Source organism: Bacteroides faecalis (assembly GCF_003865075.1).
Lineage (GTDB): Bacteria > Bacteroidota > Bacteroidia > Bacteroidales > Bacteroidaceae > Bacteroides > Bacteroides faecalis.
This window is the reverse complement of record NZ_BHWB01000001.1, coordinates 634,386-692,056: the sequence shown is the minus strand read 5'-3', so window position 1 is coordinate 692,056 and position 57,671 is coordinate 634,386. Positions and strand designations below refer to the sequence as shown.

Genomic DNA, 57,671 nt, shown 5'->3' with positions numbered 1-57,671 from the left:
GGCAGACTTAAATATGCGCTTATTTAATTCCGCCAACGGGTATGTATATCTGCGATGTTTATCAGTCTTCACTGAAGTTCTACTGTCAGAGGTTCAGTAATAACGCTACACCGATCTTCACTGATCAGGAGCTGCTTACCGTATATCTGTTCTGCGGAGCGTATCAGCGCTATTTTAGCATCAAAGAGATACATACATTCACCAAAGAATATTTGCTTTCCTGGTTCCCTAACCTTCCCTCTTATCAAACATTCAACTATCGGCTGAACCTGATGAGTGAGGCGATTAATGAACTGGTGAAGCATCTCATTACTTTCTTTAAACCAACAGATTGCGATTCTATGATATCACTTATTGACTCCATGCCCATCATTACTTGTGCAGGAAAGAACAAAACCGGAAAAGTGGCTACTGAAATTGCCACTAAAGGATACTGCTCTACAAAGAACATGTATTATTTCGGGCTCAAACTTCACACCTTAGCTTTCCGCAGGGAAGGAACCATTCCATTCCCCGAAATGATCATCTTATCATCGGCAGAGGAGAATGATCTGACTGTTCTTAAAAGAGAAGCCGCTGATAGTCTTATAAACAGATATATATTTGCGGATAAGATATACTCAGACTTCTCGTTCTGGGGAAACAAACAGCAGGAACAAGGGGTAACCATGATGACTCCCGTTAAAGCAATAAAGGGAGAGGAGCCTATTATTACTCAAAGAGAGAAAGCGGGCAGAGACCTGTTTTCAACTGCAGTATCAAAGGTCAGACAACCGATAGAATCTTTTTTCAACTGGCTGAATGAAAAAACAAATATTCAAAGAGCGATGAAAGTCAGATCTACATCTGGACTTTTAGTACATACGATGGGCAAAATTGCCATCGCATTCATTTATCTAATTTTCTAAAACAAGGAATCAGAGTTCAACTACTGATTCGCATAATATATTAATTTTCGTAAGACAGAATTTGAATCCAATTAAATTTCGCTTTAAATAGAATCCTATACGGGAACAAAATGGGAACATTCTTGAAAAGAAGAAAAGGATAAATAGTTTATTATCAACTATTTATCCTTTATTCTTGTACCCAGACCCGGGGTCGAACCGGGATGGAAGTGAATCCACTGGTGTTTGAGACCAGCGCGTCTACCGATTCCGCCATCTGGGCGCATACTTGATTTCTCAATTGCGGTGCAAAGATACGACTTAATTTTAAATCCGCAATAGTTTCACTAAAAAAAGGAGCAAAAATTTATAAAACATATCTGAAACGCTTCTGTATTCAGAGAATAAAGTGTACATTAGCAGAAACTTTAAAAAGAGTCACAATCATGACAGGTAAAGATAATTATTGTGTTATTATGGGGGGCGGTATCGGCAGTCGCTTCTGGCCTTTCAGCCGTAAAACGTTGCCTAAACAATTTCTTGATTTCTTCGGAACTGGTCGTTCACTTCTTCAACAAACCTTCGATCGTTTCAAAAAAGTAATTCCAACTGAAAATATTCTAATTGTCACCAACACTATATATGCTGATTTGGTGAAAGAGCAGTTACCTGAACTGGATGAAAGACAAATTCTGTTAGAACCAGCCAGACGAAATACTGCACCTTGTATTGCCTGGGCTGCTTACCACATTCGTGCCTTGAATCCAAATGCTAATATTGTAGTAGCTCCTTCGGATCACTTGATTCTGAAAGAAGAAGAATTTCTCTCTGCTATCGAAAAAGGATTAGATTTCGTTTCACGTTCCGAGAAACTTCTAACATTAGGTATCAAACCTAATCGTCCAGAGACAGGATATGGATATATACAAATTGATGAACCGGCTGGCAATAACTTTTATAAAGTCAAAACTTTCACAGAGAAACCTGAATTAGAACTCGCGAAAGTATTTGTAGAAAGCGGTGAGTTCTATTGGAACTCGGGACTCTTTATGTGGAACGTAAATTCAATTATCAAAGCCGAAGAACTACTTTTACCTGAACTTGCATCGAAACTGGCACCTGGCAAAGATATTTACGGAACTGATAAAGAAGCAGCATTTATTGAAGAAAACTTTCCAGCATGTCCCAATGTATCAATAGATTTTGGTATCATGGAGAAAGCTGACAACGTATATGTATCTCTAGGAGATTTCGGATGGTCCGATTTAGGCACATGGGGGTCTCTTTACGACTTGTCAGAAAAAGACATGGATGGGAATGCTGCACTAAGCTGTAACTCTCTAATTTATAATAGCAAAAATAATATAGTGGTTCTCCCTAACAATAAATTAGCCGTTATCGACGGCTTAGAAGGTTATCTTGTAGCTGAATCAAATAATGTATTATTGATCTGTCCCAAAAATGAAGAACATGCCATCCGCAAATATGTAAACGATGCCCAAATGCAATTGGGAGACGATTATATTTAATAAATAACTAAAAATGAGGAATGAAGAATTGGTTGTGCAATATATTGCAAAATAGTTCTTCATTCCTCATTTTAGCTATTCATTTCCAACTGTCTTTCCTTTTAAATGATTTCTATTTCTCGTTCCTGGCAAAGTTGCAAACCTAGATCTTTCAATCTGAACTTCTGAATTTTCCCGCTACCAGTCATAGGGAATTCATCAATAAAGAATATATATTTGGGTATCTTATAACGGGAAATCTTATTTCTACAGAAGTCACGCACGTCCGATTCACTTATTTGAACTCCTTCATGTAAGATAATAAACGCACCAACTGCTTCACCATATTTTCTAGAAGGAATACCTGCAACCTGAACATCTTTCACACCTTCAAGCTGATAAAGAAACTCTTCTATTTCACGAGGATAAATATTCTCACCACCACGGATAATCATATCTTTAATACGCCCAGTAATACGATAGTTCCCATTTTCGTCTTTAATGCCCAAGTCACCGGAATGTAAAAAATTGTTTTTATCAATCACTTCTGCCGTAGCTTCCGGATTTTTATAGTAACCTTTCATAGTATTATATCCACGGTTACACATTTCACCTTGTACGCCTACCGGGCATTCTTCACCCGTCTCAGGATCAATCACTTTGACTTCTGTAAACTCAAAGTCTCGCCCTACAGTATTGCAACGCACCTCAAACGGATCATTGATGCGTGTGGCTGTCATACCCGGTGCAGCTTCTGTCAAGCCATATACACTGGTGACTTTCATATACATTTTTTCCTCTACCTGCTTCATCAATTCCACAGGACACAGTGAACCTGCCATAATGCCTGTACGCAAACAAGACATATCAAACAGATCGAACATAGGATGATTCAATTCGGCAATAAACATAGTCGGCACACCATAAAGAGCAGTACAACGTTCCTTATGAATGGAAGCCAATACAACCAATGGATCGAAGCGCTCCACCATCACTTGTGTACAACCATGCGTCAAACAGTTCATAGTAGCCAATACCACACCAAAACAATGGAACAATGGTACACAACAACAAAGTTTATCATCAGCAGTAAACTTCATATGTTCCCCTGTCAGGAAACCATTGTTACTAATATTGTAATGAGTAAGCATCACACCTTTCGGAAAACCAGTCGTTCCCGAAGTATACTGCATATTCACCACATCGTGACAATCAACTTTACTCTTCATTTCATTCAGTCGATTGTCTTCTACATTATCTCCCAACAATAGAATTTCTGCAGTATTATACATTCCACGATGTTTCTCCTGACCGACATAAATCACATTTTTCATATAAGGGAAACGCTCACTTTTCAGATGACCACGTTCACAATTTTTCAGTTCAGGAAGCATTGTATAGGTCATTTGCACAAAGTCGCTATCTTTTTCACCATTGACAATACAAAGAGTGTGCATATCGGAATTCTTACAAAGATATTCCAGCTCAGCCTGCTTGTAGTTCGTATTCACAGTCACATACACTGCACCAATCTTCGCGCAGGCATATAATAATGTCAGCCAATCGGGCACGTTAGCTGCCCAAATACCTACATGCGTACCTCGTTCCACACCAACAGCGATAAGTCCTTTCGCCATATCGTCTACACGACGATTCAACTGACTCCATGTAAAACGGAGATTGCGGTCGGAATATACGATATATTCTTTATCGGGAGTTTCTTCGGCCCAGTGTTCGAGCCACTGTCCCAAAGTACGTTCAAATAATTGCATGGGATTAAATTTAAGACTTGATACTTATTAATTATACCGGTGTATAAACAACAGCTAATATTTTTGCCGCCTGCCCTTCATATGCATGGACATGATGAGGAACAATAGAATCATAATAGATACTATCACCTTCCTCTAGCAGATAAGTATGCTTACCATAACTAATCTCCATCACTCCTTCCATAACCATAATGAACTCTTCACCTTCATGTGATGAAAGTACAAAATCACTATCTTCCGTAGGCATCACATCAATGATAAACGGTTCCATATGACGGTCTGCTTTCGACTTGGATAAAGAATGGTATTCCATATGCTTACGGGAATGAATCGCATTATTCGAAAAGCTGATAGCGTCTTTCGCTTCTTTTTTACGGCAAACGACAGGTCCAACTTCATCCTGGTCATCTAAGAAAGTTCCCAAGCGAACTCCCAACACACGTGCTATTTTAATAAGTGGTGCTAGAGAGGGTATATCGATATTTTTTTCAATTCGTTCGATCTGTTCCACAGCTAAACCGGAGCGCTGAGAAAGCTCCTCAATGGTAATAGTTTTGTCTTCGCGGAGAGCTTTAATTTTTTCTCCTACAATTTTACTTGTATCCATATTGAAAGTATTTTTGTCTTCAAAGGTTATAAATTATAATTATTAAACTGCAAAAATAGTAAAATCTTTATTCCATCACAATTATAAGCGTTAAAATCTATCAGTCATTCACTGCTATAGACACAAAAAAACCGTTTCTCTTTCTCGAGAAACGGTTTTCAAACTTTTTCGCTGCAAGTAAAATTACTTACGCAAACCGAGTTCTTTAACGATAGCACGATATCTTTCGATATCTTTAGCCTTCAGATAGTCGAGCAAGCGACGACGCTTACCTACTAACATTGTTAAAGCTCTCTCTGTACTATAATCTTTTCTGTTGAGCTTCATATGCTCAGTCAGATGAGAAATACGGTAGGAAAACAAAGCTATCTGTGCCTCAGCTGAGCCAGTATCAGTGTTAGACTTTCCGTACTTTCCGAAGATTTCTTGCTTTTTAGCTGCGTCTAAATACATAATTTTTAGAATTTTGATATAGTAAATTATTCTTTTGAGCGTGCAAAGATAGATATTATCTTTATATCCCACAACGTTTTACAGGAAAAAATATGTTTATAGCGTATATTTCTAATCCAATTTTAGTACCTTTGCGCCCAAATAATAGGGATTATATGCAAAATATTCGAAACATTGCAATCATTGCCCATGTCGATCATGGGAAAACAACGCTGGTGGATAAGATGTTATTGGCTGGAAACTTGTTCCGCAGTAACCAAAATAGTGGTGAACTCATTCTGGATAACAACGATTTGGAACGTGAACGTGGTATAACTATTCTTTCCAAGAATGTATCTATCAATTACAACGGTACTAAAATTAATATCATTGATACTCCGGGACACAGCGACTTTGGGGGTGAAGTAGAACGTGTATTGAATATGGCCGATGGCTGTATTCTATTGGTGGATGCTTTTGAAGGTCCGATGCCTCAGACACGTTTTGTATTACAAAAAGCACTGGAAATCGGTTTGAAGCCAATTGTAGTAGTAAACAAGGTCGATAAACCAAACTGTCGTCCGGAAGAAGTTTACGAAATGGTATTCGACTTAATGTTCAGTCTGAATGCTTCTGAAGATCAACTTGACTTTCCTGTCATTTACGGTTCTGCCAAAAACAACTGGATGAGTACTGACTGGAAACAACAAACCGACAGTATCACTCCATTATTAGATTGCATTATCGAAAATATTCCGGCTCCGAAACAACTGGACGGTACTCCGCAAATGCTAATCACTTCACTGGACTATTCTTCATACACAGGTCGTATTGCCGTAGGACGTGTTCATCGCGGTACACTGAAAGAAGGTATGAATGTAACACTCGTGAAGCGTAATGGTGATAAGTTTAAAACAAAAATTAAAGAGCTACATGTATTTGAAGGCTTAGGCCGCGTCAAAACTGATGAAGTTTCTTCAGGGGACATCTGTGCATTGGTAGGTATTGATGGATTTGAAATTGGAGATACAATCTGCGATTATGAAAACCCGGAAGCATTGCCACCTATTGCAATTGATGAGCCTACAATGAGTATGTTATTTACCATTAACGATTCGCCATTCTTTGGCAAAGACGGTAAGTTTGTGACTTCACGTCATATCCATGACCGCCTTACAAAAGAACTCGACAAGAATCTGGCTCTACGCGTAAAGAAAAGCGAGGAGGACGGTAAATGGATCGTTTCCGGTCGTGGTGTACTTCACCTTTCTGTGTTAATCGAAACAATGCGTCGTGAAGGATATGAGTTACAGGTAGGACAACCCCAGGTTATTTTCAAAGAAATCGACGGAGTAAAATACGAACCGATTGAAGAACTAACAATCAACGTACCGGAAGAATATTCAAGCAAGATCATTGATATGGTGACTCGTCGTAAAGGTGAAATGGTAAAAATGGAAAATACCGGTGAACGTATCAATCTGGAATTTGACATGCCTTCACGTGGTATCATCGGTTTGCGTACCAATGTATTGACAGCTTCTGCGGGTGAAGCAATCATGGCTCACCGCTTCAAAGAATATCAGCCATATAAAGGTGAGATCGAACGTCGTACCAACGGTTCTATGATTGCTATGGAAGGTGGAACAGCTTTTGCTTATGCTATCGACAAATTACAGGATCGTGGAAAATTCTTCATTTTCCCACAAGAAGATGTTTATGCAGGTCAAGTAGTAGGTGAACATTCCCATGATAATGACTTGGTGATCAATGTAACAAAATCAAAGAAACTCACTAATATGCGTGCTTCCGGTTCTGACGAAAAGGCTCGTTTGATTCCGCCAATACAATTCTCATTGGAAGAAGCTTTGGAATACATCAAAGAAGATGAGTATGTGGAAGTAACTCCGAAAGCAATGCGTATGCGTAAAGTTATTCTGGATGAAATTGAACGTAAACGCGCTAACAAGGTCTAATAATAAGCAAATCAATATAAGTGATGGGAGATGGAAAATAACTATCTCCCATTATTTTTTTCTTCAAAAGAAAAAAGATGTATTTATGACCAACAGAACAAACTGTATTTATGAAAATAAAAAATAGAATTTATCTATTTGGGGCATTTTATTCGCTTCTCACAACAAGATATAGCAACAAACTAAATCCTCTGTTAGATACAGAAGCTAAAATAGTTAGCATGAAGAATATAAATTCTGCTATTCACACTAATGATTCACTCATTAAAGGTGTGAAAGTTACCATATACCATCCACTAACAAAACACTAAGTTAATTAGTCAGTTCTTACAAATTCAATATCTTTTTCACCAGCCAATAACCTACTCTTGCTTCCGAGATACCTTTCTGCAATCGATGAGGACAGACGAAACAATCTTCTTTAATTTCCGCCTCCATGTAATAAAAACAACAGGAGCTATCTTTTTCAAATGCTTTTGCATATTCAAGAATGTGCGTAGAAACAAGAAAATGACAATTAGCAAAGTCTTTTAATATTTCATTTACCGCAACAGAAGCTTCAAAAGCATCCTTCGCATTCGTACCACGAAACATTTCATCCAACACGACTAAGCATCTCTTACCTTTTCCCGCTTTCTCTAACACTTCTTTAATACGAAGTATTTCCATCATAAAATGACTTCGTCCGTCTCTCAAAGAATCGGGCAAATTGATTGAAGTATATATACCCTCATAAAGCGGACAAACCATTGATTTTACCGGTACGGGTAATCCACAATGCGCTAACCAGACAGCCAGAGCCAATGCTTTTAATGTAGTCGATTTCCCTGCCATATTGGATCCCGTAAAAAGACAGATATTACCTTGAGACATCTCCCAATTATTTTCTTGCGCATTTTTCACAAAAGGATGTACTACTCCTTCTACCGAAAAATCCATGCTCCACACCACCTCTGGAATGCAACAAAGATTTTTTTCTTTAGCAATCCGATGAGCAGTACGACAAACATCCAACGTATAAATAACAGACAGCAAATCTTTCAAAGATAACAAGCGGGTACATCGAAATAAATAATCATATTTATCTATCACATAATTGGAGAATCGGGTATCCTTATCAAACGCTTGTTGCAAAACATTTTCCAATTCAGTTCCATGCAGAGTATCCTGTACCAAATCAATCATATCTTTCCAAAGTTGCGGCACATTTTCCTGTAACTCTGTAACCCACTTTTCCAAATGATGTAACATACGGACAATGAGTTTTACCCCTCTACAAACGACATAACGTTGAGAATCGTACCTCACAAGACGATCAATAATTGTAGCACAAGACATTATAACATTCGCCTCTCTGATCTGGTCACGATAACTCAGGTAATACTCGATAAAGTCCAACTCTTCCTCATTCAAAGGAAGTTCCGGTAATGCACCCCAAGCTATAAGTTGCTGTCTTTTACAGATCATTTCCCAGTCACTCAACGGATACATAATCCATTCCATCATTAAAGATTTCCCTTGCTTCGTTTCCGTTTTCAGAAACAAAGAAGAAAGAACCTGTTCATCCTGCACGCCATCCGTTATACTAAGATCTATGCAAGTTTGTTTATCGGTATCCAGATATGTCATCAACAATTATATTATAGTACAAGAACAATCAACTCTTAATCCTCAATATAAAATTAGTCCTACAACACCCGCCAAACAAATTAACAAAATCGGATGAAGGTTCCATTTCCATGTTATCAGGAAAGATGAAACAAATATACTAATACTTTTATAATCGATAAAATTCTCTTTATTCATCATCAGCAATGAAGCGGAGGCTATTAATGCGACTGACATCGGAAGCAATCCGGACATAGCTGCTTTTATATATTTATTGTCTTTGCACTTCACAAAAAAATAGGAAATAAGCAATACTAAAAAGAAAGAAGGCAGGCAAACTGCAACGGTAGCGAGTACCGCTCCCCAGACACTTTGCGTTACTGCAAATCCTACATACGTCGCACTGTTAATACCAATTGGTCCCGGAGTCATTTGAGAAATTGCCACTACATCAGTAAACTGTTGTGAAGTCAGCCAATGATGACGGTCTACAATCTCATGTTGTATCAATGAAAGCATTGCATAGCCACCTCCAAAGCCAAATATTCCTATCTTTAAATATACCCAAAGTAGTTGCAAATAAATCATACCCGTTTACCTTTTATTTTTTCCTTCAACCATAAAGTATATACCATTCCACCAACAATCCCCGCCAACACAATATAAACGGGAGACAAACCAAATTGCCAAATCAACAACGTTGCTATGGCCGGAACAACTAATTGCAGATATTTAAGCTTCAAAGCTCTAACCGCAGAGATACAAGGAAATAAAATCAATGCTACCACTGCCGGACGTATGCCATTAAAGATACGAACCATAATCTGATTATCCTGAAACCTTGAAAAGAACATGGCAATAATCATCATAATAACAAACGAAGGTAAAATGGTAGCTAATGCACATACAAGGCTCCCTCCTACTTTATAAAGTTTATATCCCACAAAAATGGATATATTCACAGCAAAAACACCCGGTAAAGATTGCGTCAAAGCAAACATTTCCATAAATTCTTCCTTACTCATCCATTGCTTTTTCACTATTTCACGTTCAATCAACGGAATCATGGCATATCCACCTCCAATAGTAAACATACCTATTTTAGCGAAAGTGAAGAAAAGTTTCAAGTAATTGATAATCATCTTTTAGTCTAAGTTCTATCAATATTTATTTTGTTATCTGTGTATCAGTCTTCCATTATCTTCACATTGGTCACCCGTTCAAGTAAAAAGCGACTCTTATTCCAATGGAATGGTTTATAATCAGAATTCTGCACTATTGTATTATTGCGGAAAATCAAACCATCTACCGACTTAGCATATAGTATAGGTGCATCAAAAGTTTCGAATATATTTCCTTCAATAACAATTCCTCCATCGTTCCCTCCATGAAAATACTTCTGTTGATCTTTTAGATTAGGAATTTCGGGATAAATAGAAATAACAGCATTCGTAAATTGAAACATATTAGTCAGGGCATTTACAAAACGGTTTCCACGAATAAGTACATTACGGCAAGCACCGGTTTCAAACCAACCATTACAATCACCACATAAAAGAATGGCTGCCCCTGAAGTATGATCAAAAAGATTATTCTCTATAATTGTTTTTCGAGGAGTACTGAACAGACTCCCACGAGCACGATTATTACGTATTACATTATTAGCAAAAACCACCTCCGGAGTCCAGGTTAAATTCTCAATACCCAAACCTGCCTTTTCGTTAATCATTGGATCGATCGGTTTTTGAAAAGTAATGCAGAACTCGCGAGCACCCTGAACAGCTTCTTTATCATATGGACGAATAGAAACAATATGATTCACTCCATCGATGATTTCCATAGTCTCCGAGCGGATGAACTGCACACTGTCTCCTTGGTATCCCCAATCAAATCCCCACGCCTGATTATGCATATAACGTCCTACCAACGTTGTATCATCCAGTCTCTTTATGACTTTCAGGTAAGTGCCATGCACATTAATTGCATCATCCATCATTCCCTCATAAAGGCCATTTTGAGAAACAATCACTCCTTTACAACCGGAAAAATGGGTTGCATCCGCTTGAGTAGTAAAATAGCGCAAATCGCTTTCTCCCCTCAGACAAACATTGAATCCATCTAAAGTTATATTCTCACAAAGTTGCGCCAATAATCCCATGCCTTCAGCATAATGTATCTTCACGTTCTGCAATGTAGTGTTTACATCATGAGACAAAAAGATTCCCGGCGTAGGACGTTCTCCTGTCCTCATTGCAACTACTGTTCCCGGAATCAGACGCTTATCCTTCCACAGAGGAGCATTCAGGCAATCAGAAGAGACTTTTCTTACCCCTTTAGTCGGACAATGTAAATCACTCGTTTTATATACCAGGCGTTTCGTTTCCTTCTCAAAAGCAATACCGCTACCTGGTTGCATTTGCCATCCGTCACCATAGTTTTCAAATACAGAATCTTTTCTAATCCGATATTTCACCCATGGAGCCGGTCTGAAAGTAATCCCATACTCAGGAGTATTATCAACGATTTCCACTTGTGCAATATGCGGATTTTCAAAGTCAATACTGAAATTCTTCAACGTACAATTGGTAGAACGTAACAAAGACAACGGAATCATCCTTCCATGAAAAATAAATTCAGCCCCTTGTCCGTCCAATACTAAATTGGATAAATCTTCCAATGCCATTCCCACCTTTTTGGGATTACTTTGATCATGATTGGATATATAGTATTCACGCACATCCGCACCTGTCTCATAAAAATCATATCTTCCTGCAGAGAATCTCAATACGATTTCGTCACCAGCTCCACACTCAGCTTTTATTTTAGCGATCACCTTTCGCAAAACAGGACTGGCATTTTTTCGGCTATCAACTTTCAATCCCAGTTTAGACATATCATATATACGCTCCTTTGCATTCGTAGAAAGCCCTATGGATAAAAGAATAAGGCAACAAAGAAATGATTGTAGTTTTCTCATATTATGGTAATTTGGTTTATATCATGTCTACACAAAGATACAACATAACCGACATATTTACAAGTTATTACTTTCATTCCTTATCTACGGAGTTTACTCACAGAAATGAGAGTTATCAATACAGAAAAAGGCGGTTCCTTTCGGAACCGCCTTCTCATATCTGAATCTAATAAATTAGAGTTTCGGACCAGCAGCAACCAAAGCTTTACCAGCTTCGTTACCTGTAAACTTAGCGAAGTTCTTAATGAAACGTCCAGCCAAGTCTTTTGCTTTTTCTTCCCATTGACAAGCACATTCGTAAGTGTCACGTGGATCAAGGATTTTCGGATCAACACCCGGAAGTTCTGTAGGAACAACGAAGTCGAAGAAAGGAATCACCTTAGTAGGAGCCTTGTCGATAGAACCATCAAGGATAGCGTCGATGATACCACGAGTATCTTTGATAGAAATACGTTTGCCAGAACCATTCCAACCAGTGTTTACCAAGTAAGCCTTAGCACCAGTCATTTCCATCTTCTTAACCAATTCTTCTGCATATTTAGTTGGGTGCAATGACAAGAAAGCGGCACCAAAACAAGCAGAGAATGTAGGAGTCGGTTCAGTGATACCACGTTCTGTACCAGCCAATTTAGCAGTAAATCCAGATAAGAAGTAGTATTGAGCTTGTTCAGGATTCAGGATAGATACTGGAGGCAATACACCGAATGCATCAGCTGACAAGAAAATAACTTGTTTAGCGTGAGGACCTTTAGACACCGGTTTAACGATGTTTTCGATGTGGTAGATAGGATAAGAAACACGAGTGTTTTCAGTTACACTCTTATCTGTGAAGTCGATCTTGCCATCAGCAGCAACAGTTACGTTTTCAAGCAAAGCGTCACGTTTGATAGCATTGTAGATATCCGGTTCACTTTCTTTGTCCAAGTTGATAACTTTAGCATAACAACCACCTTCATAGTTGAATACACCTTCGTTATCCCATCCGTGTTCGTCATCACCGATCAATTTACGTTTCGGGTCAGTAGACAATGTAGTCTTACCTGTTCCAGACAAACCGAAGAAGATAGCTGAGCTAGTTCCTTCCATATCTGTGTTAGCAGAGCAGTGCATAGAAGCAATACCACGAAGCGGATTCATGTAGTTCATAATAGAGAACATACCTTTCTTCATTTCACCACCGTACCAAGTATTCAAGATAACTTGTTCTTTAGTTTTCAAGTTGAAAACTGTAGCAGTCTCAGAGTTCAAGCCAAGTTCTTTGTAGTTATCAACTTTAGCTTTAGAAGCGTTGAAACATACAAAATCAGGTTCTCCGTAGTTAGCAAGTTCTTCAGCAGTCGGGCGGATGAACATGTTAGTTACGAAGTGAGCCTGCCAAGCCACTTCCATGATGAAACGTACTTTCATACGAGTAGCTTCGTTAGCACCACAGAAAGTATCAACAACAAACAAACGTTTGCCAGACAATTGATTTACAGCTTTTGCTTTAAGATCAGCCCAAGCTTCTTCAGTACAAGGTTTATTGTCGTTTTTATATTCGTCAGAAGTCCACCATACAGAATCAGTAGAAGCTTCATTCTTAACGAAGAATTTATCTTTAGGAGAACGACCGGTATAGATACCTGTCATCACATTAACAGCACCTAATTCAGTTACTTGACCTTTTTCAAAGCCTTCAAGACCCGGTTTTGTTTCTTCAGCGAACAAAACATCATAAGACGGGTTGTGCAGGATTTCAGTTACACCTGTAATTCCGTACTTGCTCAAATCTAAATTTGCCATTTTCTTTTGAATTAAATTAAATTGGTATTTCGTTTATTATCTCTTTTTTTACCTTAACATGGAGGAGTCTTGGGTACTCCTTTGTAATCCGAGGACAAAAGTAATACTTTCTTTGAAAAGCAAGAAGCTATTAGAGAAATTTTTCCCTAATAGAATCTCTTTTATAAATTCCTAACAATATCTGCAAACTGAATATTGCAATTTGAAAGATTATCATTTACTTTGCAAGGCAGTATGTTATCAATATGATGAAAATAAGATTAAATAACGATTAAAATATAATATGAAAGTAATTGATTTTAGCCAGACAAATTCCATTCTAAACCAGTATGTTGCTGAAATAAGAAATGTAGGAGTTCAGAATGACCGTTTGCGCTTTCGCCGCAATATCGAGCGAATTGGAGAAATTATGGCTTACGAAATAAGCAAGAAGTTACAATATTCAGTAAAAAACATACAGACTCCTTTAGGGATTTCTCCGGTCAGTACCCCGGATAATAAACTAGTTATCAGTACTATTCTTCGTGCCGGATTACCTTTTCATCAAGGCTTCCTAAGCTACTTCGATCAAGCGGAAAATGCTTTCGTTTCTGCATATAGAAAATATAAAGACAAGCTAAAATTTGATATACATATTGAATATATAGCTTCTCCACGTATTGACGAAAAAACATTGATAATCACCGACCCAATGTTAGCAACAGGTAGTAGCATGGAGTTAAGTTATCAGGCTATGCTGACCAAAGGTCATCCTTCAGAAATTCACATTGCTTCTATTATTGCCAGCCAACAAGCTATTGAGCATATAAAGAATGTATTTCCGGAAGATAAGACAACAATCTGGTGCGCAGCCATTGATCCGGAAATCAACGAGCATTCTTATATTGTGCCCGGATTGGGAGATGCAGGTGACTTAGCTTATGGAGAGAAAGAGTAATTTTCTACTAAAGCTAGTTACACCTGAAATCTTATTCTAATATACTATATTATAAGATGATCATCTCAACTGTTTCTTACTTAGGATATATCTAAGAAGCAGTTGGGATCATATATGTATCAAGAAGTCCTTAAGAGCTTGTTTAAATTTTCTTCAATAATAATTTATAGCTGATATTTTAACCATTTCCTCTGCCGCTTCGAATGTAAGTTTATAGTTTCGGCAGAGTCTTCTGTCATTCTCCATCCATGAGAAAGTTCTTTCGATGATCCACCTTTTGTGGATAGGTTTGAACCCTTGTTCTTTGCATGTGCTAATCACAACCTGAATCACATAACTGAATTTTTCCTTGACGTTTTTAATAAGTTCTCCTCTATATCCTCCGTCTGCCAATATGACTTTTATTCCCAAAAGGTCTTTTAAGACTCTCATTAGTAAATATGCAGCCTTGCTGTCATGAATATTGGCTATTGTAACCATCACTGCTATGAGGAAGCCATTCTTATCCACAATCACATGACATTTGATACCTTTCACCTTTTTATCGCCATCAATTCCATTTAAGGAACGGTTATTTCCCCATTTAACACTCTGATTATCTATTATAGCAACACTAGGCTCTATACTCTGATTCCGTCCTACCCGTACATGACCACATAACCTTTCAAGAAGATAATCAAAAACTTCAAGAGAAGCCCATTTCCTATAATAGTAGTAGACGGATTCCCATTTAGGAAACTCGCGAGGAAACATACGCCATTGACAACCCGTTTTTACTAAATAGAGTATGGCATTCAATACAATACGCAAATCATATTTTCGCTTCTTTTCTTGCAGGTTCAACACTTTTGTTATATATTGCTACTCGGTTTCCGTTAAATCTGTCTGATACATCTTTATTAAAGTTTGGTCACTTCAAATAAAGCAATCTTTAGGCGCGGGCACGGAAACCTTCTTAAGATTTTATTTTAATCATTTTTAAACAGGGAGTAAATATTTTCTTATATCATTTTGACGGTAAAACCTGTAAAAGTAAAGCATTAATTAGATTAATGAAGATAGTTTGAATAAATCATTTCTATAACCTTTGATAGACAAAACCTCGTCTCTGGTCGATTTTGTTTTTTTCAGTTCCTATATTTGCTTAACTTTGAGTCAATAAAATCAATTAAAAAGATAACAGATATGAAAAATAGTATGAAACTTGTCGGAGCCATGATATGCTTTATGACCTTTGCCGGTCTTGCTACCGCACAAGAAACACCCGAATCTCAAGCCAAACAACAACAGGAAAAACGTCTTCCCCATGAAGTGCCTAATCCGGAAAAGATAGCAACACGAATGACTGAACAAATGCAGAGGTCATTGCAACTAACTGAAAAACAATACAACAAGATTTACAAACTTAATCTAAAGGAACAAAAGAAACGCTTCAATTTAATGCAAAATGCAGAAAACCAAGGTTCATTTATGAGAGGAGGATTTGGAATGGGAGAAGGACGTCCTCCCATGGCAATGGGCGGCGGTGAGCCTCCGATGACAAGAGAAGGTGGATTCCCCGGTAGAATGGGAGAAAGACCAAAAATGCAGTTAGATAATGATTCTGCAGAAGCTCTAAAAAAAGCAGCAGAAGCTAAAGATAAAAAAATAAAGAAGATTCTGACCACCGAACAATATGAGAAGTGGAAAGCAGAACAAGAAGCTAATCGCGCCAAAGCGGCTCAAATGAGAAAATCAAATGATAATCGTCCAAGAAGGGAACAAAATCAAAATGACATATAATCCACACTCAATAAATAAATAAGTAAAAACAGTGTTTGTTTTCATAATTTTTTAGTGAATGCAAAACGGCTCTCTTCGTGAGGAAGGGAGCCGTTTTTTTGATTTCATTAATAAATAGGCTGTTGACCATTAACATAAAACTTGCCTTTTATTAATAGCAAGCTTACTCTTTATCAAGAGACAACTTACTCTCTACTAAGTGATAACTTTCTTTTTCTTTATACAAAACTATAACCGCAAGCTCCGGTTATATAACTGAAACTTTCGATTATATAATCAAAGGTTCCGGTTTCATAATCAGGACTTGCGGTTATAGCTCCTTTCCTACAAAAACACATTTTAGTTCTCGAAAGAATAAGTTACCTTCCGATTAAAAGGAATTCATGCAGTACAAAGATAAGAAAAAAGTTCTTATTATGACATAAGAATCTTCCTTCTGCATTTCATTCACTTTTTGGCTAATTGTTTTCTTTTCAACCACACAAATAGCATTACGCCAATCAACAGCAGAGCCATTGCAGCATATGCAATACTCTCTGTCAAGTGTAAACTCTGCGGATCAAACCACATTTCAATTGTATGTTTACCGGCTGGAACATTCATTGCACGCAGAATATAATCAGCGCGTGCTATATCTACCGGCTGCCCGTCAATAGTTGCTTGCCAACCCGGATAATAAATTTCTGAGAAGACAACTACCCCATCTTTGGCAGAAGAAGTTTCATAAACTAAACGATTCGGTTCATAACTTGTCAGACGAATCACAGACAAAGAGTCTTTGTACGCCTCTGTTACTCCTCTCAGATTCTCCTTGAATTTGACATCTACCACAGCAGTTTCTATCGGGGAAATATCATTCAGTGCATCTATTTCTTCATTTGCATTATCAACGTACTGAACTTTATCTATAAACCAAGCATTGCCATAGGCATAAGGATTCTCTACAGGTACTGTCTCGCCTTTCTGTCCAGCCGGGAATATGAAATATTTCGTATTCAGCATATTCAATACCCGGAATTTAGAAGCATCCACACTATCCATAGCTCCGCCAGCCGCAGCTATCGCCTGATAGGTTTGTTGCATCTCCGGAGAAATATGATGTTCGATCATTTCTTGATAACGGCGCAATTTTGCAGCGTGATATCCACCTACATTCTTATGCCAATAAGAGGTATTATTTTCATTAAAGGTATCCGTTGCAAAATTCAATACACGATAATTCAAAGTAGTATCCTGAAGAATTATTTCATCCGCCTGACTTTTACGGAATACATCTGTCTTTTGAGATTTGGGAATAAACTCTTCATCATATAAATAACGCTTATTCACCCCCCACATATCTACCAGACAAAGGATTGCAATACCTGCTATCGTCAAGGAAGCTCTTAACTTCTCTTGCAAATAAAGGAATAACAACGCACATCCTACTACTATGATAAAGAAACTACGCCATGCATCCGAAGTCACTAATGCTTTTCGCATTTCAGCCAGATTAGCTACAATCGGAGATAAATGTTCAGCCGGAATCCCTTGTTGCAAAGCAGCCATCTCCTGAGCCGGAATGTAATTGGAGAAGAAAATTCCAGGTGCAACTGCCAAAATTAAAGCAACCCCCGCCGTCAAGACCAAGCTGACAATTAATCCTGTCCGGTTCTTCTTCAATTTCAAAATATTCGGTTTTGTCAGTACCTCTTTCAATGCAAAAATAGCTAGCAATGGAATAGTAAACTCAGCAATCACTAGAATAGAAGAAACCGCACGGAACTTGTTGTACATCGGCATATAGTCTATAAAGAAGTCCGTCAGTCCCATGAAATTCTTTCCCCACGAAAGCAGAATTGAGAAAATAGTCGCACCCAGCAATGCCCACTTCAGAGGTCCTTTCACAATAAAGCAACCCAGAATAAACAGAAACAGTACAAATGCTCCAACGTAAACCGGACCGGATGTCATCGGCTGATCACCGAAATACTGTGTCAGTTGAGAATAAATGCTGCTGTATGTCGGATCTGCCTTTTCCATTGCCGTTTCATTCCGCGACAAAGGAACAGATGCACCTCCTTTGACATTCGGGACCAGCAATGTCAGTGTTTCACCTATCCCATAACTCCATTGAGTTATATAATCGCGGTTCAGACCACTACTTGTCTGGTTTGCTGCGGCTGCCCCTTCATGCTTCAGTTCACTTTTACCACGCATTGTTTCTTTACTATACTCATACGTATGATATAGATTTGAAAGATTTGCACAGACTCCTATCACTGCTGCCAATACCAATACAGCGCTAGCTTTAAAAAAGTGAGGTAATTCTTTTTTCTTATATGCATCTTCGAAATAAGCTCCAACAAAAAACAGGATTACAAACATAAAGTAGTAACTCATCTGTATGTGGTTTGCCTGTATCTGAAGTGCAATAAACAAGGCAGTAATGATTCCTCCCAACAAATACTTCTTACGATACGCCAACACAATACCGGCAATCGTAGGCGGAATATATGCAAGAGTTATAAATTTCCAAATATGTCCTGCCGATATCAGTATGAAGAAATAGGACGAGAAAGCCCAGATAACACCTCCTAAAGCCGACAACCAAACCGATATTCCAAATGCCCTGAGCAGTATATAGAAGCCAAGCATCATAATAAATGTCAGCACTACATAAGGCGGAAGATACAAATGATAGACCGCTTCCACCCACTTCAATGGTTTGGTTGAATCATAACTCGGAGACATCTGGTAAGTAGGCATACCTCCAAAAAGAGAATTTGTCCAACGAGTACGTTCTCCGGTACGTTGCAAATACTCTGTAGCTTCTTGCCCACCACCTACTCCGGCAACCGAATCATTTTGAAAGAGAATACGTCCCTCAATATCCGCTGGAAAAAAATAGGCAAAAGAAAGAATAACGAAAGCCAGAATGGCAATCAAATCAGGAAGGATTTTCTTCATAATAATGGATAATGAATGAAACTGACTAAAAAGTTTTAGAGTTCAATTCCTGCTACAGATAATTGTAGCAGGAGTATTGAAAGGGCTCCTTTTTTAGTTAGCTCCTAAATTAATATCTATAATGATCAGCCTTATAGGGCCCATCTACCGACACACCAATATAAGCAGCTTGCTCAGGAGTGAGTTTTGTCAGTTTCACCCCAATCTTTTCAAGATGCAAACGTGCCACTTCTTCATCCAAATACTTCGGCAAACGATAAACATTTACATCATATTTCTTATTGAACAGTTCGATCTGAGCTAAAGTCTGATTAGTGAAAGAGTTACTCATCACAAACGACGGGTGACCGGTAGCACATCCCAGATTTACCAAACGACCGTCTGCCAACAGAATAATGCTATGTCCATCCGGAAAATAATAGCGATCTACCTGTGGCTTGATATTGACACACTTAATACCGGGATAATGTTTCAAAGCATCCACCTGGATCTCGTTATCGAAGTGTCCAATGTTACAAACAATGGCTTGATCTTTCATTCTTTCCATATGATGGATACAAACAATATCAATATTTCCTGTTGTTGTCACGAAAATGTTACCTTCTGTACATGCATCTTCCATTGTTACAACTTCAAAGCCCTCCATAGCAGCCTGCAAAGCGCAGATTGGATCAACCTCAGTCACTAACACACGTGCTCCGTAAGTACGCATAGAATGAGCACATCCTTTTCCTACATCACCATATCCGCACACCACAACTACCTTACCAGCAATCATCACATCTGTAGCACGCTTGATACCATCTGCCAATGATTCGCGGCAGCCATACAAATTATCGAACTTAGATTTCGTTACAGAATCGTTCACGTTAAAAGCCGGGAACAAAAGTTTTCCTTCTTCCTGCATTTGATAAAGACGATGTACTCCGGTAGTCGTTTCTTCTGAAACGCCACGAACTTCTGCAGCAACACGATGCCAACGAGTATTATCTTCAGCCAACACTTTCTTCAATATGGCATTTAACTCAATTTCATCTTCTGCATGTACTTCTTTATCCAAAACAGCCGAGTTGTTTTCAGCTTCATAACCTACATGAATCATCATCGTAGCATCGCCACCATCATCCACAATTACATTCGGTCCTTTACCATCGGCAAAGTTCAATGCTTGCAATGTGCACCACCAATATTCAGCCAGTGTTTCACCCTTCCAAGCGAACACAGCAACTCCCGAAGCAGCAATTGCAGCCGCAGCATGATCCTGTGTAGAATATATATTACAAGAGCACCAACGAACTTCAGCTCCTAATGCAACCAGCGTTTCAATTAGAACAGCCGTTTGAATGGTCATGTGCAATGACCCCATGATACGGGCACCTTTCAGTGGTTTGGATTCTCCATACTTTTCGCGAAGAGCCATAAGGCCGGGCATTTCTTTTTCTGCCAAATCGATTTCCTTGCGTCCAAAGTCAGCAAGCGTAATATCTGCCACTTTATAAGGCAGAGTAGAGAATAATTCTTTAGACATATTGTAAATCATTTAATATATAATGGTTGCAAAGATAGAACATTCTGATTAGTAGGACAAAAGCTATCCGGTTTTTTTATCAAATAATAACTTGGAGGAGAAGATGTACTATTAAAATATTGTTTTATATTTGCAACAAGTTACACATATTCTACAACATTTATACAATTATTATCCATTTGCTATGGAGCACTATGAAAATAAAACGAAAGAAGAGTTGTTGAAAATAATAAATCAGTTAGAAAGCGAGGTAGAAAGCCTTTCTTCTCGATTGCCTTCTTCCAGACAAAAACGTTTTCGCGACAAATATTGTACGCGTATATTAGACGCCTTGCCCGATATGCTGACGGTTTTCGACCATAATGGAGATATTATAGAACTAGCTTCTTCCCCGGCTACCAATCATGTAGAAGGAACGACGGCAACCAGTATTATCCATTCAAATATAAAAGATATTATTCCGGAAGAAGCCTATGAAAGCGTACGCCAGAACATGGAGAAAGTGATACGCACAAAACAAAGTTCTACTTCCAGACATAATTTGACGGTAAATGGTGCCATACACCATTTTGAAAATCGTATTTTCCCGCTAGGCAATGAATATTTACTATGTATGTGTCGTGATATTTCACAGCAATGGGAAACAGAAAAAGCGTTGGATGAAGCTCGTATCAAAGCGGAAGAAGCCGACCGGTTGAAGTCTGCTTTTCTTGCCAACATGAGCCACGAGATTCGTACCCCTCTCAATTCAATTGTAGGATTCTCACAATTAATAGCGACCTCTAACAACCTGGAGGAAAAGAAACAATATTCAGCAATCATTGAAAAAAACTCAGAGTTATTACTTAATTTATTCAGTAATATTCTGGATTTATCCGCATTAGAGTCAGGCTCTCTTAAGTTCAAAATTCACCCCATCAGGCTATTGGAGATTTGTATACAACTAGAACAACAATACAACTCTAAAACTCATGATGGAGTAAAGTTAATCCTAGATGATGGAATAGCAAGTACCTATGTACTGGGAGATTCTGAACGTGTCACCCAAGTGATTAGTAATTTGCTCAGTAATGCAACGAAATTCACGATCAAAGGAGAAATACATTTCGGCTGTCAAGAAAAGGAAAACTTCGTAGAATTTTACGTCAAAGATAGTGGCATTGGTATTCCGGCTCAAAAAGCTGCAACTATTTTTGAACGGTTCGGTAAAATCAACAATTTCGTTCAAGGAACAGGATTGGGACTAGCTCTTTGTAGAATGTTAGTAGAACGAATGGGAGGACGTATTTGGTTACGCTCCCAAGAAAAGAAAGGAACAACCTTTTATTTCACTTTGCCGAAAGCATATTAATAATTATACAGGTAAATAAAAGACGATGGATAGTTAGATTCAACTATCCATCGTCTTTTATATTATTGATATAGCAATAAAAACTTATTTCTTTGCTACCGGCGTGCTTAGTATTTCTTTATACTTTGCCTGATCATTCAATATTTTCAATGCAGCTTTCAAATCATTATCATCTTTCAATTGCTGGATGATACCTCCACGTTGGAAATAATAGCGTTTAATAATCTCAGAAGCAATCATCGGTTTAATATCTTTGGAGAAATAATCCAAGTCACGATCCAGATTATGATTCAACTTCTTTTCCAATGCGGTAAACTCTTCAGAAGCATCCGTCATATAACCTTCAAACTCAGCTGCTTCTTTCAGAGTCTTCAGGATCTTTTCACTTTGCTGGTCATATTTAAAATCAGCCTTCTTAACCATAGCCTTAAAATCATCATAATCAGCATCGGTCACTTCAAACTTTTCCGGAGAAGGAATTGTAGGGTGCTTCAAGCAATATTGAGTAGCATAGTTGAATATCAGGTTATCACGCATCAGATAATACAGAATATTTGGCAACTTCTCTTGCTCTACAACTATATCCGGCATTACACCACCCCCGTCACGTACTTCACGTCCTGCTACCGTATGGAATACTTTAGTCAAACTATCCGGTATTGTACCCACACTTCCATCTTCATTACGATGTTTGTAATCAATAGCCTGTACACAGCGTCCGCTCGGAATATAATACTTAGAAGTAGTTACTTTCATCGTTCCACCATAAGGCAGATTGCGGGGAACTTGAACCAATCCCTTTCCAAAAGTACGGTTACCCACAATAACAGCACGATCCAAATCCTGCAAAGAACCAGATAAGATTTCCGATGCAGAAGCCGTTCCACTATTTACCAATACTGCAATTGGAATATCCGGATCCAATGGTTCACGTAAGGTCTTATAGGTATTACTAGCTTGTTTTATCTTTCCTTTTGTAGTTACAATGACTTTTCCACGAGGCAAGAAATAGTTGGCTATTTCTACTGCTTCATCCAAAAGGCCACCACCATTATTACGAAGGTCAATAACCAAGGAAGTGGCTCCCTGCTTTTTCAAGTCCAGTAATGCTCTCTTAAATTCTTTCGAAGGATTACCCGAGAATGTACTCAGATTGATATACCCCACGTTATTTTCCATCAAAGTACTATATGGAATAGGAGGAGTCAGGATCGACTCACGTACAATATCAAATTCCATAGGAGTACGCCCCCCCTTCTCGTTGGGACGTTCTATCTTTAATTTAAAGCTAGTACCTGCTTCTCCACGGAGCATTTGGCTTACTTCTGCATTATTTTTTCCGGCAAGATCCTTACCATCAATCTCCAGCAAGATATCTCCGGCCTTTAATCCTACTTTAGCAGCAGGAGTATTTTCGAATGGTTCCGCAATCATAGAGCGTTTCATCTTCACATCGTAAGTTATCAACGAACCGATTCCTCCGAAACTTCCTTTGACCATCTGTTCCAATTCGCTCTGATCCTCTTCAGGGAAATATTCCGTATAAGGATCTAAAGACAACAACATATTATCAATTCCTTCGCGAATCGTTTTATTGGGATCAATGGTATCTACATAGAACATATCCAGCTCTTTCACAATGGCATTGAATATATCCAGATTCTTAGCAAGCTGGAAATTCCGGTCGTCTCCATTCTTGAAACTAAAGAAAGCAACCACAGCGATTACGGCTACCAGACCGACGATTATCCGCTTATTCAGCAATTTTTTCATATTCCTTTCATTAAAATAAGACGTAAAAATAACTCAATACTTGGTTATTCCGCTAGAACCTTGTTAATATTTAACTTAATTTCATCCCAACGTTCCTTTGACATCGAAGTTCCAATCACTTGGATAACATTTCCAGAGAGAATAGAACCTATTTTAGCACATTTCTCCAAAGAGTATCCGCAAGTAAGACCATACAAAAATCCGGAAGCAAAATAATCACCGGCACCAGTAGTATCCACTACTTTCTCAACAGGAATAGCAGAAACTTTTATTTCTTCTGTTCCTTTACGAATATATGAACCGTTTGCTCCGACTTTTACGATGGCAATGCTGCACTTCTTTCCTATTATTCTTAGAGCGTTTTCCGGTTCTTCACCTGTAAATGCTTTCGCTTCCTCTTCGTTAGCAAAAACAATATCTACATACTTATTTATTAATAGAGAAAAGAATTCAAGATCATTGGCTACAATATTATAGCTCGCCATATCCAGACAAACCTGCAATCCGGCTTCTTTAGCCAATTCAATAGCATGAAGAATCATTTCATGATCCTGCACCAAGTAGCCTTCAATAAAAAGATATGAGTAACCTTTAAACATATCCAATGTCAGATCTTCCGCTTTCAAACTGGAAGCAGCTCCCAAATAAGTACCAAAAGTGCGTTCACCATCCTGAGAAATAAAAGTAGAAGCAACACCCGAAGGTAGTTGTTCAGAGGTCAGTAGTTTGTCTTCAATTGTATTTTTCTTCAGATTCTCACGAAAAAAGTTTCCATAATAATCATTACCCACTTTTCCTATAAAACCGGTTACTGCTCCGAGACAGGCCAGTCCAAGTATAGCATTTCCTGCTGATCCACCGGTTGCCAAGTGTGTTTTCATCTGAGAGAATCTGGAGTTAATTTGCTGTAACTTAGCATCATCTATAAGTTGCATACTACCCTTAGGTAAGTCCATTTCATCTAGGAGTGTATCATCTTCCAGGGTTGCAAGTACGTCTACTAGGGCGTTGCCCAATCCTATTATTTTGTCCATTCTCAATATTTTTTTTGCAAAGATATTGCATATTTCAAAATATCCTATTACTTTTGCATCGCAATTGAGAAAAACATTCTTCCTTAGCTCAGTCGGTTAGAGCATCTGACTGTTAATCAGAGGGTCCTTGGTTCAAGTCCAAGAGGAAGAGCAAAGTTCAAAATCTCAGTTGCAAATATTCTTCCTTAGCTCAGTCGGTTAGAGCATCTGACTGTTAATCAGAGGGTCCTTGGTTCAAGTCCAAGAGGAAGAGCAATAAAGAAGCCACCAATTTACTTGGGTGGCTTTTTTATTTTCATAAATCGGGCTCCTAAAACTGTTTTATTGAACTGATTTCCTGTAATTCACGACAAGAGATATTCCTTCAACAATGCATCGGTCGTAATCCTTCGAACTTTTCGGTAATTCTTCATAAGAACAGATATCCGGGTGCACAAACCGTTCATTTTTAAATTCATCCTTCTTTGCTTTACTACTAGCAATAATCATTTCCTCGTCAGCAGTTGGTTTCCTAAAACCAAGGAGTAACTTCTCTACATTCCAACGATTATGTTCCACCCGAGCCAAAAGTTCGATTTGCTCGGAAGTCAATGATATATCACTCTTACCATCCCAACCAATGGACCGTAGCTTACAATCAATAGAACAGGCACTATACAAATTGGACCACCGTTTAGCTACAGACAGCCCGTTCCAACTTTTCTTCAAACGTTCTATACTCGGACAAGTTTCAGGTAAGACACCATAAGTACTAAAAAAATCATAGATATAATGAATAACCATTCCCTTTTCCATTCCACTACGATCAAGGTCATAGCAATTATCCATCATACCAAAAGGATAAATGTGCGAATATTTATGATATTGGCACTCTTCCTCATCTTTCCGGCTACTCAACATACTAAGCAATGCACTTGATGTTTCTTGCCGGATAAATACCGGGATATTATTTTCGTAAACGTTATCAGGCAAATAAAGCCCAATAGCAACACTTTGAGGAGGGTAGTTCAAACAAACTGCAATAGTAAGGATCTCATTACTCTCGGGTAAAGCCCACTGACTCAATTGCTGCTGTATAACCTCGCTTTCGGCACGCCCTTTGATAAACTCAAACCGGATATCCAGAAAATTTGCATTCGTACCTTCAAATTTTGTTGGAGAAAGTATCTGAATATCCAATTCTCCTTCTTGGTTTACCTCTTTATATATAGCAGGCGCTATTTCAAAGAAATGTTGATATCTCCCACGAAAATAATTCATTTCCGTATCGGCCTGCTCATCAATAAAAGTAATCACACTTTTATATTTATTGTCCCTGCAAAAATTGGGGAAATGCAATAAGTGAGCCGCCTCCACACCAAGAGCAACCCCCATTCGGCTCATACCAATAATGACAAATCGTACAGTCTTCGAACTATCTTCTGTGATGGGAACTCTATCTAAAGAAGGATAAATAATGGGCTTATTCCCCTTATTATAGCAACGACTGACGAGAAGCTTTTTAGCCCATTCTTCATAAAAGTTGAATGGATGAAATTCTATATACTTCCGCCATTCCACAGATAAATCCGCTAGCTGGAAAGCCGCAAAAGTCGTTTGATTCTCAAACATTACAGTAAAAGGGATCATCCGACAACCCTCTTTTTTCTCGTGAATAGAAACTATTTTTTTTAGAGAATCGATATTAAGCGAATCATGATCATGCTCATCTCGTTCACCGATAAGGAACACTTCACGAGCCTGAGTTGTGTGAAGTTTATAAAGTTCCTCCTTTGAATCCCGACGGGCATGTAGTACCACAATCCGACTTTCATCTTTAGTATCCAACAGAGTATGTATCTTATTTCTAATATCCACAGCCGGACAGGTACTTTGCACTAATATATAACACTGCTCATAATGAGGATCTGAACATATCTGTTGAATTAGCGTTGGCACCATCTCATCAAAACCGATAATTACGACATGATCTCTCAATTGATAATCAATGTCTCCCTCACGAAAACGTTCCACTCTTCTTTCCAGCATATTGGACACCACCGAAATAAGCAGTCCGGTAAAAAGCAGCATACCAATCACCACTACCACTAGTGCAAACCAGCGAAAAGAGGGAGGTACATTATTAATATTACCGGGATCAATGAAAAGGCAGATTAACTGAAATAATCTTCCCAATGGAGCACTAACTTCATCAGACGCAAGTTGCTCATCTGAAGGATTAGCCAAATTATAAGCCAGACTCATCACAAAGATAAGCACAAACACCAACAGAATAATGCCAAATAGCCAAGACAATTGTTTCCATCCTTTTCCCGAAAAAGAACGGTCAAAATGCAAAGACAAAAGTCTAAATATAGAAATCATTGCATATTACAGTTTTAGTAGTGACTCAAATTCGGTTCTTATTCTTCCGAATAATCTCCTTCTTTTGTTCTTCAGTATAAAGTTCACTCAGCACTTCATGCTCTTTACGCAGAACATCAGTATATAAAGCAATCAGTTTTAAGATAATCTTCGTTATACCCAACAAAAAAGCACATGCTATGACTAAATATATAATACTCATATAAACTTCGTTCGTAGAAGGGAACATACCTGTGCATACCTTAACTGCCCCCAAAGCTATAAAAGCCAACAGTAGCAGAAAAAAGAATATAAGAGTTACAGTTGCCCACTTCCAGCCTTTCTTTACCGGATTATAACTCGTTTCATTCTTTTTATTCTGTATTTCATATCCATTTAAATAAATGAATTTAAAAACCTCTGTAGCCTCCCTAAGAGAATCCTCTTTTTCCACATCAGGCAACTTGTCATAAGGCACCATTTTAGGTGTTTTCTTCTCCTTATTATCATTCTCCGGAGCATATCTCCAACCTTCCAAATATTGCTGATATGCCCATAATTCATGTGTATGAGCAGCCATTGCTTCGGACAATCCTTTCAATGACTCCGGCAATTCAATCCCTTGTGTATCTTGCGGACGAGGAATGTATTCGTTCATTTCCATATTTGTGTTTTTAATAACATTTTGTTTTTCATATAAACAATTAGATATCTAATTCCCAATTTATTTTCATAATTCAAAAGAATTGGGGTATGGGACAAAGATACATTATTATTTATTATAGTATAGCCCTATTCCTCTTAAATTATTACTCTGCTACAGCCAAAGTCAATATACTAATTCGTATCCCTTGTACTTCCATTAATGCAGAGACGCAGGCTACAGTAGTAGCCCCTGTTGTCAGCACATCGTCTACAACTAATACATGCTTTCCTTGAAGATGTTCAGAAGAACGGAGTTCAAAAATACCATCCACATTCTCCCAGCGTTCAAAAGTGGACTTACGTGTCTGAGTTTCTGTATTCTTCTTGCGAATAACAGATTCGGTATTTACAGGTATCCCTGTCACAGCAGCAATCCCCCGAACAATCCATTCACTTTGATTATAACCACGAAGTTGTTGCTTCTTCTTATGTAATGGAACCGGAATAATCACATCTATTCCCTTGAAGAATCCGGACGGTAAGAGTTCCGACGCCATATATCGTCCCATAATTGCTCCTAGCTCTTTCCGTCCGCCATATTTAAGCTGATGAAGGATCTGACGAAAATCACTACCTTTCCGATAAAAGAAAAAAGAAGTAGCCCGTTCCAGAGGTATTTTCCCCCAGAAAAGCTGTTCCATCGGATTATCCTCTTGAAGATGATAATTGGTACGCGGCAGATTTATATTACACATTGTACAAATACATTCTTCCCCTTTCGCCAATGGTCTGCCACAGACCAGACAGCAACGAGGAAAAATCAGGGACAAAAATGAACTGAGCCAATCTTTAATTAATAGTGTGTGTTTCATCATAGTGGTGATTTGTTTATTACAGTTCAATAAATTAATAACATCACATATCCAGCGGAGGAACTTCTGCCAATAATTTTTGGAATAAAGGGTGCAAATACTTATTCGTCACGATAATATGATGTCCTTCTATAAAATAATCATCACCATAAAAGTCGGTTACTTTTCCACCAGCTTCTTGAGCAATCAATGCGGCAGCCGAATAATCCCACTTACCGAGAAATGCCTCAGCCCAAGCGTCGAAACGTCCCATAGCTACGTAACAAATAGCTGCGGCAGCGGAACCATTCATACGAATACCACCTACTTTGCCATACAGTTTATCAATGAGGTGAAGGGCAGTCTGTTTATACTGATTATAATTATAAGGTAGTTCGGTAAAGACAAAAGCGTCTTTTGCATCCTTTATGTCTGATACATGAATTTCTTTATCATTCATATAAGCTTTTCCCCCTTTCCAAGCATAAAAACACTCATCCCGGCAAACCTCGTAAACCACTCCTAGAAGTAATTCCGTACGACTGCGTAAAGCGATGCATACACAATATGGCGCCTCATCATGAATATAATTTGTCGTTCCGTCCAATGGATCGATTACCCAACAATAAGGTTCATCCTGATAAGTAGCAGAACCCTCCTCTGTTATAAATCCGGCTTCGGGCAACAAAGTAGAAAGTGCCGATACTACTCTCTTCTCCGATTCTTTATCTACATAGGACACATAGTCATGCGCATGTTTCTCCTCCACACGGTCACGACGAAAACTTTTCCGTTCTTCTTTCAAAAAACATCCGGCTTCTGTAGCTATTCGGCAAACACCAGTAGTAAGTTGTTTTAAATCTAACATTTTGCTCTTTAAATCTTAAAAGTGCTTCGAAGATATAACTTTTCATATGAAAAACCATATCAAAATAGCAATATTTCAGTTCATTAACTTGACAAACTTGGATATTATATAAGTTTCAGTAGATTTACATTCGGAGAAAGCTCATAATAAATACTCTTGCTATAGTTAATTTATAACAGCTCAAAGAATTAAACAAAAGCATGTTATTATAGTCGAAATTCTCCAATATTGACTATCTTTGTCTAAAGATTAAAATAATACTAAGATTCATCTTTTTATATGTTGAAATTCAAAGAAACATATGAAAATTAGCTATATCATGGTAAAATTAAGAACCGAAGGGTCAGAAATAAAAAAACAATGAAACAATTAATTGCATGTTGCGGACTAGATTGCGAAAGTTGCGAAGCCCGCATAGCCACTGTCAGAAATGATAATGAGTTAAGAGAAAAGACTGCTCAAAAGTGAAGTGAAATGAACAACACATCGGAAATCACAGCAGCGACCATAAATTGTATGGGCTGTCGTACTGATGGAGTGAAATTTGCATTTTGCAGCAATTATTGCGAAATCCGAAAATGTGTATCCGAAAAAGGATTTAATACCTGCGGTGACTGTAAAGAATTGAATAATTGCCAAATAATTGGTGCTATTTTTCAGTATTCTCCCAGCGCAAAAGAGAATCTTCTAGCTTCGGAAACTATCTAAAGCCAATAACTTTGGATGAAGATTACAAAAGAATTTTGTAGATTAATTTATCCGATTTATACTCACATCACCATGAAACATATCAAAACATCACTACTAGCAGCCTTTTGTACCGTTTCTTTATCCATTACCGGGCAGCAATCGTTTTTAAAAAGTTTAGTACCGGACGAACCATCTAAAGCTCCGGATTACTTATGCACCTGGAATCTGCAAGGCTACGTAGTAAGTTATCAGGGTTCTGACCCAACCAGAGAGGCCATGAACGAGGAATATATATTTGGTAAGGGTACTTACCAAAATTGGGTAGATTGTTATCCCTCTATCCGCAAAGATCTATACTTCGTAATGGACGATTCATGGGATATCCCTAAAGATGTCAATCACACCCCAAATAAGTATTTAGGAACTGTTGAACTGGATCCCGGTCGATTTCCATCATTCCATGGAGATGCTGTCAGCCGTTTGAAACAACTGACGGATCGCATCAAAGAAAAAGGATGGAAAGGAGCAGGCGGATGGATTTGTGCACAAAAAGCTGAGATCTTCCCTAATATTCCTGAAGAAGAATACTGGACAGAACGTATCAAGGCTGCAAATGAAGCAGGTTTTGACTATTGGAAAGTAGATTGGGGAGCTCATGAAAAAGATGGAGCATGGAGAAAGATGCTGACTACCATCGGTAAGCAGTATGCACCTCGTTTATGCATTGAACATGCCTTTCAGAATAGTTTTATTGAGTTTAGTGATGCTTTCCGTACGTATGATGTAGAGAATGTGATAGCACAACCGGTCACCATACAACGAATTTGTGATTTACTACCTTACAAAGCGCAAGGAAATGCCAAAGGTATTATCAACTGCGAAGATGAGCCATATATCGCGGCCGGATTAGGATGTGCTATCGGAGTGATGCGTCATCCATTCGTCGGGAATCTGCCGAATGGAACTCAGGATTTTGTTTTTCCTCCTGCAATACGGGATATGAAACATCGGTTGGACGAGGTCGTTCGTGGAGTAAGATGGCATCGAATAGCGGAACCATTCGGAGTCGGAAAAGAATCGATGGCAATAGATAACGAAAAGTTAAATGATTATTGGGTTTTGCAAGATCGTGAAACTTGGAATACGAGTCGCCCTATCGGTACCAAATTAACTGCCGAAGCACCTGCCAGAGTTAGTAGAGGGATGCCTTTACCTGAAGTTTCCGATTCAGGTGAAGATAGACCATTTATTCTTGCTTCCCGCTATCCAAATGGTGCTGTTGCCATTGCCAGCATAGGACGCGCATTAGGTCATGAATATGTTTCGAAAAAAGTTTCCGTAAAAATAGCGGTTGAAAACTACGATTCTCCCATTGGTATCTTCGGTTACTTCAAAGATATTACAATCGTTTTTCCTTCATCTGTGAAATTGAAAAAGCATAAAATTTATGCACAAGATTTGGCAGGGGACATACCGGTGAATATTACCAAAAAAGTTTCAGTAAAAGGGAACTTTTTGACAATACCGGGAGAAGTGATACGTACCGTAGGGTTGATGAACGTATCGAAAGAAGGTTGTTCGGATCCGGGATTAGTGCTGAAGATTTTCTGATATAAAAAAGTAGCGGAAAATCCCCAGTCCCAACTTGGTAAAATTCAAATTATTCATTAATATCAAAAAATCCGGTTTGATTTAATTCAAGTCGGATTTTTAATTTTCCTATGATTTGTTTATTCCATATAGATTCCTCAAGACAGGGAAACACTTTTGATTATTTATTTAAAGATAATCATTTATCTGCATACGTCCCTCTATAAAAAAACTTATACGGAGTTCTCGAAAACATATAAGGAGAAGTATGGAGCTAAAAAAGAGCAAAACAGAGGAATTAAGAGATAGAAATAAGAGATATCTCAATTAATTTGTATTAACTTTGTGATTGAATAAATATCATAGCACATGAAAAGGTCAATAAAGCATTTACCTAAACAAACACAGGAAGAGTTAAACACCTTGCTGGAGTTAATTAAGCACGATATGCCATGGTGTTGCATGGTTATATTATATGGTAGCTATGCCCGTGGCGGTTATGTTCTGTGGGACCAGAGAGTAGAGTTTGGTGTGAATACTTTCTATCAGAGCGATTATGATATAATGGCAGTCATCCCAAAGCCAAGAATGAAACATGTAGAAGACAGACTAAGAAATCAGATAACTCCTAAATATCACAAAGCTTTTGCCCATCGTCGTCATGCTTCACCACAATTCATTGTTGAATATGTAAATACGCTCAATAAAGAACTTGAGCGCAGTCAGTATTTCTTTACCGATATTATGAAAGAGGGCATCAAGATGTATGACAGCAAAGAGTTTAAATTGGCCAAACCTCGTGAACTGTCGTTTAAAGAGATTAAAGAATTTGCTATTAAAGAATTTGATATACATTATCCGCTGGGGATAAATTATTTAGAACATGGGTATACCGATTATAATAAAGAACGGTATAGAGGAGGTTCATTTCTATTGCATCAAACCTGTGAACGATTTTATAACTCTATCAGCCTTGTATATAGAAACTACCGTCTAAAGAGCCATAAGCTGGATGAATTGGTAGGTCATGCAAAAGAATTTTCGAGAGAATTAGCAGTAGTATTTCCATCAAATACAAATTTTGAAAAACGATGTTTTAACCTGCTTTGTCGCGCATATATTGAGGCTCGTTACAATAAAGACTTTATTGTAACCAAAGAAGAGTATGCTTATATGCTCGAACGAATTGAAATATTAAAAGAGATCGCCTTCAGAATCTGCACAGAGAAAATAGACTCTTATGATGTGCTAATTGCAAATAAAGAAACACAATCACAACAAAATCAATAAAATAATCCAACCTCGAAATAACGCTGCTAGAACCTCGAGCAATAGCTCAACTAATAATAGCCCGAGATAACGCCTCGCCGCTTAATGACATGACATATACGCCTTGAAAAGGCAGTTGAAAATATAAACTGTTTTTTCAAGACGTATTTGTGGATTATATCCATTGCCCAAAGTTATATCTTGGGCTGCTATCAATTAAACTTTCAGCTCGAATTCATCTGTCAAATCCACATCAAAACAATAAAACTTATTCAGTTCTCACCTTAGAATAACAAACTAATTTCTGCTACCTGACAAAACAATCTCTATAGATATCACTCCCGCGGCATAATGGCAAATCAACCAAGCTAAGTATGTTCTCTTATTTATTTTATATTATCAGACTATCTATCCCCTAAAGGAGCGGAGTCGAAAAATCTCTATCGTTTTTTAATGCCATCACTTTTCAAATACACCACTATCTTACCTGCTCCATATCTCCGGATAATTCCTTCATCCAGATATTTCCTGAGAAATTCGACTGCCTTATCCCGGCTGATAGCTGCCAATCTCATAAAATCAGCACGGGTAATGCAACCATGTTCATCTATATGCCGCATAAGAAGTGTACGACATTCATCTTCCCCACGAGTATTGTCTGTACGATATGGTGATTCAATACGTTCCAACTGCAACGGCTCCAATTCTTCATAGAATTTCTTATTAACACGAAGGTTCACCTTATTAAGCCAGATAGAAGGTGAACGGATTTCTTTCTTCTCCATCACCGAACGATCACATTTTAATGACAAAGAAAAATATCCCAACTCTCCAACTTCTACGGTCTACTCTTTGAGAGCCAACGCTGCAATTCGTCTGTCACAGCTTGCAAACAACCTTCAATGGTAGCTTGACTGAAACCATTAGACTTGGATACCAATTCTATAAATTTCTTGGCATCAAAAGTTCCTGATGGAATAACACGCGCGTGAAGCGGTTGTTGTTCCTCTCGTTTCAGCGGATTGCCGCTGGCGTAAAGATCATAATAAATGCTCATACTATAATTAATATATAATGGTTCAACAATTAATAGTTTTGTGTATACACATTAATTCGTAGAACTATAGTCTTTCTTTCGTTTGAGTATAGTTCTACGAAACGAAGACTATACTTATTGCTTCGAAGGACTATAATTCTACGAATTAATTTATGCACCCAAAGATATTACTTTATTCAGAGAAATAACTAAGTTCTGGGAATTAAACTTTATAATTGATATTTCTATAGGAGGATGGATAAAAAGCAAGCGGATAATGAATTTACCTGCTGCTATTCCCACTAACCACCACCAAAAGAAACACCGGCTTAGCGGTTTAGAATCAGCATATTGTGAAGGATGCACGATCAAAGAGACAGATTGAGAAATTAATAATACTTTTTCATTAAAAAAATCCGCTAAAAAAATAATAAGGCTAGGTAAAAGAGAAATTCCTTTATAATTATTCTTAATTACAGGCATCTGTATAGGAAGCAAGTATGATTTCCTTTAAATAATCTAGCTTAATGAGATCAGAAGAGCTATGGAGAGATTATTTTCCACAGCTTTCAATAACCTAAAAGGTAATGGGCAAATAACAAATCTTCCAGGTAACTCCTCCATATCCTGCTTTTGGACCGATATGAAGGGTATAACGCCTTATTACAGACGGAGATTACCTTGCAATATATCATAGTCGGAATATGATTGCTTTATTTATGGGGTAATGGCATTCAAATGGAAACAAAATCTTTTATACCAATACAAAAGGAGAGAGAGATTCTAATTTAGATGGAATATCTTTTGATTTATTCGTTTTTTGAGTTAATTTTGTAATATAGAAGCTATTCAACGCACAGAAATTCGAAATTTAAAGAAAGTAATACGCTAATGAAGTTTGATACAGTTGTGGCCAACCCTCCATTTTCTCTCGACAAATAGGGATCCGATGAAGCCGCAAATAATCAATATAAACGTTTCTGGAGAGGCTACCTCCCAAAAGCAAAGGAGACTGGGCATTTATCAGTCACATGCTCGAAGTCGCATATGAAAGACATGGTAAAGTTGGTGTCGTAACACTTCATGATGTGCTATTCCGAGGGGTAAGCGAAAGGAAACTACGTCAAAAGACCATTGAAGAAAACTACTTGGAAGCAGTTATAGGTCTTCCGACTAATCTGTTTTCTAGCACAGGTATCCCAGCAACGATTATGATATTCAACAAAAAAACAGACAATGTACTCTTCATTGATGCCAGCCATGAGTATGAGAATGGTAAGAATCAGAACAGGTTACGTAATCATGATATTGATCATATCGTTTCCACCTATCATAAATTTACGGCAGAAAAACTATCATCAGGTGTAACAGAAGATAAATATGCTTATGTGGCAATGCGGGAAGAAATCGTTGAAAACGATTACAATTTTAATATATCTCGTTATGTAGGTACTCATGAAAAAGAAGAAGAGGAAATTGATATCATGGCCGTGCAAAAGGAGATTGATTCTCTTGAAACAAAACTTACAGAAGGAAGTACAAACAAAGATGAAAGCTATCTAAAAGAATTAGGTTATTGACAAAAGAAATGGTCACAATAGGTTCTGGAGCCGAAAAAGAGATAGTTGATATCCTGCTAACGCGCTATGCCTGTTATCTGATCGCTCAAAATGAAGATTCTCGAAAGGAGGAAGTCGCTTTTGCACAGACATATTTCGCCATCCAAACGCGAAGGGCAGATAACCTCGCCGTAAGAAAAATGCTTCTGGAAAGAGACATTGTGCCATATGTTTGTTAGCCCAGCAGATTTATCAGCTAGCAAATATAAAACAAATACTGAAAGGAAATTATGGTTTAGAGGGAAACATAGCGTATCAAAGCAGTAAATACAGCAGGTTTTAATTATTGGGAAGTGAACTGGAGAAGCCATATTAACTATTTGATTAACGTACATTCTCAAAATTACTTGTCCACCAATTTTAGCTGCCATATCTTTGCATCGTGATCACAAAATAAAAAACTAGAAGTATTAACTATTAAAACTATTAAAGATTATGGCACTGAGATATGTAGTCAAAAAACAACCTTTGGCTTTGATAAGGAAAAAGCCGAAAAGTATGTAGCACGTCCGTTCAATGTAGTGAATATTGATTTTAAGATGCTATGTAATCAAGTAACAGCTGTAGGATTCGTCCCACGCGGTGTAGTAAAGTCTGTCCTCGATGGATTAATCGATTCCCTGAAAACATACATGGAAATAGGTGCCTCCGTCAGTCTTGGAGAATTTGGAACTTTCCGCCCATCGTTTGGATGCAAAAGTCAAGTTGAGGAAGGAGAAGTGGGTGCAGATACGCTGAGAAATCGCAAGATAATTTTTACACCCGGCAGCTTATTAAAAGATATGATAAACAAGGTCAGCATTCAAAAACTGGATACAGCAAATAAAAATAATACAGTCCCTCCCAGCAGTGGCGGAGAAGGCGGTGGAGAATCACCGGATCCAACTTTGTAAGACTAGCTTCATTCATTAGTATCAGAAAATCCGGCTTGATTTCGTTCAAGTCGGATTTTTATTTTCCTATGATTTGCATTTTCCATATAAATTCCCGAATATTGCGAGGCTAATACTAATGAAATTCCCATGAAAAGAGTCGATTCTGTTATTTCCCTGATATATTCTCTATCAAAAGCTGAAAAAAAACATTTCTCCCTTTTAGTCGTAAAAGACAAAGATGAGAAAGATTATCTGGTGATTTACAATATTATTGCAAAGAGTAAACAACCAAATGGAAATACAATAAAGAAAGAGTTTTATAAACGCAGACCGAATGGGTCTTTTGAAGTTTCTATTCAATATTTATATGAGAAATTGACAGATGCTTTACTCATTCTCCGAAAGAAAAAAGACATCTGCTATGACTTGTTCAACAATCTTTGTAAAGCCCGCATGCTTTACGAACGTTCTCTATTTGAGGAATGCTTCGAAATACTATCCGACACCATTGAACAGGCACAATATTATGAAAATAATGAGATATTGATCATTGCCCTCAAGCTAGAACTAGAATATCTGCTCCGGCTGAACTTTCCCGATATGACTGAAAAAGAACTTTTTCACAAACACTTTATGCAGAATGAAACATTAAAGAAAATCAGGAAGATCACCGAACAATCCTCTCTACACAATCTTCTAAAATACCGTCTGGCTCACATCGGATCCATTCGGACAGCTCAACAAAAACAAGACATGAACGATCTCATGGTCAATGAGCTTTATATCGCAGCCTCGTCCGAAACTGAGGGAAACTTTGAATTAACCCGGAATCATAAACTTTTTCAGGCCAATTATTTAATGATGACAGGAAATTACAAAGCTGCCTTAAACTCATACAAAGAGCTTGATTTGTTATTTGAGAAGAATCAACAGTTCTGGTCGAATCCGCCCATTTATTATCTATCTGTACTCGAAGGAGTACTTAGCAGTTTACGTTCTGTCGGCAACTATGAAGAAATGCCTTATTTCCTCAAAAAACTGAGAAAGCTGATTACAACCACTTCATTCGAATTTAAAGTCAATGCAACTTGTCTGCTTTTTCAATACGAACTTTTCCCGTCACTTGACAAAGGAAATTTCCTACAATGCACCAAGCTTATGAATCTTTATCACGAACCACTTTATGACAAAGAAGCATGGTTAAGTCCCATTCGGAAAAGTGAATTATTACTTTATACTACACTCATTCATATCGGAAATCAGGATTACAAAGCCGCAAAAAAATACATTAGCAATGCGATTGTAGACCATAACATCAAGTATCTGCCTTTAATGAGAACCATCCGGTTGGTCCGCCTGATCGCCTATTACGAAATGCAGGAATATGACTTAATCCGCCATGAAACCCGATCTATCACACGAGGTCTGTCATCTCCCAAAGAACAGTCATTCAAAACGGAACACCTGATATTATGGTTTTTGAACAAGAAGAATCTCCCAATTCTACGAAACGAACGGAAACTATTCTGGGAAAAACTAACTCCTGAAATCGAACATTTATTCGATGATAAATTCGAAAACCAGCTACTCCGCATTTTCGACTTTACAGCATGGATAGAATCAAAAATACTCAAAAAAAGCCTGACTGAAACTCTCCAACAGCATATCAATGCAAAAAAACTATGAGAAAGAAATTTATCTGATAAGAATGATATTGAAATTATATAAATAATCAAAAGAAGTATATCATTTACACACCCTTAGGAAAAAAACAATTCGTCAAATGATGTTGTTTAATCAAAGAATAGAATTCATATTCATTTCTCGATGCATACAAAGTTCATTGAGAAATATAATCAATTTGAGATTATATAAATAGAAGATTAATGTAGAAAACGGTATATTATTATTTTCTTCTTTTGTACAATCCTAATTTTAAATACCATGGAAATAACGTCCATTCATAGACCTAAGATCGTAGTAATCGGTAGTTGCAACACTGATATGGTTGTCAAAGCCAACAGACTGCCTGTACCCGGTGAAACCATTTTGGGAGGAACTTTCTACATGAATCCGGGCGGCAAAGGGGCCAATCAGGCAATTGCCGCTTCCAGGTTAGGAGCCGAAGTCACATTTATCTCTAAAATAGGTTATGATTTATTTGGTCTACAGGCATTGGAAATATATAAATCGGAGAAGATTAATACCGAATTTATCTTCACTGATCAGAAAAGTCCTTCAGGGGTGGCACTTATATCGGTCGATTCTTTTGGCGAAAACAGTATCATTGTTGCTCCGGGAGCAAGTCGCTCGCTTTCTTTAGAGGACATAGACAAGGCCAAAGGAAAAATTAAAGAAGCGGACATTGTACTTATGCAACTGGAAGTTCCTTTAGAGACAGTAGAATATGCTGCATCTATAGCTAATGAATATGGTAAAAAAGTAATCCTCAACCCTGCCCCGGCCTCTACGCTAAATGATTCCTTTTTAAGAAATATACATACCATACTCCCCAATCGTATCGAAGCCGAAATGTTGTCGGGAATCAAAGTTAGGGATACGGAAAGTGCACATCGGGCTGCCGAAGCAATCGGAGAGAAAGGAATAGAAAATGTGGTTATCACATTGGGAAAAGACGGAGCTTACGTAAAGGAGAAAGATGAATTTACGATGATTCCGGCTAAAGAAGTGGAAACAATTGATACAACCGGAGCCGGAGATGTATTTTGTGGAGCATTCAGTGTCCATTTGTCCGAGGGACACTGTTTGGCAGAAGCAGTGAGATTTGCCAATGCTGCAGCGGCACTCGCTGTAACCCGCATTGGCGCCCAAAGTGCCATTCCTTATAAAAAAGAAGTAATAGTATAAGAATAAACCTAAGTCGAATATATAAATTTATTTTCAAATGAAAATAGTAGTTGTTGGAAGTTCAAATATCGATATGGTGGCACAAGTCAACCATATTCCGGCACCCGGAGAAACAGTCGGTAATGCCAATTTTATTCAATCTTTTGGTGGAAAAGGTGCGAATCAAGCCGTTGCAGCAGCAAGACTGGGCGGTTCTGTGACTTTTGTCACCGCATTGGGAAATGATATGTATGCAGATATCCTAAAAAAGCATTTCACAAAAGAAGGAATCAACACGAATTATATCATCGACGATTCCCACCACCCCACAGGAACCGCACTTATCTACGTTGCTAATAGTGGTGAGAACTGCATAGCAGTGGCTCCCGGGGCTAATTATTCCTTGCTACCCGAATCTATCACTCAATTTTCTGAAATAATAGAAGAAGCGGATATTGTTGTCATGCAGGCTGAGATTCCTTACGAAACAATTAAAAAGACTGCTTTATTTGCCAAACAAAAAGGCAAAAAAGTATTGTTTAACCCTGCGCCTGCCTGTCTGATCGATGAGGAGTTAATAACAGCCATTGATATATTAGTAGTCAATGAGCTGGAAGCATCTTTCATTTCTGGAATCGAATATACAGGAAACAATCTGGATGATATTGCTCAAACCTTACTAAGATCGGGAGCACGCAATATAGTGATCACGTTGGGAAGTCAAGGTGTTTACATGATGAATGAACGGGAAACGATACAACTTCCCAGTTTTAAAATGAAAGCAATCGATACTGTTGCAGCAGGTGACACATTTTGCGGAGCATTAGCCGTAGCTTGTTCCCAAAAAGAAATCAACAGAAAAGCACTAGGTTTTGCAAATGCAGCAGCTGCAATCGCTGTGACACGATTAGGAGCTCAGTCCTCCATTCCAACTCTCGTTGAAGTTAATGCTTTCATCCAAACCATTAAATAAAATCTTTAAATCCTTTTGATACTATGTTTATAGTTAATAGCTACACATTAGCAGTCATATTCTGCTTCATCACAATGATCTGTTGGGGTTCCTGGGGAAACACCCAGAAACTAGCCAGTAAAAATTGGCGTTACGAACTTTATTATTGGGATTACACGATCGGCATACTATTATTTGCCTTACTTTTAGTATTTACGTTAGGCAGCCTCGGAAGTTCCGGTGTAAGTTTTCTTGAAAACATACGACAAGTAGGTACAGAGAATATAGTCAGAGCATTAATCGGGGGTATTATTTTTAATGCTTCCAACATTCTCCTATCAGCCTCCGTATCCATTGCAGGAATGGCTGTCGCTTTTCCTCTTGGCGTAGGATTAGCGTTAGTATTAGGAGTACTCATCAACTATTTCAGTGCTCCCAAAGGAGATCCGATCTGGTTATTTACAGGAGTATTACTGATTGTTATCGCCATTATTTGTAATGGAGTAGCAGCCGGACAAAAGCAAAAGGAAAATGCCGGTAGTAGTAAAAAAGGGATTATCCTTGCCGCAGTTGCCGGAATACTAATGTCTTTTTTCTATCGTTTTGTTGCTGCTTCCATGGATTTAAACAATTTCGAATCACCGACTACGGGAATGGCAACTCCCTACACAGCATTTTTCATTTTCACCATCGGTATTTTTCTTAGCAATTTTGTGTTTAACACCCTAGTGATGAAACATCCTTTTGTCGGAAAGCCAGTCACTTATAAAGAATATTTTGCCGGAAAAGCCAGTACGCATTTGGTTGGGATTTTAGGTGGATGTGTCTGGGGATTGGGAACATCACTAAGTTATATCGCAGCCGGGAAAGCCGGAGCAGCCATCTCCTATGCATTAGGACAGGGTGCGCCTATGATTGCCGCCTTATGGGGAGTTTTCATTTGGAAAGAATTTAGCGGTTCCAGCAAAAAGATAAATTTATTGCTGACTATCATGTTCATACTGTTCATTCTGGGACTGGTTCTTATCATTTTGTCTGGAGGAAACTAAGAGCCGGCTTAAAGTTACCTCTATATATCCATATCTTCAAACGTCTAAAAATACAAAAGAAATTATTAACCATAAAACTCTAAAAAAGAAAGACAATGAAACAACTACTAATTTATCTGTTCGCAGTATGCCTGTTTAGTAACTGCTCAAATGGCAAGCAAACCACAAATTTGATTTTTGATACTGATATGGCACCCGATTATGATGATGTAGGTGCTTTGGCAGTTCTGCATGCCTTAGCTGATTCAGGAGAAGTAAAAATACTCGCAACAGTATCTTCTAACAAGTGTGAGACGACAGTTCCTTGTATCGATGTAATCAATACTTATTTTGGTCGCCCTGATATTCCGGTTGGTTGTGTAAAAGGGGATGCTCCCAACCTGACTACTTGGCATCGAGAACCACGCTGGACGGATGAATTACCCAAACGTTATCCTCATAAGGCTCAATCAGCCTCTGAAAGTGAAGATGCGTTGAAAGTATATCGCCGCATATTGAGTCTACAACCAGATACAAGTGTAACCATCGTAACTGTGGGATTCTTTTCTAATTTAAAAAACTTACTGCAATCACAACCAGATAAGTATAGTAAGTTATCCGGAGCTGATTTAATTAAGAAGAAAGTTAAACTACTGGTATCAATGGCAGGTAGAATGCCTCAAGGAAAAGAATTTAATGTAGAGAAGGATTCTACAGCTTCTGTAGTTGTTTTTGAAGAATGGCCTACACCTATTATATTGAGCGGATGGGACATTGGCAATAAAATCTTAACAGGTAAACGTTTAGCTTCATCCGATATTCAAGGTAGTCCTATTGTTGATGCTTTCTCAATGTGTCTCCCACAAGACAATCCTGAAGGCAGAATGAGTTGGGACCAGACAGCGGTCCTTGTTGCCGTACGTGGAGCCGCCCCTTATTTCAAACTAGAAAAAGGAATAATGAAAGCATTCCGCAATGGTAGTAACACATGGACAGCCGATCCGAAAGGCCTGCATTCCCGGCTGATCTTCCAAATGCCTATTCCACAACTGACAAATATCATAGAGGATCTAATGCTTCATAACCCCAAAAATGAACAGAATTAATACAAACTCTTGAAATGAGAAAGAAATGTCTTTTCAACACAATCATTCTATCTGTTGTTATTAGTTTGTGTACTGCTGCCACCGCTGATAAAACAAAAGCTCTGCCTCAACAAATCATCCTCTCCAAAGCCCAATATTAGACAAAATAAAAGGAGGATGGGCGGGACAAACCATCGGAGTAACTTTCGGTGGTCCTACCGAGTTTCGTTTTCAAGGCACTTTCATCCAAGATTATCAAGTCATTCCCTGGTATGAAGGTTATGTCAGTAAAACGATGGATGAATGGTCGTGGCTTTATGATGATATATACATGGATCTCACCTTTGTGGATGTATTTGAAAAGAAAGGTTTAGACGCTCCGGTAAAAGACTTTACAGAAGCGTTTGCTCAGGCAGAATATCCGCTATGGCATGCTAATCAGGCAGCAAGATATAATATTCTTCAGGGAATAGAGGCTCCCGGACACTGGCTGAACAATCCTCATGCGGACGATATCGACTATCAAATAGAGGCCGATTTTGCCGGATTGATGAATCCGGGCATGCCCAACTCCGCTTCGCAAGTCAGTGACAAAATCGGACATCTTATGTGTTACGGTGATGGTTGGTATGGTAGTGTTTACGTAGGAGCGATGTACAGCCTCGCTTTCGCATCCGACGATATTCAAGACATTGTAACGGAAGCCTTGAAAACAATCCCTAAAGAAAGTGGATTAAATGTATTTCAGACGTTATAAAATGGCATAAGAAGTATCCCAAAGACTGGAAACAAACTTGGTTTGAAATACAAAAATATCATGCGGAAGACATCGGTTGTCCGGAAGGAGTATTTCAACCTCTCGATATAGATGCTAAAATCAATGCGGCTTACATTGTTTTAGGGCTCTTATATGGAAATGGTGATTTCACACAAACAATGGAAATATCTACAAGAGCCGGACAGGATTCAGATTGTAATCCTTCTTCTGCCGGGGGGGTATTGGGTACAATGATGGGCTATAGCAAAATACCAGAATATTGGATGAAAGGTTTAAAAGGGGCAGAAGACAAGGTATTTAAATATACATCACTTTCCTTAAACCAGACCTATCAGATCAGCTATAAACATGCTTTGGAAATGATACAAAAAACGATGGAAAAGTAGAGCAAGACAAAGTTATAATTAATGTTCAACCCCCCAAAGCAATCCGCTTCGAACAAAGTTTCCCACATATGGTTCCCATCGCGAGAGTAGATTTGAATAACCCGGATATTAAAACACTTACATTCTATTTCGATGGTACCGGATTTGCATTAAGAGGAGAAACAATCCGTAGAAACCACAACCTACCGGATGCGGAAGTGAAAGCCAAACTTTATATTGATGGGGAATTTATCGAAGAGGCTGTCTTTCCGACTAATGCCAATGTCCGTCGTTTGGATCTTTTCTGGCGTTATCAATTGCCTAAAGGAAAACATCAAGTGAAAATGGAAGTTCTGGAAGACAACTCTAATGCTCGGTTGAGATCATGGGATTATATCATCTATTCAGACTAGATAATAATAGAATATTCCAATAAAAAGAGACTACTTCATTTTTACTGAAGAGTCTCTTTTTTACATATTTCCATTTCTTACGAAACCATTCAATAATGATGACTAGCATATCCGTCAATACCAACTAATTTACACCTCATAGCTAAATAGCAATTGATATAACATGACCCACAACAGAATCGCATAAGAGCCTATTTACCCATACGTAATTCTACAATCACCGGACGATGATCAGATGCCACCGGCTCATTCACTATTTCTGTAGATTTTACAGTAAATCCGTTCATATTACGTTTTAAGCTCACAATATAGTCTATAGTCACTTTAGGTTTAGAAGCAGGAAAAGTTAATTGCTTAGGATTGGATATAATCTGGAATTCTTTTTGCAGTTCTTTGATGAATTCGGAGTCCGGTTGATCATTCATATCACCCGCCAGAAACAAAGGCTTCTTACAATAAGAAACAAACTCTTTTAGTATCTGCAATGACTTTATACGATCTTCTTCCGTTAAAGACATATGAGTACAACAGTAAATATAATCATTAAATTCTGCCATCACCAACATACGCGCTTCTTCCCTTCCCGGCAAAGCCATCGTTTTCAAACGAACCGGAACTTGTTTAGACAGTATTCCGATGCCATATTTGCCTCCATCATGTTTAATAGCCGGAGCATAATATGCATTCATCCCGGTAAGTGTAGCAAGTTCACCCAATACATATTTCTTCCCACTCCGATTTGTCATACTGTCCAATTCCTGCACAGCTACAATATCAGGGGCAGCTTTATTAATTACATCTGCTATTCGTTGGTAATTGCATACATTATCCATGCCATTCCCATTTCTAATGTTATAACTCATCAGCTTCAATGTATGCTGGGCTTGCACCGGAAGGATAAAGAGACTCATAAGAATCAATAAAAAGATACTTTTCATGTTTTTCAATAGATTATAATTATTAGAATTCTCAAAGATAAGGAAAAAACAAAAAGCTACAAAGATATGTGATCATACCTTTATAGCTTTTATTATCAACTTTCTATATTCATCAGATATTTCCCCTGACTCGATCATCAAAGGCAGAAAGTGCAGCTTTTGCGCCTTCGCCCATAGAGATAATAATTTGTTTATAGGGCACTGTAGAAACATCACCGGCTGCATAAATTCCCGGAACATTGGTACGGCAAAAAGCATCAATCACGATCTCGCCCATACGATTACTCTCCACCAGTTCGCGAAAAACTCCACTATTCGCAGTCAATCCAATTTGTACGAATACCCCATCCAACTCCACCAACCGTTCTTCCTCCGTCTTTCGGTCCTTTACACGTAACGCAGTCATCTTATCACCATTGCCGATTACTTCAGTAGTCTGAGAACTTACAAACACTTCTACATTCGGTAAGCTTCTGAGTTTTTCCTGAAGAACTTGGTCAGCTTTCAACTCATCCATAAACTCGAATACGGTAACTCTGGAACAAATACCAGCCAAATCAATAGCTGCTTCCACACCTGAGTTTCCACCACCAACAACCGCCACATGTTTACCTGCATAGAAAGGACCGTCACAATGAGGACAAAAAGCAACACCTCTTCCTATATATTCCGTTTCGCCCAGAACATTCAGTTTTCTCCAGCTTGCTCCGGTAGCAATAATCAATGCCGGAGTAGTCAGTTTCTCGCCTACAGAAGTGGTTACTTGTTTCCCTTTTCCCACAAGCTCCACTTTCTCAATCTTCCGATGCTCCAGCAGATCTACCGGATAACGCAACAAATGAGTTTTCAGGTTATCAGCCAATTCACTTCCAGTAGTTTCCGGAACAGAAATTAAATTCTCTATGCCTACTGTTTCTTTTACCTGTCCACCTACGCGCTCTGCAACAATCGCAACTTTCAATCCTTTGCGAGCAGAATAGATAGCTGCGGAAACTCCCGCAGGTCCTCCTCCAGCTACAATCACATCGTATTGTTTCTCTTCCGTTGAAAGTGAAGCCTCATCAATTCCATACTGTTCTTCAAGTTTCGCCAATAACTCTCCAAACTCTCCACGTCCAACGTGAATCAGTTTTCCGTCCGCAAAGACTGAAGGTACTCCTTGTATCTTCAATGCCTCTACTTCTTCCTGATTCAACGCGCCATCTACCATCTCATGTGAAATGGACGGATTTAGCGTAGTCATAGCATTCAATGCCTGTACTACATCCGGACAGTTGGTACAAGTCAGCGATACATAAGTAGTCAGGTGGATGGGTCCCTTCAAAGCTTTTACGCGATTACATACACCTTCATCTGGGAAATTCTTGCCTTTACCATCCAGATTCAGAATAGCAAGTAGCACAGAAGTAAATTCGTGTCCATTAGGAATACCTCTAAAAGTAATACCTGTACGGGTACCGTTCTTTAAGATCGTAAACTCCAATCCGTCCCCTTCATTCACAGTACACGTCAGGTGATCGGAACAAGCAGCTACATCCTCCAAAAGTTCCAGGAGTTCATTCCGGTTTTCGTGTTGCGACGATACATTTATATCAAAGGTAAAGTCCGCTTCCAATGCGGCGAAAATACCTTTTAATTGTTCTTTTAATGTTAAATCTAACATATTCTCTCTCCTTTCATTTTTTTAAAAGAAAGGCCGGCAGCGTTTCCCGTTACCGGCCTTTCGTATACATTCAAGGTAGTTTATCAAATCTTACCTACCAAATCAATACTTGGTTTCAGGGTTGATTCCCCCTTCTTCCATTTAGCCGGACAAACTTCTCCGTCGTGAGTTGCTACAAACTGAGCAGCTTCTACCTTACGAAGTAATTCGCTGGCATCACGACCAATGTTATTATCATTCAGTTCAACGACTTTTATCTTTCCTTCCGGATTTACTACGAACGTACCACGATAGGCCATTCCTTCCTCTTCGATATAAACTCCTAATGCACGACTCAAAGCAGCAGTCGGATCTGCCAACATCGGATACTGAATCTTGCGGATACTGTCAGAAGTATCATGCCAAGCTTTATGCACAAAATGTGAATCAGTACTTACCGAATAAATTTCGACTCCCATCTCCTTGAACTGGTCATATTTCTCAGCCATATCTACCAACTCTGTCGGACATACGAAAGTAAAGTCGGCAGGGTAAAAGAATAGAATCGCCCATTTTCCTTTCAGGTCGTTGTTAGTTATAGTTTTGAAAGCTCCATTGTGGAATGCCTGAACACTGAATTCAGGAAGTTGAGAATTTAAAATTGGTTCCATAATCTTTTTATTTTTTATTGTTTTTAATTGATTGACTTATAACAGTAAAAACGATTTTTTGTTTTTCGTTTCTGATACAAAGATAAAGGTAGCAAGGGGGCTTTTGCAAAAAAAGTCCAATCGAATAAATCTATGCACTGATAGATGAAACTAATTAGTAAAGACAGAATGATTAAGATGGAATATACGTCTGGGAATACTTATCTATGTAACAAAATTCGGTTCATTTCATACTTCATTTACTAAAGTTATATAAGTGATGCCCATTAATAACTAATTCTGCGTATTTTTGTTGGCTTAATACAAGAAACTATTTAGACAATGATGAAACATCCTCTTTCACAATTCCTATATTGCCCGGAATGTGGTTCTTCTCATTTTGAGATTCACAATGAGAAATCGAAAAAATGTGTCGATTGTGGCTTCGTCTACTATTTCAATCCCTCATCGGCGACAGTAGCACTTATTCTGAATGATAATAACGAGTTATTGGTCTGCCGTCGTGCCAAAGAGCCGGCGAAAGGAACTCTGGATCTTCCGGGTGGTTTTATTGATATGAATGAAACAGGTGAAGAAGGCGTTGCCCGAGAAGTTTTGGAAGAAACAAACCTGAAAGTAAAAGAAGCCACTTACCTATTTTCACTGCCCAACATCTATATTTATTCCGGTTTCCCGGTTCACACCTTGGATATGTTTTTCCGTTGCACCGTAGAAAATACGGAATACTTCTCTGCAATGGATGATGTATCCGACTCTTTTTTTGTACCTTTGTCTAAGATCAATCCGGAGGAATTCGGACTGGATTCTATCCGTCAGGGGCTTAAAAAGTTCTTATCAATATAGATAAAGCATTAAAATACAGGCATATTTTATTTTTATCATTATCTTTGTGACCGTCATTTGTTTAATGATTATTATGGCACCTTTGCATAAATACCCAATTATGAAAAAAGAAATTACCAGACTTATTTGTACAGCCATCTGCTGCACACCAATCATAGGATTGGCTCAGACGAGTGAACAGATTACTTCTTCCGACAACCTTTACAAAGAAGGAAAAGAGCTTTTCCTTGAAAAGAATTATGCGGCAGCCGTACCTGCCTTAAAAGCTTTCGTAAAACAAAAAACAGTAGCCAGCCTTCGTCAAGAAGCTGAATATATGCTGGTAAGCTCTGCCTATGAGCTGAAAGACAAAAACCGTATCGAACTGTTGCGTGGATATCTTGATCATTATCCTGATACGCCACATGCCAACCGGATTTATGCGCTTATAGCTTCCTGCTACTTTTATGAAGGAAAGTATGACGAAGCTTTGGCCCTTTTCAACTCGGCACGACTTGATTTATTGAGCAATGCAGAACGTGATGATTGTACCTATCAGTTGGCAACTTGTTACCTGAAAACGGATAATCTGAAGGAAGCAGCTATATGGTTTGAAACTTTACGTGCCAGCAGTCCTAAATATGCAAAAGATTGCAGTTATTATCTGGCTTATATCCGGTATTCACAAAGGCGTTACGATGAAGCATTAAAGGACTTCCTCCCTTTGCAGGATGATCCGAAGTACAAAGCATTAGTACCTTATTATATTGCAGAAATTTATGCAATCAAAAAGAACTATGATAAGGCACAGATCGTAGCACAAAACTATTTGTCAGCTTATCCGAATAACGAATACGCTGCTGAAATGTATCGCATTTTAGGAGACGCTTACTATCATTTCGGACAATATCAACAGGCAGTAGAAGCATTCAATAATTATCTGGATAGAGATCAATCAGCTCCACGACGTGATGCGCTTTATATGTTAGGACTCTCTTATTATCAAACGAAAGTCTATACCAAAGCTGTGGAAACGCTAGGCAAAGTAACTACCACCAACGATGCCCTGACGCAAAATGCCAATCTGCATATGGGCCTTGCCTACTTACAATTAGCAGAAAAAAACAAAGCCCGTATGGCTTTCGAACAGGCAGCTGCTTCTGATGCGGATATTCAGGTAAAAGAACTAGCAGCTTACAATTATGCTCTTTGTCTGCACGAAACCTCTTTCTCTGCTTTCGGCGAATCAGTTACTGCATTTGAGAAATTCCTGAACGAGTTCCCAACATCACCATATGCTGAAAAGGTGAGCAGTTATCTGGTGGAAGTCTATATGACTACCCGAAGCTATGACGCTGCATTAAAATCTATCGACCGTATCGCACATCCAAGTACACAAATATTAGAAGCTAAACAGAAGATTTTGTTCCAACTGGGTACACAGGCCTTTGCTAATGCAAACTTTGAACAAGCCCTCAGCTACCTGAACCAATCAATCAATCTTGGTCAATACAACCGTCAAACTAAAGCAGACGCTTATTATTGGTGCGGAGAATCCTATTATCGCCTGAATCGGATGACTGAAGCAGCGCGTGACTTTAACGCCTATCTGCAACTGACGTCACAACCTAATAATGAAATGTATGCGCTCGCCAACTATAACCTGGGTTACATCGCTTTCCACCGGAAAGACTATACTCAAGCGAGCAATTATTTCCAGAAATACATTCAGCTGGAAAAAGGTGAAAACACTACAGCTCTGGCAGATGCGTACAATCGTATCGGTGACTGCCATTTGAATATACGCGACTTTGAAGAGGCTAAACGTTATTATTCACAAGCAGAGCAACTGAATTCTCCTTCCGGAGATTATTCTTTCTATCAACTCGCTCTCGTTTCCGGTTTGCAGAAAGACTACAGTGGCAAGATCACTCTTTTAAATCGTCTGATCGGTAAGTACCCGTCTTCACCTTATGCAGTGAATGCTTTTTATGAGAAAGGACGTTCCTATGTGTTTATGGAGAACAATGCTCAGGCAATTACCTCTTTCAAAGAATTATTAAATAGATATCCCGAAAGCCCTGTCAGCAGAAAAGCGGCAGCAGAAATTGGCTTGTTATATTACCAGAACGGAGACTTCAATCAGGCAATCCCGGCCTACAAACAAGTAGTTGAGAAATATCCGGGTAGTGAAGAAGCACGCCTTGCTATGCTTGACTTGAAATCTATTTATGTTGATATGAACCGTATCGACGAGTTCTCAGCTTTGGCCAATGCAATGCCTGGTAACATTCGTTTCGATACCAACGAACAGGACTCTCTGACTTACGTTGCTGCGGAAAAGATTTATATGAAAGGACGGGCAGAGGAAGCAAAAAGCAGTTTCGAGAAATATTTGCAAACTTTCCCGGAAGGAGCCTTTAGTCTGAATGCTCATTACTATCTCTGTCTGATCTGGAATGAGCAAAAGAATTATGATATGGTTTTGGAACATTCCGGCAAGCTGCTTGAATATCCTAATAATCCGTATGCTGAAGAAGCATTGGTAATGCGTGCAGAAGTGCAGTTCAATAAACTCCAGATGGAGGAGGCCCTGGCTAGTTACAAGATGTTGAAAGAAAAGGCAAGTAATATAGAACGTCGTCAGCTCGCTGAGACTGGTATTTTACGTTGTGCATATGCTTTGAGAGATGATGTGGAAACGATTCAGGCGGCTACGAATCTGTTGGCAGAAGCCAAACTAAGCCCGGAACTGAAAAACGAGGCTCTTTATTATCGTGGCAAAGCATATTTGAAGCAGAAAGCGGATATGAAAGCATTGGCCGATTTGCGTGAATTAGCCAAGGATACTCGTAATCTTTATGGTGCCGAAGCAAAATATTTGGTTGCACAATCACTTTATGATACCCATCAATATACTGCAGCAGAAAAAGAACTTCTCGGCTATATCGAACAAAGTACGCCTCACGCCTATTGGCTGGCACGTAGTTTCGTCCTTTTATCGGATGTATACGTTGCTATGGGCAAAGACCTAGATGCACGCCAATATCTGTTGAGTTTACAACAGAATTATAAAGGCGATGACGATATCGAGAGCATGATTGAAAGCAGACTACAGAAACTTAATAAATAAAAGATTGAAGAATATGAAACGATCTCTTTATATAGCAGGAGGACTTACTCTAGCAGCTTTAATACCATTCGAACTCCAAGCCCAGAATACTCAGCCCAAAGATACAACTATGAACCGTACTGTAGTTGTAGAACAAGAATATAATCCAGATATCATGGACGCTTCCAAAGTAAACGTCCTTCCCAAAGTAGAAGAACCGACCATCTCTAAAAAAGAGGTGGAATATGCAATCGGATTCCTGCCGGCAAGTTCTATCCCGGCAGATTTGATGCGTCCTTACACCGGAACGGAAATCCAGCCCGGCAGTAAACTCGGATATGTACGTGCCGGATATGGTAATTACGGTAATCTGGATGTACTTGCCAATTACTTATTTAAGATTTCAGACAAAGATAAACTGAATCTACGTTTCCAGATGGATGGGATGGACGGCAAACTAACCATACCAACGCAAGAAGAGAAATGGAAAGCGTACTATTATCGTACACGTGCCAACATGGACTATACCCATCAATTCAACAATGTTGATCTTAACATCGCTGCAAACTTCGGACTCAGCAACTTCAACCTTGCTCCCAATGAACCGGGCAAGCAGAAATTTACGGAAGCTGATTTTCATTTAGGTGTAAAATCGACCGATGAAACTTATCCGGTACAGTTCAAAGCTGAAACTAACTTCATGATGTATAATCGTCAGAATAACAATCTTATGTTCTTCAACGAGACATTGGGAGAAACTCAGATCCGCACGAAAGGATTAGTTAGTGGTGCTATCAGCGATGAACAAAGCATTAATATAGGATTGGATATGCGCAATATCTTCTACAACAAAGATCTTAAGTTGAACGAGATACCTGTTTATAAAGACCGCACTACGTTAGACCTGAATCCTTACTATAAACTTCACAGTGACAATTGGAACTTACGTATTGGAGCTAATGTAGACTTCTCTTTTGGTAGCGGAAAGACTCTTCGCGTTTCTCCTGATGTAGTTGCCCAATATATCTTCTCTGAGAGCTATGTGCTTTATGCCCAAGCTACCGGAGGTAAACTGGTTAATGACTTCCGGAGATTGGAAATACTTTGTCCATACGCACTTCCTGTGAATGCAATTCAGGATACTTACGAACAGTTCAATGCCTCTTTAGGTTTCAAAGCAAGTCCTTATCCAGGGTTATGGTTTAATTTGTATGGTGGCTATCAGGATTTGAAAGATGATTTGTACCAAGTGAGTGAAGAAGTAGATAATAATGTAGGTCCGGACAGTGAGCCAATGCCTTATCAGTTCCTAAACATGGCTATGACTAATTCTCATAACTTTTACGCTGGAATGAAGATCAGCTATGAGTATAAAGACATCGTTGCGTTATCCGCATCGGGTACTTATCGTAACTGGGATACTAAAGAAGATTATGCTCTATTGCTGAAACCAGCATGTGAATTTAACTTCAACGCGACTTTCAAACCAGTGAAAGAATTGAGTATCAATATCGGTTATGATTATATCGGCCGCGAAGATGTTAAAGAGTTAGGAACACTTTCTGCGGTCAGTGACCTTTATGCAGGAGCTAGCTATAATGTATTCAAAGGAGTTTCTGTTTATGCACGAATCAATAACCTGATGAATAAGAAGTATCAATACTACCTTGGTTATCCTACAGAAGGATTTAATTTCATTGGTGGATTGAGTTTCAGCTTCTAATCAATATTGAAAGCTGATACAAAGAAATACTATAAAACTCAGGTTTCAGAAATTTCTAAAGAAGGAAATGCCCTTGTTACAATATCGTGAACTGCATCCTAAAAGTTTCTTGTCTAACTTTTAGGGTGCAGTTCATTTTTGGCTGTTGTAAATAAGCCATTAAGCTATCGGATTCTGTATGTCTGACGTCGTATAGCATGGTAGTTTTATAACAAAAGTAAAAGCTACAAAACAATTAATTTGAATAACTCGTTATGATAACAGAAAATAAAATCAAGTATTTTGAAAATCGAGAAGATTGGAGAAAGTGGCTAATGGACAACTTTAACAGTACCAATGAAATATGGTTTGTATTTCCCGATAAGTCATCAGGCAAAAAAAGTATGTTATATAATGATGCCGTTGAAGAAGCCCTTTGTTTTGATTGGATTGACAGCACGATAAAACCACTTAACAAAGAACATAGAATTCAGCGCTTCACACCGAGAAATCCTAAAAGCACTTACTCACAAGCCAATAAAGAAAGACTAAAATGGCTACTGGAAAATAAAATGATACACCCAAAATTTGAGAATAAAATCCAAGATGTTTTATCTATACCTTTTATTTTTCCCAATGATATAATTGAGAAATTGAAAGAAGATGAAATAGTATGGAGAAACTATCAACAATTTTCCGACTCCTATAAACGAATCCGAATTGCATACATTGAAGCCGCAAGAATACGCCCTGAAGAATTTGAGAAACGGTTAAACCACTTTATCAGCAAAACGAAAGAAAATAAAGCAATTACAGGATTTGGCGGAATTGAAAAATACTATTAATCAAAAGAAAATGCCAACGCCTAACTTGCATCCTGCCTGTAAGCAGGTTGAAATTAACTATTGACCTTTATTACTCGGATGAAGCAAAAGATAAATCCAGAGCTTAGTATAAAGTCCCTATGATATGTTTAGAAGATTACTACTTTCCGAACAATCTACTAGAAATCAATCGTTACCTGATAAGTATCCTTATTTTCAAAGAAAGTTTGTTGTACTTCGTATTCAGGAAGCCACACATATTTCTTTTCACCTTTGTATTCTGCTTCAAGCAAGAAACTAAACCAGCGATTATAAGGTAATTCGTCTGTATGCAAAGGTTTTACAGGATTATCATACAAATCGGGAACGCCTGTTATCAAATATTCTCCTTTTTTATTCACTTTATAAGTACGATAAGGAGTTGGAACCAGATCATTAAACTGTGCGCGAGCTCCATATAAGTTGAGCTTCACTCCTTTCTTCTTTTTACCATTCACTTTAACAGATACTAAAATATTCTCAGGAAACATCTGTTTGAAAAGTCCGGAAAAATCACGTCTCGGTCGTTTTGACTTTGCAGTATGGTTAATGATATTAATTGCATACGAACTCCATTTATAAGTATTATAATGATTGTTCATCACACACGAGTCCGGCTCGTATTGAAGTTGATTTACCGGATTCTTTTTTGCCTGAATTCTGTCAGCATATAGATCTGTTACTCCGCGATAGTGACCGAATTCATGCGCTACTCCCCTACAAAAATAATCGATACCAAACAAGTCTTCATGCTCGGTCTTACTACGGCTACGGCAAACCACCATAGTCAAGTCGTCTGCAGCACCTCCACAATACCAGCCTTGTGCTTTTTCTTCATCATCAAAGTCAAGTACAGAATCAATGATCAATAAGACATCATGGTTAGGGAAACCTGCACTTCGATTGTATACATTTTCCAACTGCCGGGAAGAGCAATCATAAACGACCTGTAAATCGGGCACATAACGGAAATAAAAATTAAAACGTCCGCCCCCCGCCTTATTCCAAAAATCGTTCACCTGTTCAAAGAAAGTATTCAGCTTTGCCTGATATGCTTCTTTACCGCCCCAATGCTCTACCCCAGCTTTATCCACTGCAACAAATATTCGATATTCGATCGTATCCAGCGGTTGCGAAACAGCACCTTCGCATACATTACCTGCATTCGTCCAAGAAAAGAAAGGTAGAATGGCAGAAAACACAAACCATCCTTTCCAATTATTTTTCATATCTGTATTTAATTTATGTATATCTTATTTAGATTCCAACTGTTTCCGCCTATCATAAAAATGAGTTTATTGAAAGACATACTTTTACAACAACCTTACTCTATTTTCATATAAACAACCGAGCATCCTACCTCACACTTTTTCAAGAGTTATAGTTCTACTAAAAAGAGCTATCGTTTCACTACAGCGGAACGAAAACTGGAGTACTAACGAAACAAATGTACATAGAATAAACGTATCTTAATCTATGCAATCTATTATTTTATTCAGTTCTTCCTCCTATTTCAATAAAATAGATCCAGAAACTGCCTGGAATATTACCAACATAGTCCCTTGAAAAGACAAAAGAAAATCTCATCGGGAAAATAGATTAGTCAATTAATATCCTTTATGTTTTCATCTCATTTTTCCCTCGGATAAAGGATTATTCAGAGAAAAAACTGTTTTTATAGGTAGTAAATTCTATCATTTTCCGTCCTGTCCACAAAATTAAAGAGAAGGCTCATCAATCGCTATAGATAGCGTTTCTAGCTATTTTTACACCTAATATAGCGAATATTGCACGTCAGATTTATGGGTACCGGCTAACTTTGCATAAAAAGAGAACAAAAATGTCAGGCTTTTATACATGGAAGCATGATCTGGAAGCATAATCTTTAGAACAAAACGAAGGTCATTCATTGACAGAACTAAATATATTATTAACCTACAAATTAAAAAGTATGAGAAACGCGCTCAAATTAAGAATCTGCTTTCTTATTACGTTTCTTTCATTCATACCTTTAATAATGTATGCACTTCCACCGGAAGGGATTACTATTAAAGGTACAGTAGTGGACGAAGCACTTAAAGAAGCCGTTCCCGGAGCAAATGTGGCCGTGAAGGGCACTACTATCGGGACAATCACAGATTTTGACGGTAACTACTCAATCGTCGTTCCAAGCAAAGAATCCGTATTGGTCATCTCTTTTATGGGATATGTAACCCAAGAGATCGTAGTCGGAAGCAAACAAATCATTAACGTTAGTTTAAAAGAAGACGCGCAAAGCCTTGGTGAAGTAGAAGTTGTTGCGATTGCCTATGGTAACCAAGACAAAAAAATGCTTACCAGTGCAGTCTCTTCCATTGACAACAAGGAGTTGATCAAATCCCCGGCTATTAGTATTACTAATGTATTAGCAGGAGCTTTGCCCGGTGTATCTTCAGTACAGACTACCGGACAGCCTGGTAAAGACGCTGCTACTATTTATGTACGTGGAGCCGGTACATTAAATGACTCACAGGCTAAGCCATTGATTCTCGTAGATGGAATCGAACGTGATTTTTCACAGATCGACCCGAACGAAATTGAGACCATCTCTATATTAAAGGATGCCTCTTCAACCGCTGTATTTGGTGTACGAGGTGCTAATGGTGTAGTATTAGTTACCACCAAAAGAGGTAAAGCCGGCAAAACACAAATCTCTGTCAGCACCAAACTAGGTTTACAACAACCTATTTCGTTAGTTGAACAAACCGGAAGTTACGAATTCGCCCGTTTCTGGAATATAAAACAGGAAATGGATCATGTAACTAATCCTAAACTCTATTTTACACCGGAACAAGTAGAAGCCTATCGTACTGGGTCGGACCCGATTATGTATCCGAGTATGGACTGGAAAAAGTATATCTTTAATAATCTCTACCTTCAAAGCCAGAATAACCTTAATATATCCGGTGGTAGCGAAAATGTAAAGTATTACATTTCATTAGGCTATACATACCAGAACGGTCTTTTAAAGGAACTTCCCGGACAGATGTATGATAACAACTACCGTTACAACCGATATAATTATCGTGCTAATATCGACGCCAACCTGACCAAGACTACACTAATGAAACTTGGTATTAGTGGTATTTTAGGTAAGATACAAGAGCCACGTAGTGTTGTATCCGGTACCGGAGAGGATCAGAATCCTTGGGTGATTGCACAGATCTGGTCACATCCGTTCGCTGGACCGGGATTTATCAACGGAGTACGTACGTTAGTTCCCAAAGATATGGTTCCTCTGGGAGAAGTAATGCGTGATGGTATGTTCGTATTTTACGGACAAGGTTATAATCAGAATTATGATACGAATTTAAATCTGGACCTGGATATCACACAGAAATTGGATTTTGTAACTCCAGGCTTGAGTGTAGCTGTAAAAGGGGCTTACGACAATAAATTCACGTTAAACAAAGTACGTACCGGAGGTGCCATAGAATCACAGACTGTATACTACAAGTCTTATTTTGACACAAATGGTTCCATGCCACAGACCGACCCGGATTATGATAAGACATATATCTATGTACCCAATGGAAGCGACACTCCGCTGAACTATTCAGAAAGTAGTGGACGTGGACAGAATTGGTATCTAGAAGGACGTATCAACTATGACCGTACATTCGGCGATCACAGAGTATCCGGTCTGTTCCTTTATAACCAATCACGAAATTATTATCCTGACAGCTATACCTATATTCCCCGTAGTTATGTAGGACTGGTTGGAC

45 protein-coding genes, 3 tRNA genes and 5 pseudogenes (2 of these 53 cut by a window edge) are annotated in these 57,671 nt (G+C 38.4%); 29 read left to right on the top strand and 24 right to left on the bottom strand.

Annotated elements, in window-relative coordinates; translation table 11 throughout:
* Positions 1-27 carry the 3' portion of an IS982 family transposase gene (locus EJF25_RS02545; protein WP_004310694.1) on the top strand. The gene continues 948 nt to the left of window position 1, outside the view, so only the last 27 of its 975 coding nucleotides appear in the window; the start codon falls outside the window, past its left edge; it ends in the stop codon at positions 25-27.
* Between the two features lie 14 nt (positions 28-41).
* A complete protein-coding gene (locus EJF25_RS02540) occupies positions 42-908 on the top strand; it encodes a transposase (protein WP_004310695.1) in 867 nt (288 codons plus the stop codon).
* Positions 909-1,086: 178 nt separating this feature from the next.
* On the opposite strand, the gene EJF25_RS02535 is transcribed toward EJF25_RS02540, so the two are convergent.
* A tRNA-Leu gene (locus EJF25_RS02535) sits at positions 1,087-1,170 on the bottom strand.
* Between the two features lie 163 nt (positions 1,171-1,333).
* Here EJF25_RS02535 and EJF25_RS02530 point away from each other — a divergent pair.
* On the top strand, positions 1,334-2,416 hold the full coding sequence (locus EJF25_RS02530) for a mannose-1-phosphate guanylyltransferase (protein ID WP_125039884.1): 1,083 nt from the start codon (positions 1,334-1,336) through the stop codon (positions 2,414-2,416).
* Positions 2,417-2,517: 101 nt separating this feature from the next.
* On the opposite strand, the gene EJF25_RS02525 is transcribed toward EJF25_RS02530, so the two are convergent.
* The 3 genes from EJF25_RS02525 to rpsO form a co-directional block, all read right to left on the bottom strand.
* The gene (locus tag EJF25_RS02525; RefSeq protein WP_125039883.1) at positions 2,518-4,167 is read right to left on the bottom strand and encodes an AMP-binding protein; all 1,650 of its coding nucleotides are present in this window, start codon (positions 4,165-4,167) and stop codon (positions 2,518-2,520) included.
* 31 nt (positions 4,168-4,198) lie between these two features.
* Positions 4,199-4,774, bottom strand: a complete 576-nt coding sequence (locus EJF25_RS02520; protein ID WP_025073689.1) for a helix-turn-helix domain-containing protein — start codon at positions 4,772-4,774, stop codon at positions 4,199-4,201.
* 183 nt (positions 4,775-4,957) lie between these two features.
* On the bottom strand, positions 4,958-5,227 hold the full coding sequence (rpsO, locus tag EJF25_RS02515) for a 30S ribosomal protein S15 (RefSeq protein ID WP_125039922.1): 270 nt from the start codon (positions 5,225-5,227) through the stop codon (positions 4,958-4,960).
* Between the two features lie 155 nt (positions 5,228-5,382).
* Here rpsO and typA point away from each other — a divergent pair, with 155 nt between their 5' ends.
* On the top strand, positions 5,383-7,182 hold the full coding sequence (typA, locus tag EJF25_RS02510; RefSeq protein ID WP_125039882.1) for a translational GTPase TypA: 1,800 nt from the start codon (positions 5,383-5,385) through the stop codon (positions 7,180-7,182).
* 327 nt (positions 7,183-7,509) lie between these two features.
* Here typA and EJF25_RS02505 read toward each other — a convergent pair whose 3' ends face one another.
* From EJF25_RS02505 to pckA, 5 genes are all read right to left on the bottom strand, one after another.
* Positions 7,510-8,811, bottom strand: coding sequence for a MutS-related protein (locus tag EJF25_RS02505; protein WP_125039881.1), 1,302 nt, complete (start codon positions 8,809-8,811; stop codon positions 7,510-7,512).
* A gap of 42 nt (positions 8,812-8,853) precedes the next feature.
* Positions 8,854-9,378, bottom strand: a complete 525-nt coding sequence (locus EJF25_RS02500) for a chromate transporter (RefSeq protein ID WP_125039880.1) — start codon at positions 9,376-9,378, stop codon at positions 8,854-8,856.
* The gene (locus EJF25_RS02495) at positions 9,375-9,932 is read right to left on the bottom strand and encodes a chromate transporter (protein WP_125039879.1); all 558 of its coding nucleotides are present in this window, start codon (positions 9,930-9,932) and stop codon (positions 9,375-9,377) included. Before EJF25_RS02495 ends, EJF25_RS02500 begins: the two co-directional genes overlap by 4 nt.
* A 44-nt stretch (positions 9,933-9,976) precedes the next feature.
* Positions 9,977-11,767 carry an alpha-1,3-galactosidase-related protein gene (locus EJF25_RS02490; protein ID WP_125039878.1) on the bottom strand — a complete coding sequence of 597 codons (1,791 nt, stop codon included), beginning with the start codon at positions 11,765-11,767 and terminating at the stop codon, positions 9,977-9,979.
* Between the two features lie 174 nt (positions 11,768-11,941).
* Positions 11,942-13,549, bottom strand: coding sequence for a phosphoenolpyruvate carboxykinase (ATP) (pckA, locus tag EJF25_RS02485; RefSeq protein WP_125039877.1), 1,608 nt, complete (start codon positions 13,547-13,549; stop codon positions 11,942-11,944).
* A gap of 283 nt (positions 13,550-13,832) precedes the next feature.
* On the opposite strand from pckA, the gene upp reads away from it, so the two are divergent.
* Complete coding sequence (gene upp, locus EJF25_RS02480; RefSeq protein ID WP_125039876.1) at positions 13,833-14,486, top strand: uracil phosphoribosyltransferase; 654 nt, start codon at positions 13,833-13,835, stop codon at positions 14,484-14,486.
* 153 nt (positions 14,487-14,639) lie between these two features.
* Here upp and EJF25_RS02475 read toward each other — a convergent pair whose 3' ends face one another.
* Positions 14,640-15,332 (bottom strand): IS5 family transposase, encoded by a 693-nt coding sequence (locus EJF25_RS02475; protein WP_235016681.1) that lies wholly within the window; start codon positions 15,330-15,332, stop codon positions 14,640-14,642.
* A 339-nt stretch (positions 15,333-15,671) separates the two neighbouring features.
* On the opposite strand from EJF25_RS02475, the gene EJF25_RS02470 reads away from it, so the two are divergent.
* Positions 15,672-16,268: a DUF4890 domain-containing protein gene (locus tag EJF25_RS02470; RefSeq protein WP_125039875.1), complete on the top strand. Its 597-nt coding sequence runs from the start codon at positions 15,672-15,674 to the stop codon at positions 16,266-16,268.
* Between the two features lie 447 nt (positions 16,269-16,715).
* On the opposite strand, the gene EJF25_RS02465 is transcribed toward EJF25_RS02470, so the two are convergent.
* Positions 16,716-19,217 carry a YfhO family protein gene (locus EJF25_RS02465; protein WP_125039874.1) on the bottom strand — a complete coding sequence of 834 codons (2,502 nt, stop codon included), beginning with the start codon at positions 19,215-19,217 and terminating at the stop codon, positions 16,716-16,718.
* Positions 19,218-19,326: 109 nt separating this feature from the next.
* The gene (gene ahcY, locus EJF25_RS02460) at positions 19,327-20,745 is read right to left on the bottom strand and encodes an adenosylhomocysteinase (protein WP_200832852.1); all 1,419 of its coding nucleotides are present in this window, start codon (positions 20,743-20,745) and stop codon (positions 19,327-19,329) included.
* A 184-nt stretch (positions 20,746-20,929) separates the two neighbouring features.
* On the opposite strand from ahcY, the gene EJF25_RS02455 reads away from it, so the two are divergent.
* Positions 20,930-22,096, top strand: a complete 1,167-nt coding sequence (locus tag EJF25_RS02455) for a sensor histidine kinase (protein ID WP_125039872.1) — start codon at positions 20,930-20,932, stop codon at positions 22,094-22,096.
* A gap of 84 nt (positions 22,097-22,180) precedes the next feature.
* Here EJF25_RS02455 and EJF25_RS02450 read toward each other — a convergent pair whose 3' ends face one another.
* Positions 22,181-23,869, bottom strand: a complete 1,689-nt coding sequence (locus tag EJF25_RS02450; RefSeq protein WP_125039871.1) for a S41 family peptidase — start codon at positions 23,867-23,869, stop codon at positions 22,181-22,183.
* 44 nt (positions 23,870-23,913) lie between these two features.
* Positions 23,914-24,903 (bottom strand): adenosine kinase, encoded by a 990-nt coding sequence (locus EJF25_RS02445; protein WP_125039870.1) that lies wholly within the window; start codon positions 24,901-24,903, stop codon positions 23,914-23,916.
* Positions 24,904-24,980: 77 nt separating this feature from the next.
* Here EJF25_RS02445 and EJF25_RS02440 point away from each other — a divergent pair.
* Both EJF25_RS02440 and EJF25_RS02435 read left to right on the top strand, forming a co-directional pair.
* Positions 24,981-25,054 (top strand) — tRNA-Asn (locus tag EJF25_RS02440).
* A gap of 28 nt (positions 25,055-25,082) precedes the next feature.
* A tRNA-Asn gene (locus EJF25_RS02435) sits at positions 25,083-25,156 on the top strand.
* A gap of 68 nt (positions 25,157-25,224) precedes the next feature.
* On the opposite strand, the gene EJF25_RS02430 is transcribed toward EJF25_RS02435, so the two are convergent.
* The 4 genes from EJF25_RS02430 to EJF25_RS02415 form a co-directional block, all read right to left on the bottom strand.
* Entirely contained in the window at positions 25,225-27,267 is a 2,043-nt protein-coding gene (locus tag EJF25_RS02430; protein ID WP_125039869.1) for a hypothetical protein, read from the bottom strand.
* Between the two features lie 25 nt (positions 27,268-27,292).
* A complete protein-coding gene (locus EJF25_RS02425; RefSeq protein ID WP_125039868.1) occupies positions 27,293-27,910 on the bottom strand; it encodes a RyR domain-containing protein in 618 nt (205 codons plus the stop codon).
* 145 nt (positions 27,911-28,055) lie between these two features.
* Positions 28,056-28,763 carry a ComF family protein gene (locus EJF25_RS02420; protein WP_125039921.1) on the bottom strand — a complete coding sequence of 236 codons (708 nt, stop codon included), beginning with the start codon at positions 28,761-28,763 and terminating at the stop codon, positions 28,056-28,058.
* A 43-nt stretch (positions 28,764-28,806) separates the two neighbouring features.
* Complete coding sequence (locus EJF25_RS02415) at positions 28,807-29,610, bottom strand: inositol monophosphatase family protein (protein WP_125039867.1); 804 nt, start codon at positions 29,608-29,610, stop codon at positions 28,807-28,809.
* 360 nt (positions 29,611-29,970) lie between these two features.
* On the opposite strand from EJF25_RS02415, the pseudogene EJF25_RS02410 reads away from it, so the two are divergent.
* The 3 genes and pseudogenes from EJF25_RS02410 to EJF25_RS02400 all read left to right on the top strand — a co-directional run bounded on the left by EJF25_RS02410 (position 29,971) and on the right by EJF25_RS02400 (position 33,180).
* Positions 29,971-30,318 (top strand): annotated as a pseudogene (locus tag EJF25_RS02410) (DUF3795 domain-containing protein).
* A gap of 72 nt (positions 30,319-30,390) precedes the next feature.
* Positions 30,391-31,911, top strand: a complete 1,521-nt coding sequence (locus EJF25_RS02405; RefSeq protein ID WP_125039866.1) for a hypothetical protein — start codon at positions 30,391-30,393, stop codon at positions 31,909-31,911.
* A gap of 348 nt (positions 31,912-32,259) precedes the next feature.
* Positions 32,260-33,180, top strand: a complete 921-nt coding sequence (locus EJF25_RS02400) for a HEPN domain-containing protein (RefSeq protein ID WP_125039865.1) — start codon at positions 32,260-32,262, stop codon at positions 33,178-33,180.
* A 419-nt stretch (positions 33,181-33,599) separates the two neighbouring features.
* On the opposite strand, the pseudogene EJF25_RS26300 reads toward EJF25_RS02400, so the two are convergent.
* A pseudogene (locus EJF25_RS26300) lies at positions 33,600-34,216 on the bottom strand (HU family DNA-binding protein).
* Positions 34,217-34,366: 150 nt separating this feature from the next.
* Positions 34,367-34,678 (bottom strand): hypothetical protein, encoded by a 312-nt coding sequence (locus EJF25_RS02390; RefSeq protein ID WP_125039864.1) that lies wholly within the window; start codon positions 34,676-34,678, stop codon positions 34,367-34,369.
* 548 nt (positions 34,679-35,226) lie between these two features.
* Between EJF25_RS02390 and EJF25_RS02385 the strand changes: the two genes are divergently transcribed.
* The 12 genes and pseudogenes from EJF25_RS02385 to EJF25_RS26475 all read left to right on the top strand — a co-directional run bounded on the left by EJF25_RS02385 (position 35,227) and on the right by EJF25_RS26475 (position 44,157).
* A complete protein-coding gene (locus EJF25_RS02385) occupies positions 35,227-35,775 on the top strand; it encodes an N-6 DNA methylase (protein ID WP_235016680.1) in 549 nt (182 codons plus the stop codon).
* A 5-nt stretch (positions 35,776-35,780) separates the two neighbouring features.
* Positions 35,781-35,969 (top strand): annotated as a pseudogene (locus tag EJF25_RS25355) (DNA damage-inducible protein D); the annotation flags it as partial.
* A gap of 280 nt (positions 35,970-36,249) precedes the next feature.
* Positions 36,250-36,707: pseudogene (locus tag EJF25_RS02375) on the top strand (HU family DNA-binding protein).
* Between the two features lie 129 nt (positions 36,708-36,836).
* A complete protein-coding gene (locus EJF25_RS02370) occupies positions 36,837-38,375 on the top strand; it encodes a BT2802 family ribose utilization protein (protein ID WP_125039863.1) in 1,539 nt (512 codons plus the stop codon).
* 258 nt (positions 38,376-38,633) lie between these two features.
* Positions 38,634-39,557, top strand: coding sequence for a ribokinase (gene rbsK, locus EJF25_RS02365; protein WP_200832851.1), 924 nt, complete (start codon positions 38,634-38,636; stop codon positions 39,555-39,557).
* Between the two features lie 37 nt (positions 39,558-39,594).
* Entirely contained in the window at positions 39,595-40,509 is a 915-nt protein-coding gene (rbsK, locus tag EJF25_RS02360) for a ribokinase (protein WP_125039861.1), read from the top strand.
* A 23-nt stretch (positions 40,510-40,532) separates the two neighbouring features.
* Positions 40,533-41,537 (top strand): GRP family sugar transporter, encoded by a 1,005-nt coding sequence (locus tag EJF25_RS02355; RefSeq protein ID WP_125039860.1) that lies wholly within the window; start codon positions 40,533-40,535, stop codon positions 41,535-41,537.
* A gap of 95 nt (positions 41,538-41,632) precedes the next feature.
* Positions 41,633-42,622, top strand: a complete 990-nt coding sequence (locus EJF25_RS02350; protein ID WP_125039859.1) for a nucleoside hydrolase — start codon at positions 41,633-41,635, stop codon at positions 42,620-42,622.
* Positions 42,623-42,636: 14 nt separating this feature from the next.
* Positions 42,637-42,762: a hypothetical protein gene (locus tag EJF25_RS26490; RefSeq protein ID WP_370685681.1), complete on the top strand. Its 126-nt coding sequence runs from the start codon at positions 42,637-42,639 to the stop codon at positions 42,760-42,762.
* Positions 42,756-43,358: an ADP-ribosylglycohydrolase family protein gene (locus tag EJF25_RS26485; RefSeq protein ID WP_370685687.1), complete on the top strand. Its 603-nt coding sequence runs from the start codon at positions 42,756-42,758 to the stop codon at positions 43,356-43,358. The genes EJF25_RS26490 and EJF25_RS26485 overlap by 7 nt, the downstream gene beginning before the upstream one ends.
* Positions 43,334-43,765 carry an ADP-ribosylglycohydrolase family protein gene (locus EJF25_RS26480; RefSeq protein ID WP_370685686.1) on the top strand — a complete coding sequence of 144 codons (432 nt, stop codon included), beginning with the start codon at positions 43,334-43,336 and terminating at the stop codon, positions 43,763-43,765. Before EJF25_RS26485 ends, EJF25_RS26480 begins: the two co-directional genes overlap by 25 nt.
* A gap of 68 nt (positions 43,766-43,833) precedes the next feature.
* Positions 43,834-44,157, top strand: a complete 324-nt coding sequence (locus EJF25_RS26475; RefSeq protein WP_370685680.1) for a hypothetical protein — start codon at positions 43,834-43,836, stop codon at positions 44,155-44,157.
* Positions 44,158-44,360: 203 nt separating this feature from the next.
* Here the strand turns inward: EJF25_RS26475 and EJF25_RS02340 are convergent.
* The 3 genes and pseudogenes from EJF25_RS02340 to ahpC form a co-directional block, all read right to left on the bottom strand.
* Positions 44,361-45,095: pseudogene (locus EJF25_RS02340) on the bottom strand (endonuclease/exonuclease/phosphatase family protein); the annotation flags it as partial.
* 112 nt (positions 45,096-45,207) lie between these two features.
* Entirely contained in the window at positions 45,208-46,758 is a 1,551-nt protein-coding gene (gene ahpF / locus EJF25_RS02335) for an alkyl hydroperoxide reductase subunit F (RefSeq protein WP_125039857.1), read from the bottom strand.
* An 83-nt stretch (positions 46,759-46,841) separates the two neighbouring features.
* The gene (gene ahpC / locus EJF25_RS02330) at positions 46,842-47,408 is read right to left on the bottom strand and encodes an alkyl hydroperoxide reductase subunit C (protein WP_125039856.1); all 567 of its coding nucleotides are present in this window, start codon (positions 47,406-47,408) and stop codon (positions 46,842-46,844) included.
* Positions 47,409-47,732: 324 nt separating this feature from the next.
* Here ahpC and EJF25_RS02325 point away from each other — a divergent pair, with 324 nt between their 5' ends.
* From EJF25_RS02325 to EJF25_RS02310, 4 genes are all read left to right on the top strand, one after another.
* A complete protein-coding gene (locus tag EJF25_RS02325; protein ID WP_125039920.1) occupies positions 47,733-48,251 on the top strand; it encodes an NUDIX hydrolase in 519 nt (172 codons plus the stop codon).
* A 100-nt stretch (positions 48,252-48,351) separates the two neighbouring features.
* Positions 48,352-51,363, top strand: a complete 3,012-nt coding sequence (locus EJF25_RS02320; RefSeq protein WP_125039855.1) for a tetratricopeptide repeat protein — start codon at positions 48,352-48,354, stop codon at positions 51,361-51,363.
* Positions 51,364-51,376: 13 nt separating this feature from the next.
* Positions 51,377-53,065 (top strand): TonB-dependent receptor, encoded by a 1,689-nt coding sequence (locus tag EJF25_RS02315; protein WP_125039854.1) that lies wholly within the window; start codon positions 51,377-51,379, stop codon positions 53,063-53,065.
* Positions 53,066-53,319: 254 nt separating this feature from the next.
* Positions 53,320-53,889, top strand: coding sequence for a YdeI/OmpD-associated family protein (locus EJF25_RS02310; RefSeq protein WP_125039853.1), 570 nt, complete (start codon positions 53,320-53,322; stop codon positions 53,887-53,889).
* 158 nt (positions 53,890-54,047) lie between these two features.
* Here EJF25_RS02310 and EJF25_RS02305 read toward each other — a convergent pair whose 3' ends face one another.
* On the bottom strand, positions 54,048-55,136 hold the full coding sequence (locus tag EJF25_RS02305; protein ID WP_125039852.1) for a hypothetical protein: 1,089 nt from the start codon (positions 55,134-55,136) through the stop codon (positions 54,048-54,050).
* Positions 55,137-55,858: 722 nt separating this feature from the next.
* Between EJF25_RS02305 and EJF25_RS02300 the strand changes: the two genes are divergently transcribed.
* Positions 55,859-57,671, top strand: partial view of a SusC/RagA family TonB-linked outer membrane protein gene (locus tag EJF25_RS02300; protein ID WP_125039851.1) — the 5' portion only. Its footprint extends 1,364 nt past the window's final position; 1,813 of the gene's 3,177 nt are visible here — the first part of the coding sequence; it begins with the start codon at positions 55,859-55,861; the stop codon falls past the right edge of the window.

Bases quoted from the DNA above. Each gene is read 5' to 3' on its own strand.
- EJF25_RS02500 (WP_125039880.1), bottom strand. From the start codon at position 9,378: ATGATTTATTTGCAACTACTTTGGGTATATTTAAAGATAGGAATATTT.
- EJF25_RS02520 (WP_025073689.1), bottom strand. From the start codon at position 4,774: ATGGATACAAGTAAAATTGTAGGAGAAAAAATTAAAGCTCTCCGCGAA.
- ahcY (WP_200832852.1), bottom strand. From the start codon at position 20,745: ATGTCTAAAGAATTATTCTCTACTCTGCCTTATAAAGTGGCAGATATT.
- EJF25_RS02405 (WP_125039866.1), top strand. From the start codon at position 30,391: ATGAAACATATCAAAACATCACTACTAGCAGCCTTTTGTACCGTTTCT.
- EJF25_RS02450 (WP_125039871.1), bottom strand. From the start codon at position 23,869: ATGAAAAAATTGCTGAATAAGCGGATAATCGTCGGTCTGGTAGCCGTA.
- EJF25_RS26490 (WP_370685681.1), top strand. From the start codon at position 42,637: ATGAGAAAGAAATGTCTTTTCAACACAATCATTCTATCTGTTGTTATT.
- EJF25_RS02495 (WP_125039879.1), bottom strand. From the start codon at position 9,932: ATGATTATCAATTACTTGAAACTTTTCTTCACTTTCGCTAAAATAGGT.
- EJF25_RS02425 (WP_125039868.1), bottom strand. From the start codon at position 27,910: ATGGAAATGAACGAATACATTCCTCGTCCGCAAGATACACAAGGGATT.
- EJF25_RS02320 (WP_125039855.1), top strand. From the start codon at position 48,352: ATGAAAAAAGAAATTACCAGACTTATTTGTACAGCCATCTGCTGCACA.
- rbsK (WP_200832851.1), top strand. From the start codon at position 38,634: ATGGAAATAACGTCCATTCATAGACCTAAGATCGTAGTAATCGGTAGT.
- EJF25_RS02310 (WP_125039853.1), top strand. From the start codon at position 53,320: ATGATAACAGAAAATAAAATCAAGTATTTTGAAAATCGAGAAGATTGG.
- EJF25_RS02530 (WP_125039884.1), top strand. From the start codon at position 1,334: ATGACAGGTAAAGATAATTATTGTGTTATTATGGGGGGCGGTATCGGC.
- EJF25_RS02430 (WP_125039869.1), bottom strand. From the start codon at position 27,267: ATGATTTCTATATTTAGACTTTTGTCTTTGCATTTTGACCGTTCTTTT.
- ahpF (WP_125039857.1), bottom strand. From the start codon at position 46,758: ATGTTAGATTTAACATTAAAAGAACAATTAAAAGGTATTTTCGCCGCA.
- EJF25_RS02315 (WP_125039854.1), top strand. From the start codon at position 51,377: ATGAAACGATCTCTTTATATAGCAGGAGGACTTACTCTAGCAGCTTTA.
- typA (WP_125039882.1), top strand. From the start codon at position 5,383: ATGCAAAATATTCGAAACATTGCAATCATTGCCCATGTCGATCATGGG.
- EJF25_RS02505 (WP_125039881.1), bottom strand. From the start codon at position 8,811: ATGACATATCTGGATACCGATAAACAAACTTGCATAGATCTTAGTATA.
- EJF25_RS02400 (WP_125039865.1), top strand. From the start codon at position 32,260: ATGAAAAGGTCAATAAAGCATTTACCTAAACAAACACAGGAAGAGTTA.
- EJF25_RS02455 (WP_125039872.1), top strand. From the start codon at position 20,930: ATGGAGCACTATGAAAATAAAACGAAAGAAGAGTTGTTGAAAATAATA.
- EJF25_RS02305 (WP_125039852.1), bottom strand. From the start codon at position 55,136: ATGAAAAATAATTGGAAAGGATGGTTTGTGTTTTCTGCCATTCTACCT.
- ahpC (WP_125039856.1), bottom strand. From the start codon at position 47,408: ATGGAACCAATTTTAAATTCTCAACTTCCTGAATTCAGTGTTCAGGCA.
- EJF25_RS02415 (WP_125039867.1), bottom strand. From the start codon at position 29,610: ATGTTAGATTTAAAACAACTTACTACTGGTGTTTGCCGAATAGCTACA.
- EJF25_RS02490 (WP_125039878.1), bottom strand. From the start codon at position 11,767: ATGAGAAAACTACAATCATTTCTTTGTTGCCTTATTCTTTTATCCATA.
- EJF25_RS02420 (WP_125039921.1), bottom strand. From the start codon at position 28,763: ATGAAACACACACTATTAATTAAAGATTGGCTCAGTTCATTTTTGTCC.
- rbsK (WP_125039861.1), top strand. From the start codon at position 39,595: ATGAAAATAGTAGTTGTTGGAAGTTCAAATATCGATATGGTGGCACAA.
- EJF25_RS26475 (WP_370685680.1), top strand. From the start codon at position 43,834: ATGGTTCCCATCGCGAGAGTAGATTTGAATAACCCGGATATTAAAACA.
- EJF25_RS02350 (WP_125039859.1), top strand. From the start codon at position 41,633: ATGAAACAACTACTAATTTATCTGTTCGCAGTATGCCTGTTTAGTAAC.
- EJF25_RS02355 (WP_125039860.1), top strand. From the start codon at position 40,533: ATGTTTATAGTTAATAGCTACACATTAGCAGTCATATTCTGCTTCATC.
- EJF25_RS02540 (WP_004310695.1), top strand. From the start codon at position 42: ATGTATATCTGCGATGTTTATCAGTCTTCACTGAAGTTCTACTGTCAG.
- EJF25_RS02385 (WP_235016680.1), top strand. From the start codon at position 35,227: ATGCTCGAAGTCGCATATGAAAGACATGGTAAAGTTGGTGTCGTAACA.
- upp (WP_125039876.1), top strand. From the start codon at position 13,833: ATGAAAGTAATTGATTTTAGCCAGACAAATTCCATTCTAAACCAGTAT.
- EJF25_RS02465 (WP_125039874.1), bottom strand. From the start codon at position 19,217: ATGAAGAAAATCCTTCCTGATTTGATTGCCATTCTGGCTTTCGTTATT.
- EJF25_RS02370 (WP_125039863.1), top strand. From the start codon at position 36,837: ATGAAAAGAGTCGATTCTGTTATTTCCCTGATATATTCTCTATCAAAA.
- EJF25_RS02445 (WP_125039870.1), bottom strand. From the start codon at position 24,903: ATGGACAAAATAATAGGATTGGGCAACGCCCTAGTAGACGTACTTGCA.
- EJF25_RS02390 (WP_125039864.1), bottom strand. From the start codon at position 34,678: ATGCCTGTAATTAAGAATAATTATAAAGGAATTTCTCTTTTACCTAGC.
- EJF25_RS02525 (WP_125039883.1), bottom strand. From the start codon at position 4,167: ATGCAATTATTTGAACGTACTTTGGGACAGTGGCTCGAACACTGGGCC.
- rpsO (WP_125039922.1), bottom strand. From the start codon at position 5,227: ATGTATTTAGACGCAGCTAAAAAGCAAGAAATCTTCGGAAAGTACGGA.
- EJF25_RS02325 (WP_125039920.1), top strand. From the start codon at position 47,733: ATGAAACATCCTCTTTCACAATTCCTATATTGCCCGGAATGTGGTTCT.
- pckA (WP_125039877.1), bottom strand. From the start codon at position 13,549: ATGGCAAATTTAGATTTGAGCAAGTACGGAATTACAGGTGTAACTGAA.
- EJF25_RS02470 (WP_125039875.1), top strand. From the start codon at position 15,672: ATGAAAAATAGTATGAAACTTGTCGGAGCCATGATATGCTTTATGACC.